The sequence below is a fragment of the Bradyrhizobium sp. PSBB068 genome, from assembly GCA_016839165.1.
GTDB lineage: Bacteria > Pseudomonadota > Alphaproteobacteria > Rhizobiales > Xanthobacteraceae > Bradyrhizobium.
In genome coordinates, this window is record CP069300.1 from 4,348,006 (window position 1) to 4,404,852 (window position 56,847).

At 65.4% G+C, this 56,847-nt stretch carries 54 protein-coding genes and 1 pseudogene (1 of these 55 only partly in view); 24 read left to right on the plus strand and 31 right to left on the minus strand.

Features of this window, described 5'->3' with window-relative positions; all coding sequences use genetic code 11:
* The first annotated feature begins 128 nt into the window (after positions 1-128).
* Positions 129-440, plus strand: a pseudogene (locus JQ507_20225) (hypothetical protein).
* Positions 441-476: 36 nt separating this feature from the next.
* On the opposite strand, the gene JQ507_20230 reads toward JQ507_20225, so the two are convergent.
* Positions 477-1,325: an alpha/beta hydrolase gene (locus JQ507_20230; protein ID QRI67314.1), complete on the minus strand. Its 849-nt coding sequence runs from the start codon at positions 1,323-1,325 to the stop codon at positions 477-479.
* A complete protein-coding gene (locus tag JQ507_20235) occupies positions 1,322-1,783 on the minus strand; it encodes a hypothetical protein (protein ID QRI73430.1) in 462 nt (153 codons plus the stop codon). Before JQ507_20235 ends, JQ507_20230 begins: the two co-directional genes overlap by 4 nt.
* A 399-nt stretch (positions 1,784-2,182) precedes the next feature.
* On the opposite strand from JQ507_20235, the gene JQ507_20240 reads away from it, so the two are divergent.
* Positions 2,183-2,434 carry a hypothetical protein gene (locus JQ507_20240; protein ID QRI67315.1) on the plus strand — a complete coding sequence of 84 codons (252 nt, stop codon included), beginning with the start codon at positions 2,183-2,185 and terminating at the stop codon, positions 2,432-2,434.
* Positions 2,435-2,497: 63 nt separating this feature from the next.
* On the opposite strand, the gene JQ507_20245 is transcribed toward JQ507_20240, so the two are convergent.
* The 4 genes from JQ507_20245 to JQ507_20260 all read right to left on the minus strand — a co-directional run bounded on the left by JQ507_20245 (position 2,498) and on the right by JQ507_20260 (position 5,082).
* Positions 2,498-2,737, minus strand: a complete 240-nt coding sequence (locus tag JQ507_20245; GenBank protein QRI73431.1) for a hypothetical protein — start codon at positions 2,735-2,737, stop codon at positions 2,498-2,500.
* A 181-nt stretch (positions 2,738-2,918) separates the two neighbouring features.
* Positions 2,919-3,638, minus strand: a complete 720-nt coding sequence (locus JQ507_20250; protein ID QRI67316.1) for a porin family protein — start codon at positions 3,636-3,638, stop codon at positions 2,919-2,921.
* 358 nt (positions 3,639-3,996) lie between these two features.
* Complete coding sequence (locus JQ507_20255; protein ID QRI73432.1) at positions 3,997-4,422, minus strand: hypothetical protein; 426 nt, start codon at positions 4,420-4,422, stop codon at positions 3,997-3,999.
* A gap of 264 nt (positions 4,423-4,686) precedes the next feature.
* The gene (locus JQ507_20260) at positions 4,687-5,082 is read right to left on the minus strand and encodes a hypothetical protein (protein ID QRI67317.1); all 396 of its coding nucleotides are present in this window, start codon (positions 5,080-5,082) and stop codon (positions 4,687-4,689) included.
* A gap of 223 nt (positions 5,083-5,305) precedes the next feature.
* On the opposite strand from JQ507_20260, the gene JQ507_20265 reads away from it, so the two are divergent.
* Positions 5,306-5,857, plus strand: a complete 552-nt coding sequence (locus JQ507_20265) for a tetratricopeptide repeat protein (protein ID QRI67318.1) — start codon at positions 5,306-5,308, stop codon at positions 5,855-5,857.
* A gap of 57 nt (positions 5,858-5,914) precedes the next feature.
* Here JQ507_20265 and JQ507_20270 read toward each other — a convergent pair whose 3' ends face one another.
* The 10 genes from JQ507_20270 to JQ507_20315 all read right to left on the minus strand — a co-directional run bounded on the left by JQ507_20270 (position 5,915) and on the right by JQ507_20315 (position 16,802).
* Positions 5,915-7,144 (minus strand): MFS transporter, encoded by a 1,230-nt coding sequence (locus JQ507_20270; GenBank protein ID QRI67319.1) that lies wholly within the window; start codon positions 7,142-7,144, stop codon positions 5,915-5,917.
* A gap of 135 nt (positions 7,145-7,279) precedes the next feature.
* Positions 7,280-7,558, minus strand: a complete 279-nt coding sequence (locus JQ507_20275; protein ID QRI67320.1) for a hypothetical protein — start codon at positions 7,556-7,558, stop codon at positions 7,280-7,282.
* A 144-nt stretch (positions 7,559-7,702) separates the two neighbouring features.
* Positions 7,703-8,005: a copper-binding protein gene (locus JQ507_20280; GenBank protein ID QRI67321.1), complete on the minus strand. Its 303-nt coding sequence runs from the start codon at positions 8,003-8,005 to the stop codon at positions 7,703-7,705.
* A 29-nt stretch (positions 8,006-8,034) separates the two neighbouring features.
* A complete protein-coding gene (locus JQ507_20285; GenBank protein QRI67322.1) occupies positions 8,035-8,508 on the minus strand; it encodes a cupredoxin family protein in 474 nt (157 codons plus the stop codon).
* A gap of 23 nt (positions 8,509-8,531) precedes the next feature.
* Positions 8,532-11,699: an efflux RND transporter permease subunit gene (locus JQ507_20290; protein ID QRI67323.1), complete on the minus strand. Its 3,168-nt coding sequence runs from the start codon at positions 11,697-11,699 to the stop codon at positions 8,532-8,534.
* On the minus strand, positions 11,696-13,144 hold the full coding sequence (locus JQ507_20295; protein ID QRI67324.1) for an efflux RND transporter periplasmic adaptor subunit: 1,449 nt from the start codon (positions 13,142-13,144) through the stop codon (positions 11,696-11,698). Before JQ507_20295 ends, JQ507_20290 begins: the two co-directional genes overlap by 4 nt.
* An 11-nt stretch (positions 13,145-13,155) precedes the next feature.
* Complete coding sequence (locus JQ507_20300) at positions 13,156-13,557, minus strand: FixH family protein (protein ID QRI67325.1); 402 nt, start codon at positions 13,555-13,557, stop codon at positions 13,156-13,158.
* A 102-nt stretch (positions 13,558-13,659) separates the two neighbouring features.
* Positions 13,660-14,088 (minus strand): hypothetical protein, encoded by a 429-nt coding sequence (locus JQ507_20305; GenBank protein QRI67326.1) that lies wholly within the window; start codon positions 14,086-14,088, stop codon positions 13,660-13,662.
* A 68-nt stretch (positions 14,089-14,156) separates the two neighbouring features.
* On the minus strand, positions 14,157-16,337 hold the full coding sequence (locus JQ507_20310) for a xanthine dehydrogenase family protein molybdopterin-binding subunit (protein QRI67327.1): 2,181 nt from the start codon (positions 16,335-16,337) through the stop codon (positions 14,157-14,159).
* 3 nt (positions 16,338-16,340) lie between these two features.
* The gene (locus JQ507_20315; GenBank protein ID QRI67328.1) at positions 16,341-16,802 is read right to left on the minus strand and encodes a (2Fe-2S)-binding protein; all 462 of its coding nucleotides are present in this window, start codon (positions 16,800-16,802) and stop codon (positions 16,341-16,343) included.
* Between the two features lie 181 nt (positions 16,803-16,983).
* Between JQ507_20315 and JQ507_20320 the strand changes: the two genes are divergently transcribed.
* Complete coding sequence (locus JQ507_20320; GenBank protein QRI67329.1) at positions 16,984-17,865, plus strand: LysR family transcriptional regulator; 882 nt, start codon at positions 16,984-16,986, stop codon at positions 17,863-17,865.
* A 219-nt stretch (positions 17,866-18,084) separates the two neighbouring features.
* Here JQ507_20320 and JQ507_20325 read toward each other — a convergent pair whose 3' ends face one another.
* Entirely contained in the window at positions 18,085-19,662 is a 1,578-nt protein-coding gene (locus tag JQ507_20325; GenBank protein QRI67330.1) for a peptidase S10, read from the minus strand.
* A 163-nt stretch (positions 19,663-19,825) separates the two neighbouring features.
* Here JQ507_20325 and JQ507_20330 point away from each other — a divergent pair, with 163 nt between their 5' ends.
* From JQ507_20330 to JQ507_20340, 3 genes are all read left to right on the plus strand, one after another.
* Positions 19,826-20,605, plus strand: coding sequence for an NAD kinase (locus JQ507_20330; protein ID QRI67331.1), 780 nt, complete (start codon positions 19,826-19,828; stop codon positions 20,603-20,605).
* 107 nt (positions 20,606-20,712) lie between these two features.
* Positions 20,713-21,258: a response regulator gene (locus JQ507_20335; GenBank protein ID QRI67332.1), complete on the plus strand. Its 546-nt coding sequence runs from the start codon at positions 20,713-20,715 to the stop codon at positions 21,256-21,258.
* A gap of 9 nt (positions 21,259-21,267) precedes the next feature.
* The gene (locus JQ507_20340) at positions 21,268-21,846 is read left to right on the plus strand and encodes an Hpt domain-containing protein (protein QRI67333.1); all 579 of its coding nucleotides are present in this window, start codon (positions 21,268-21,270) and stop codon (positions 21,844-21,846) included.
* A gap of 60 nt (positions 21,847-21,906) precedes the next feature.
* Here the strand turns inward: JQ507_20340 and JQ507_20345 are convergent, their stop codons facing one another.
* The 4 genes from JQ507_20345 to folE form a co-directional block, all read right to left on the minus strand.
* Positions 21,907-23,088: a DUF2336 domain-containing protein gene (locus JQ507_20345; GenBank protein QRI67334.1), complete on the minus strand. Its 1,182-nt coding sequence runs from the start codon at positions 23,086-23,088 to the stop codon at positions 21,907-21,909.
* Positions 23,089-23,252: 164 nt separating this feature from the next.
* Entirely contained in the window at positions 23,253-24,257 is a 1,005-nt protein-coding gene (locus JQ507_20350) for a lytic transglycosylase domain-containing protein (GenBank protein ID QRI67335.1), read from the minus strand.
* Between the two features lie 111 nt (positions 24,258-24,368).
* Complete coding sequence (hisI, locus tag JQ507_20355) at positions 24,369-24,797, minus strand: phosphoribosyl-AMP cyclohydrolase (protein ID QRI67336.1); 429 nt, start codon at positions 24,795-24,797, stop codon at positions 24,369-24,371.
* 28 nt (positions 24,798-24,825) lie between these two features.
* Complete coding sequence (folE, locus tag JQ507_20360; protein QRI67337.1) at positions 24,826-25,506, minus strand: GTP cyclohydrolase I FolE; 681 nt, start codon at positions 25,504-25,506, stop codon at positions 24,826-24,828.
* Positions 25,507-25,745: 239 nt separating this feature from the next.
* On the opposite strand from folE, the gene JQ507_20365 reads away from it, so the two are divergent.
* Entirely contained in the window at positions 25,746-26,192 is a 447-nt protein-coding gene (locus JQ507_20365) for an iron-sulfur cluster assembly scaffold protein (GenBank protein ID QRI67338.1), read from the plus strand.
* A 24-nt stretch (positions 26,193-26,216) separates the two neighbouring features.
* Here the strand turns inward: JQ507_20365 and JQ507_20370 are convergent, their stop codons facing one another.
* Complete coding sequence (locus tag JQ507_20370) at positions 26,217-27,134, minus strand: hypothetical protein (GenBank protein ID QRI67339.1); 918 nt, start codon at positions 27,132-27,134, stop codon at positions 26,217-26,219.
* Positions 27,135-27,375: 241 nt separating this feature from the next.
* On the opposite strand from JQ507_20370, the gene yidD reads away from it, so the two are divergent.
* The 3 genes from yidD (at position 27,376) to JQ507_20385 (ending at position 28,559) form a co-directional block, all read left to right on the plus strand.
* Positions 27,376-27,729 (plus strand): membrane protein insertion efficiency factor YidD, encoded by a 354-nt coding sequence (yidD, locus tag JQ507_20375; GenBank protein QRI73433.1) that lies wholly within the window; start codon positions 27,376-27,378, stop codon positions 27,727-27,729.
* A 112-nt stretch (positions 27,730-27,841) separates the two neighbouring features.
* Positions 27,842-28,009: a hypothetical protein gene (locus JQ507_20380; protein QRI67340.1), complete on the plus strand. Its 168-nt coding sequence runs from the start codon at positions 27,842-27,844 to the stop codon at positions 28,007-28,009.
* A 223-nt stretch (positions 28,010-28,232) separates the two neighbouring features.
* Complete coding sequence (locus JQ507_20385) at positions 28,233-28,559, plus strand: hypothetical protein (GenBank protein ID QRI67341.1); 327 nt, start codon at positions 28,233-28,235, stop codon at positions 28,557-28,559.
* Between the two features lie 70 nt (positions 28,560-28,629).
* Here the strand turns inward: JQ507_20385 and JQ507_20390 are convergent, their stop codons facing one another.
* A complete protein-coding gene (locus JQ507_20390; GenBank protein QRI73434.1) occupies positions 28,630-29,766 on the minus strand; it encodes an MFS transporter in 1,137 nt (378 codons plus the stop codon).
* A 106-nt stretch (positions 29,767-29,872) separates the two neighbouring features.
* The gene (locus JQ507_20395; protein ID QRI67342.1) at positions 29,873-31,153 is read right to left on the minus strand and encodes an ATP-dependent Clp protease proteolytic subunit; all 1,281 of its coding nucleotides are present in this window, start codon (positions 31,151-31,153) and stop codon (positions 29,873-29,875) included.
* Positions 31,154-31,380: 227 nt separating this feature from the next.
* Here JQ507_20395 and thrS point away from each other — a divergent pair, with 227 nt between their 5' ends.
* Both thrS and JQ507_20405 read left to right on the plus strand, forming a co-directional pair.
* On the plus strand, positions 31,381-33,426 hold the full coding sequence (thrS, locus tag JQ507_20400; protein QRI67343.1) for a threonine--tRNA ligase: 2,046 nt from the start codon (positions 31,381-31,383) through the stop codon (positions 33,424-33,426).
* A gap of 84 nt (positions 33,427-33,510) precedes the next feature.
* Positions 33,511-34,074, plus strand: coding sequence for a nitroreductase (locus tag JQ507_20405; protein QRI67344.1), 564 nt, complete (start codon positions 33,511-33,513; stop codon positions 34,072-34,074).
* A 114-nt stretch (positions 34,075-34,188) separates the two neighbouring features.
* On the opposite strand, the gene JQ507_20410 is transcribed toward JQ507_20405, so the two are convergent.
* Entirely contained in the window at positions 34,189-39,285 is a 5,097-nt protein-coding gene (locus JQ507_20410; GenBank protein ID QRI67345.1) for an autotransporter domain-containing protein, read from the minus strand.
* Between the two features lie 409 nt (positions 39,286-39,694).
* On the opposite strand from JQ507_20410, the gene JQ507_20415 reads away from it, so the two are divergent.
* Positions 39,695-40,048, plus strand: coding sequence for a hypothetical protein (locus JQ507_20415; protein ID QRI67346.1), 354 nt, complete (start codon positions 39,695-39,697; stop codon positions 40,046-40,048).
* A gap of 578 nt (positions 40,049-40,626) precedes the next feature.
* Here the strand turns inward: JQ507_20415 and JQ507_20420 are convergent.
* Both JQ507_20420 and JQ507_20425 read right to left on the minus strand, forming a co-directional pair.
* Complete coding sequence (locus tag JQ507_20420; GenBank protein QRI67347.1) at positions 40,627-43,104, minus strand: EAL domain-containing protein; 2,478 nt, start codon at positions 43,102-43,104, stop codon at positions 40,627-40,629.
* 243 nt (positions 43,105-43,347) lie between these two features.
* Positions 43,348-44,418 (minus strand): hypothetical protein, encoded by a 1,071-nt coding sequence (locus JQ507_20425; protein ID QRI67348.1) that lies wholly within the window; start codon positions 44,416-44,418, stop codon positions 43,348-43,350.
* A gap of 255 nt (positions 44,419-44,673) precedes the next feature.
* Between JQ507_20425 and JQ507_20430 the strand changes: the two genes are divergently transcribed.
* Positions 44,674-45,720, plus strand: coding sequence for a patatin-like phospholipase family protein (locus JQ507_20430; GenBank protein QRI67349.1), 1,047 nt, complete (start codon positions 44,674-44,676; stop codon positions 45,718-45,720).
* A gap of 3 nt (positions 45,721-45,723) precedes the next feature.
* Here JQ507_20430 and JQ507_20435 read toward each other — a convergent pair whose 3' ends face one another.
* Complete coding sequence (locus tag JQ507_20435) at positions 45,724-46,152, minus strand: CBS domain-containing protein (protein ID QRI67350.1); 429 nt, start codon at positions 46,150-46,152, stop codon at positions 45,724-45,726.
* A gap of 191 nt (positions 46,153-46,343) precedes the next feature.
* Positions 46,344-47,141 (minus strand): rhomboid family intramembrane serine protease, encoded by a 798-nt coding sequence (locus JQ507_20440; GenBank protein ID QRI67351.1) that lies wholly within the window; start codon positions 47,139-47,141, stop codon positions 46,344-46,346.
* Between the two features lie 489 nt (positions 47,142-47,630).
* On the opposite strand from JQ507_20440, the gene JQ507_20445 reads away from it, so the two are divergent.
* The 7 genes from JQ507_20445 to JQ507_20475 all read left to right on the plus strand — a co-directional run bounded on the left by JQ507_20445 (position 47,631) and on the right by JQ507_20475 (position 55,023).
* Complete coding sequence (locus tag JQ507_20445; GenBank protein ID QRI67352.1) at positions 47,631-48,185, plus strand: PAS domain-containing protein; 555 nt, start codon at positions 47,631-47,633, stop codon at positions 48,183-48,185.
* Between the two features lie 129 nt (positions 48,186-48,314).
* Positions 48,315-50,048, plus strand: a complete 1,734-nt coding sequence (locus JQ507_20450) for an adenylate/guanylate cyclase domain-containing protein (GenBank protein ID QRI67353.1) — start codon at positions 48,315-48,317, stop codon at positions 50,046-50,048.
* Positions 50,049-50,112: 64 nt separating this feature from the next.
* A complete protein-coding gene (locus JQ507_20455) occupies positions 50,113-50,535 on the plus strand; it encodes a cupin domain-containing protein (protein QRI67354.1) in 423 nt (140 codons plus the stop codon).
* A gap of 303 nt (positions 50,536-50,838) precedes the next feature.
* Positions 50,839-51,390, plus strand: a complete 552-nt coding sequence (locus JQ507_20460) for a tetratricopeptide repeat protein (protein QRI73435.1) — start codon at positions 50,839-50,841, stop codon at positions 51,388-51,390.
* A gap of 49 nt (positions 51,391-51,439) precedes the next feature.
* Positions 51,440-51,802 (plus strand): hypothetical protein, encoded by a 363-nt coding sequence (locus JQ507_20465; GenBank protein ID QRI67355.1) that lies wholly within the window; start codon positions 51,440-51,442, stop codon positions 51,800-51,802.
* A 101-nt stretch (positions 51,803-51,903) separates the two neighbouring features.
* Positions 51,904-54,261, plus strand: a complete 2,358-nt coding sequence (locus tag JQ507_20470) for an amino acid decarboxylase (protein QRI67356.1) — start codon at positions 51,904-51,906, stop codon at positions 54,259-54,261.
* A gap of 18 nt (positions 54,262-54,279) precedes the next feature.
* Positions 54,280-55,023 (plus strand): N-acetyltransferase, encoded by a 744-nt coding sequence (locus JQ507_20475; GenBank protein QRI67357.1) that lies wholly within the window; start codon positions 54,280-54,282, stop codon positions 55,021-55,023.
* On the opposite strand, the gene JQ507_20480 is transcribed toward JQ507_20475, so the two are convergent.
* Positions 55,010-55,231 (minus strand): dodecin domain-containing protein, encoded by a 222-nt coding sequence (locus JQ507_20480; protein QRI67358.1) that lies wholly within the window; start codon positions 55,229-55,231, stop codon positions 55,010-55,012. The two genes, JQ507_20475 and JQ507_20480, sit on opposite strands and share 14 nt — an antisense overlap.
* 239 nt (positions 55,232-55,470) lie before the next feature.
* Here JQ507_20480 and JQ507_20485 point away from each other — a divergent pair, with 239 nt between their 5' ends.
* Both JQ507_20485 and JQ507_20490 read left to right on the plus strand, forming a co-directional pair.
* Entirely contained in the window at positions 55,471-56,052 is a 582-nt protein-coding gene (locus JQ507_20485) for an HdeD family acid-resistance protein (protein QRI67359.1), read from the plus strand.
* A 265-nt stretch (positions 56,053-56,317) separates the two neighbouring features.
* The gene (locus tag JQ507_20490; GenBank protein QRI73436.1) at positions 56,318-56,536 is read left to right on the plus strand and encodes a hypothetical protein; all 219 of its coding nucleotides are present in this window, start codon (positions 56,318-56,320) and stop codon (positions 56,534-56,536) included.
* A 138-nt stretch (positions 56,537-56,674) separates the two neighbouring features.
* On the opposite strand, the gene JQ507_20495 is transcribed toward JQ507_20490, so the two are convergent.
* A protein-coding gene (locus JQ507_20495) for a DUF4239 domain-containing protein (GenBank protein ID QRI67360.1) crosses the window boundary here: on the minus strand, positions 56,675-56,847 show its 3' end. It continues 568 nt past the right edge of the window; only the last 173 of its 741 coding nucleotides appear in the window; its start codon lies beyond the right edge, outside the window; it ends in the stop codon at positions 56,675-56,677.

The following is a 56,847-nucleotide window of genomic DNA, read 5'->3' on the forward strand; positions in this document are numbered from 1 at the left end:
GATACGCAGTTTGTCATACCACACCGAAGGGAGATAACATGAGATTCGTTGCTGCCGCCGCATTGGCTCTTGTGGGCTGGCTTGCCGGCATCAATTGCGCAAGCGCGCAAGACGCCGCCATGAAAACCACGCCGACGACCAAAATTCTCGCCATCGGCACCATCAATCCCGGCTTTGAACAATCGCAAGTGCGTGCTGTTCTCCCCGAGGAAGTTCGCGAAACCGTCGATCTCTACCTCGCCGGCAAGATCGAGCAGTGGTACTCGCTCCAGGGAAAGCCGGGCGTGGCCTTCATCATCAACGTCACCGATCCGGCCGTCGCGCACGAGATGCTCGAAAAGCTGCCTTTGGGCAAAGCCCATATGATGAGCTTCGAGCTGATCCCGATCGGCCCGCTCAACCCGCTTCGGTTCTTGCAGGGCATGCAGCCGAAACCTTGAGACGGGCCATGCCTGACTTGGGCGTGGCGCGCAGCCCTAGCGCCCGCCGACCCTTTCCAGCACCGGCAGCAGATGCTTCAGGAACTCACCCGGATTCTCGCTCATCGGGAAATGGCCGAGGCCGTTCATGATGGTGGCCTCACAGCCGGCAATGCTGCTCGCCACCGCCAGCGTTTCCTCCGGCGTGCAGGAATAATCGTACTCACCTGACAGCAGGAACAGCGGGCAGCGTTCGGTGTCGATCTCGGCGACGCGGGCGCGGATGTCGCCGTCGATCTTGTAGAAATAGAGGTCGCCCTTGAACACGCCCGGGCCGCCTTGCATGTAATGCCACAGCGTCTCCCATTTCTCCTTGTCGGGCGCGTCGGGGCCGACGAGGCCGGAAACGATGGCGGCAGCAACCTCGCCGCCGTGCACGTCGGGCCGGTGCAGGAAATTCAGGTCGTAATAGGGATCGACATGCGCGCCGGCCTGCAGGCCGATGATGGCGCGGAAGCGTTCGGGATGCTCGAGCGCAAGATGCAGCGCGATCCGGCCGCCGATCGAGCAGCCGATCACGATCGGCTTGTCGAGGTCGAGTGCGTCGATCACGGCCAGGATCATCGCCGTGTATTGTGCCGAGGTGAGCTGGTACTCCTCGTCGTGCCAGCCTTGCGGCGGCGACGACTTGCCGTGCCAGGGCATGTCGAAGGCGATGACGCGATGGTTGCGCGTCACACGGGCATCGTTCATCAGGCCGCGATACTGCCGCCCGTCGGCGCCGGCGGTGTGCAGGCAGAGCAGCGGCGTGCCCTCGCCCGCCTCCTCGACATAGACGCGGTGCGCCCGGCCGGACAGCTCGAGATGCATATAACGACCGACGATCGGTTCGAAATTGGCGCTCATGCCGGCACTCCCTCACGGCGCAGCTTGCCGAGCGCTTCCTTGAAGTAGCGCAGGTTCGCCATGAAGATCTGCAGCTCGCCCTCGGCCTTGAGCGCCCGGCGCTTGATCAGCGCCATCAGGTCGTTTGAGCCCGGCGGTGGTCTGAGTTCGCAGAACCTGTCCCACTCCTCGTCCGAGGTGCGCAGCGCAAACGACCACGACGGCATCACGAACGGCCCCTTGGTCACCGCCATGACCCGGCCCTCATGGATCGCGATCAACCAGTCGGTCTTGCCGATCTCCAGCAGGAATGTCGTGGTGAGATAGCGGCCGCGCCGCACCAGGCCGGCGTCGCGATTAACCCGTTCCTTCAGCATCTCGATCATGTCAGCTCCACCCTGGCCGCGGCCCGTCCGCGGAAGAGCGCAGCAGGCACTTGTTCTGCCGGCAATGATGGAAGGAACGGCCGAACCGTCAATCGCTACGAGCGTTGCGGGGCTACGGCGTTTTCGCTGGGCACGCCAGCAATCGGTCCGCGCGGAGAGAAACTAGAGCCAGGACCAGACCAGCGCCACGTTGGCGGCGCAGGCCGCGAGCAGCACAACCGCAAGCGCGAGCTGCACGCGTTCGTAGGGGGGCTGGTGGATCGCTCTCATGGGCCGAAGCATCCGGCGATTCTACCCGGAGAGTCCCGGGGATTCTTTTTTCCGGGATTTACCGCTCATTAAGGACTCAGGCCCTCCGGCAAAAGGACCGAAATGACTCACAATTTCAGATGCTTGCTGTGGACCCGGCTCACGGTTCCGTGATTGGAACGGGTGATCTCCCCCGAAACCCAGAACCGTCATTGGCGTTGTCGCCGATTGGGGAACGACAAAATGCCGTACGCGCTATTCTATCAGGACACCAAGCTGAGCAAGGCGTATCCGACCGAGGCTGACGTCTGGAAGCTGGCCCGGAAATCGGGGCTGGTGGTGGATGCTGTCTCCGAGGAGGAGACGTCTTCGCCGCGCCCGGTGCTGGACAATGACTACGAGATCCGACCCTGCCAGCTCGATCCGAACGAGGACCCGGTCAAGAACAAGGCCGATGCCGATCGCGAAGCGCGGCAGGAGCCGCGGTTGAACTAGGCGACGGCAGATCGCCCGGCGCGCAGGAGCGGACCGGGTACCGGTGCGATCGTCGCGTTGCTCCTACGGCGTCGCCGTCGCCAATGAAGCCTGTTCGGCGGCGAGCGAAACGCAGATCTTCCGCCGATGCAGACCGCGGATTGCGCCCGTCACCTTGAGGACTTTGCCCGCCGTGCAGGACACGTCCTGGACCAGCACGACCTCATATGGCGCAAGCGACAAGGGTTCGGATTTAAGCACAGTCTGGGCAACGCACGGCACAGCGACCGCAGAGAGGATCAGCCCTAACGCAAAGCTACGCATTTTTGTTTGTCCACCAGCCCCGGCGTTCGCATAATAACGGATCACGATGAAAGTTCCGTGCAATGCAGGAATTATTTTTTGCATTGCACGATCAGGCGTGAATACCGGCTGAACAAGCAAACGTCAGGCCAAAAAAGGCCGCCACGGAGGCGGCCTTTGATGTTGATGGAAGAAGACGCAATCAGTAGCGGGAGCCCACCGGACCGCCCCAGCCGAAGCGGTAGTTGACCCCGACCTTGACGGTATGCTCGTCGTTCCGGAAGCTTGTGCCGACTAGGTCGGCCGGGCCGCTGGTGAAGTTGGTCTTGCCGAAATTGTAGTACTGGTATTCGGCCTTCGCCGACCAGTTCGGGGCGAACATGTATTCGAGGCCCGCGCCGACGGTATAGCCGTCCTTGTGGCCGCCGTCGGTGGTGAAGGCCGCCGGCACGCCGCCGACCGTCGCCGTGATGTTATTGTTGTCGCGCCAGGCGTAACCGCCCTTGGCGTAGAGCAACGCCGGACCCCAGGTGTAGCCAAGGCGGCCGGTCACCGAACCGAGCTGGTCGGTATTCCCGGTCACCAGCGTCCCGCCGGGGAGCAGCACGCCATTGTTGTTCGAGGAACTGGGCAGCCAGGAGTACTGCGCCTCGACGCCCATCACCCAGTTGGGCGCGAACTGATAGTCGAAGCCGCCCTGCACGCCGCCCATGAAGCGCGCATCGCTGCCCATCAGGTTGGTGCCGTCGGTGAACGCGCCGCCGACATGGCCGCCGATATAGAAACCGGTCCAATTGTAGACGAGCGCCGGTGCGGTATAGGGCGGCGGGGCCTTGGTATAGGTGCGAGCCGGCATGTCAGCCGCAAACACCGGGCCCGCGAGGGCGACCAGCGCGACTGTGCCGAGCAAAAACGTCTTCATCTCTGATCCCCGTTACGAACGCTGCGCTGTTAAACCAAACAACGTGACGTCAATTAGGTTGCCTTGGGGCAATGCCAGACCCGTGATGTTTCCGAGCTGTAGCGGGGTCGCAACAACGCCCGCTTGTTCCTTGGCGCAGAAGGTTTTTCACAGGTTAAGCAGCCGTATTTCGGCTGTATGTAAGTCGCAAACGGCTAAGGTGAAGTTCAGCACTCCCCGAAAAGTGATCGGAATTCGCTCACGAACTGGTCAGGGCTGCGACAGGCCGCCGCGGCCTATGGCGCGGGCATGATCTTCGCGCAAACGCTCCGTGCTTGTCGCGCGGGCAAACCGCTTCACGCTTTCTTCCGGATCACGCCTAGCGCGCCATTTTTTCCAGTTCCGGAAATGCCGCGTAGGATGCGCCGGCGCAGGGCTCGGCGGGATTGTCGAGAATGCGGTCGAGCCGGCCGTCGACGAACATGATCCCCCGCTCCCGGGTCGGGCGATAATTGCCGTCGGTCTCCCTGGCGCTGTAGCGCACGCACACCATGTAGCGAAGCCGGCCGCCGATGGTGCGCTGCGCCGGGTCGGCAATGGCCGCCTCGCGGACCCCGACCGGATTGTTCAGGTAGATACGCATGAAAGCGACGATCTGCTCGCGATAACGGTCGGGAAACGGCTGGTTGGCGACACCACGATCGTCGGTGAACGTGGTCGAACCGCCGCCGTCATCGCTGGTGAGGCAACCGGCGAGCGGAATCGAGAGCAGCAGGATTGCCGCCAGTTTTGATGATGTCCGCAAGGTCAGCTGTTTCATGGGTCCCCGGCCGGTCTCATAAACCGCCAGGCGGGGAATTCGCAACTCGGTTATTCCGGCCCGCGACGGCGGGTCTCAACTGAAGCCAAACGCACTCCGGCCCGCCGCCATTGGGGAAGCAATGGACGGACGGGCCGGTTCTGCATCCCTGCGCAAAGGCTTTGCCTTTGTCGCTGAGGGCGTAGCGGGGCAATGTGGAGCGAACTACGCCCCAGGGATCAGACTCGAGATCAGTTCAGCCTCGCTCGATCAGCCACGCTTGGCCGGCACGACGTGCTTGCTCGCGACCTTGGCGTGAACGTGCTTGGTCGCGTGCTTCGGCGACTTCACCTTCAGCATGCCCATGTGCTTGTGGTGGCGGTGATGGCGATAGTGCTTGTGGTGCAGCTTGGCGTTGGCATTGCGCACCTTCGACGGCAGCTGCTCGCTCTTGATGACAGGGGCGGCCTTGGTCGCCGGGGCAGTCGTCGCCGGGGCGGTGGTGGTCGCGGGCGCGGGGGTTGCGGTCTTGCCGGTTTCGGCGGCGAGCGCGGGCGCTGCGATGACGGACACGGCGAGCAGCGCGGCGGAAATCGTCTTCAACATGGTGGTCCTCCTCTTCGGGATCGAGAGGTCTCCGGCCGGATGGTCGGCCTCACCGATCAATGCATGCGACCTTAGGGGCCGCGCACTGAACCCGTTCTGAAGGGCATGGACGGAATTCATTCATGTGAATGACATCTTGGTCATGTTGCCCGCTCCTGCGGGTCGCAGTCCTCACGCAATCGTGGGATCGGCCGGGAATGTTCTGCACCCTCGGGTGTTCAAGTCAGCAGGCTTGGGTGTAGGATTACCGAGCACGATCAGGAACGATCAGGAGCAACCAGGAATGAGCAAGACGACGAAGTTTCTAGGCCTCGCAGTGCTCTCGATGACGCTCGCCGCCGGGCCGGTCATCTCGGCCTACGCCGCCGGCAGCGAAAATCCCTCGCCGCCGGCGTCCGACAGCGGCAGCAGCAAGGGCAAGAAGGCGGCCAAGAAGGACAAGAGCTCCGCGATCGACGATCAGAAGTTCCTGGCCGGCTACCATGCCGCCTATGCCACGATCTACGACAAGCACGACTATACCGCCGCGATCGAGCAGCTGAAGGCGCTCGGCCAGGACGATCGTGCCGACGTCGCCAATCTGATCGGCTACTCCTATCGCAAGCTCGGCGACTACAAGGTCTCGCAGATCTGGTACGAGCGCGCGCTCAAGGCCGACCCGGCCCATGTGCGCACCTGGCAGTATTACGGCCTCTGGCAGGTCGAACAGGGCAACCGCGACCAGGCGCAGTACCATTTGAACCGCATCGCCCAGCTCGCCGGCACCAACAGCGACGAATACCGCTCGCTCGCTGCAGCACTCGAGAAGCCCCCGGGCACCGGCCTGGTTTACTGAGCGATCCAACGATCGTCTTGATCAAGCCGGCGTGGTCAAACGACTACGCCGGCTTTTTCATGACGACGTCGCAGCGATCCCGACCTCGCGCCGGCGGCGACCGAGAACGGCGAGCATGACCAGCGCGCCGACCGAACAGGCGAACGCGAGCTCCAGCACGGCGTTGCTGCCGAACCGGGTCAGCAGATAAGCCAGCGCCGGCGGCGAGGCCGCCGAGATCAGGTTCAGCGGCAGCGCGATATGCGACGACGCCTTGGCAAATTCGCTCTTGTCGTAGAACACCAGCGGGATGGTCGCGCGCGCCACCGCAAGCGCGCCGCTGCCGAGGCCGTAAATCAGGATGAAGGCTGCGATCGCCGCGTAACTGCCGTGGCCGACGATCAGGATCAGCATCGCGACCGGCAGCAGCGTGCCGGCGAACAGGCCCGTCGTGATGCCGTCCCAGCGGCCGCCGCCGAGGAAGTCGATCGCGCGCGCCGACACCTGCACGATGCCGAGCGTCGAGCCGAACGCGACCGCCTCGGCGGCCGATAGCCCCTGCGCCTTCAAGAGCTCGACCAGCACCGCGCTGAAGCCGAAGCTGACAAAGGCGTTGAGCGCGATCGCGGCGACCACCAGAACGAACGTGCCCCTGCCCACCGGCGGCGTTGCCGTCGCGCGATCCGGTGTCGATACCGTCTCGGCCTCATGGGCTGCCCGGCGTGGCAGCCCGAACGTGTAGAGCGGCAGGCAGACCAGCAGCATCGCCGCGGCGTAGACCAGGCAGGTGCCGCGCCAGCCCAGCGCCTCGGCGAGGAACGCGGTGGTCGGCCAGAAGATGCTGCTGGACAGCCCGGTGACCAGCATCAGCGCGCCGATCGCGCCCTTCGCGTTCCGCCCGGCCACCTCGTTCAGCATGATGTAGGCGGCCGTGCTCAACGCCGCGCTTCCGGCCATCCCGAGGATCGTCCAGGCAATGAAGTAGCCCGCGGCCCCATGCGCGCAGGCGAGAGCGACGAAACCGAGCCCGGCAACCGCGCTGCCGGTCATCATCACCCGCCGCGCCCCGACGCGCCGGAACGGTCCCGCCAGCAGCGGCCCGCACAGGCCCATGGTCACGTAGAGCGTCGAGGTGCCGCCGAACACCATCGGCAGCGAGACATGGAGGTCGGCCGCAATCCGGTGGCCGGCAATCGCCGGCAGGCCAAGGGTGCCCCAGCCGAAAACCTGCGCGACGGCAAGAACGAGCAGCACGCCGCCGATCTGCCGGTCGATACCTAGAAACTGTGCCCGGCTCGTCCCGGCCATGAGTCCACCGCATTCCAATCAGAACGCTGGGCTAACCGACCTGGCATGACGGGATCAAGACAGAGCTGTGCCGAGCCGGCCTGGTCCGGCGAAACCCCCAAGAATAAATCCAGGAATCCGGATATTTGCAGATAGTTACGGGTAGTGTTCGAGCCGCCGCTCGGGCTTCTGCGGACGGCTCGCGCCGACCGTGTTGGCATCGGCGGTTTCCCCCGGCTTTGCCGGGCGCGCGGCTCGCTCGATCGCTGGGCCGCTGTCGCCGGTCTTCCTGCCATTGTTCAGCGCCTGGCCAGTGGTGCTCGGGTCGACCGCCTGGCCCACCCCCACTGAGCCCGCCGAAGGCCCGGAGCTTTGCGCCAACACGGTCCCCGACAGCATCAGAGCTGCCATCAGTATCGCCGCGTTGACTGTCATGAGGGGGCCTGCTGCGCATCAAATGATGCACGGCAACGCATCGCTGCCACGGACGTTCCCGCGACCCCATCATTTTAGGTAAATGCGTGGCCAATGCCGCCTGCCTGGCCACGCGTCTGACCATCCGACGTTGCGGCCGTCGCCTCACTTCGCCTTCTGGATCGCGGTGACGGTGTAGCCGCCGTCGCCCTCCCGGGCTTCGAACTTGACCTTGTCGCCGACCTTCACCTGCTTGAGCAGCGCGGGATCCTTGACCCGGTAGACCATCGTCATCGGCGCCTCCATGCCGAGGCTCTTGGCCGGCCCATGCTTGAGCGTGATCTTGCCCGCGCCCTCGTCGATCTTCTTGACCTCGCCATCGATATCAGCGGCCTGCGCGAACGCCGCGCCCAGGCTCAGAGCCAGCATGAGCAGACCAGCGCCCGCAAGGTGGATCATCCTGTTCATCGCTATCGTCCTGTTGCTCGTTGGTGGCTTCATTTCACGATGATGCGGCCGGTCATTCCGTAGTCGCGGTGATCGGGGATCAGGCAGGAATATTCGAACGTCCCGGCCTTGGTGAACTTCCAGACGATCTCGGCACTCTTCTTCGGCGCGAGACGGACGCCGTTCGGATCGTCATGCTCCATGTGCGGATGCTTCTTCATCACTTCGGCATGCCTGAGATTCTCCTCGGTGGTCGCGAGCAGGAATTCGTGATCCTCGGTGCCGACATTCCTGATCACGAAGCGGATCTGTTCGCCGCGCTTGACCTCGATGCGGAACGGCGTGAACTCCATCTCCTTCATCTCGACCTCGACGGTGCGCGACGGCTTGGTGGGATCGCCGGGCTCGCCGGCCGAATAGGATTGGTGACCGTGATTTTCGTGTGCGCGCGCCGGCGCTGCCGCGACCGACAACGCAACGAGCGCAATGCAGGTTATGGTGAGGCGATTCATTGCATTCTCCATTTCAAAAAAGTGGCTTGTCCAGGTCATAGCTGCGGTTGTTGGCGGGCGACGGCTGCACCGACCTCTCGCTCCGGTACCTTCACGCGGATCTCGATCCCCTTCACGATGGCGAAGATCGCGGGGATCACGATCAGCGTCAGCAAGGTCGAGGAGATCATGCCGCCGATCATCGGCACCGCGATGCGCTGCATGATCTCGGAGCCGGTGCCGGTGCTCCACAGGATCGGCAGTAGCCCGGCCATGATCGCGACCACCGTCATCATCTTCGGGCGGACGCGCTCGACCGCGCCCTCGATGATCGCCCTGTGCAGGTCGTCGCGACCGATGCGCCGCCCCTCGGCGGCGCAGCGCGCCCTCGCCGCCTCCAGTGCGTGGTTGAGGTAGATCAGCATCACGACGCCGGTCTCGGCGGCGACGCCGGCCAGCGCGATGAAGCCGACCGCGACCGCAACCGACAGATTGAAGCCGAGCGCCCACATCAGCCAGAGCCCCCCGACCAGCGCGAACGGCAGCGACAGCATCACGATCAGGGTCTCCGCCACCGAGCGGAAGTTGAGGTAGAGCAGCAGGAAGATGATTGCGAGCGTCACCGGCACCACGATCTTCAGCCGGGCTGCAGCGCGTTCGAGATACTCGTACTGCCCGCTCCAGACCAGATAAGTGCCCGGCGGAAACAGCACGCTCGCCTGCACCGCGCGCTGTGCGTCGGCGACATAGCCGCCGAGGTCGCGGTCGCGGATGTCGACATAGATGTAGGTCGCGAGCTGGCCGTTCTCGGTCCGGATCGAGCTCGGCCCGCGCGCCGGCGTGACGTTGGCGACCTCACCGAGCGGCACCGCGCCGCCGGCCGGCATCGGTACCAGGATGTCGTTTGCGATTGCGCCGGGATTGTCGCGCAGGTCGCGCGGGTAGCGCATGTTGACGGTGAAGCGCTGCCGCCCCTCCACCGTGGTGGTGACGCTCTGGCCGCCGAGCGCGGTCGCGATCGTGTCCTGCACGTCCTGCACTGCGATGCCATAGCGCGCCAGCGCCTCGCGGTTCGGCGTGATCTCGAGATAGTAGCCGCCGAGGTTACGCTCGGCATAAGCCGACGAGGTCCCGGGCACGGCCTTGAGCACCTGCTCGACCTGCCGCGCGAGCTTGTCGATCACAGCAAGATCCGGGCCGATCACCTTGACGCCGACAGGCGTGCGGATGCCGGTCGAGAGCATGTCGATGCGCGCCTTGATCGGCATCGTCCAGGCGTTGGAGACGCCGGGGAATTGCAGCGCCTTGTCCATCTCGGCGATCAGGCCGTCGAGGGTGAGGCCCTTACGCCATTCCTGCTTCGGCCTGAGGTTGACGACGGTCTCGAACATCTCGGACGGCGCCGGATCGGTTGCCGTGGCGGCGCGGCCGGCCTTGCCATAGACCGAGGCGACCTCCGGAAAGCTCTTGATGATGCGGTTCTGGGTCTGCATCAGTTCGGATGCCTTGGTCACCGAGATGCCCGGCAGCGTGGTCGGCATATAGAGCAGCGTGCCCTCGTTGAGGTCGGGCATGAACTCGGTGCCGAGCTGCCGCGCCGGCCAGACGGTCACAGCGAGCGCGCCGAGCGCCAGCAGGATCACCAGCGTCTTGGCCTGCAACACGCCGTGGATGACCGGACGGTAGATCCAGATCAGGAAGCGGTTGATCGGATTCTTGTGCTCGGGAATGATTTTGCCGCGCACGAAGATCACCATCAGCGCCGGCACCAGCGTCACCGACAGCAGCGCGGCCGCCGCCATCGCAAATGTCTTGGTGAAGGCGAGCGGCGAGAACAGCCGGCCCTCCTGCGACTCCAGCGTGAAGATCGGCATGAACGACACGGTGATGATGAGCAGGCTGAAGAACAGCGCCGGCCCGACTTCGGCCGCCGCCTCGATCAGGATCGACACCCGCGACTGGCCAGGCTTGGCGCGTTCCAGATGCTTGTGCGCGTTCTCGATCATCACGATCGCCGCGTCGATCATGGCGCCGATCGCGATCGCGATGCCGCCGAGGCTCATGATGTTGGAGCCGATCCCGAAAAACTTCATCGCGCCGAACGCCATCAGCACACCGACCGGCAGCATCAGGATCGCCACCAGCGCGCTGCGGACATGCAGCAGGAACACGATGCAGACCAGCGCGACCACAACGCTCTCCTCGAGCAGCGTGCGCTTCAGCGTGTCGATCGCCGCATAGATCAGGTTGGAGCGGTCATAGACCGGCACGATCTCGACCGATTTCGGCAGGCTGGTCGCGATCTCCCTGAATCGCTTCTTGACGTTCTCGATCACGTCGAGCGCATTCATGCCGAAGCGTTGCAGCACGATGCCGCTCGCCACCTCGCCCTCGCCGTTCAGCTCGGCGATGCCGCGCCGCTCATCGGGCCCGAGCTCGACGCGGGCGACGTCGCGCAGCAACACCGGCGTGCCGTTGTCGGTCTTCAGCACGACATTGCCGAGGTCGTTGATGTCCCTGAGATAGCCTTTGCCGCGGATGACGTATTCGAATTCGGAGAGCTCGACGGTGCGGCCGCCGACATCGGCATTGCTGGCGCGGATCGCATCGCGCATCCGCTGCATGGTGATGCCACGGTCGCGCATCCGCTGCGGATCGAGGATCACATTGTATTGCTTGACGAAGCCGCCGACGCTTGCCACCTCGGCGACGCCTTCGGCCTTGGCCAGCGCGAATTTCAGGTTCCAATCCTGGATCGTGCGCGTATCGGCGAGGTTCAGCTGCTTCGACATCACGGCGTACTGGTAGACCCAGCCGACCCCTGTCGCATCGGGCCCGATCGTCGGCGAGACGCCGGCCGGCAGCCGCTGTGACGCGCTGTTGAGAAATTCGAGCACGCGCGAGCGCGCCCAGTAGATGTCGGTGCCGTCCTCGAAGATGACATAGACAAAGGACACGCCGAAGAACGAGAAGCCGCGCACGACCTTGGATTTGGGCACCGTCAGCATCGCCGTGGTCAGCGGATAGGTGACCTGGTCCTCGATCACCTGCGGCGCTTGCCCCGGATATTCGGTGTAGACGATGACCTGGGTGTCCGAGAGATCGGGGATGGCATCGAGCGGCAGGTGCAGCAGCGCATAGAGCCCTGCGGCCGCCGCGAAGCCGGTGCCGAACAGCACCAGCAGCAGGTTGCGCGCCGACCAGGTGATCACGCGGGCGATCATGGCTTGCCTCCATCCATCATCTCGCTTCCGCCCGCCGCCTGCTTCGCGCCGGCCTCGGCAAACCCCTTGATCGCCGCCTTCAGATTGCTTTCTGCGTCAATCAGGAAAGTGGCTGAGGTGACGACCGCATCGCCCTCAGCGATCCCATCTCGGATCTCGACATAGCCGTCGCCGCGTCGCCCGAGCTTCACCTCACGCGGCTCGAACCGCCCGTTGCCGCGGTCAAGCAGCACGGTCTGCCGGCTGCCGGTGTCGAGGATGGAATTATCGGCGACCGTCAGCACCGGCGCCGCGCTGCCGGTGTCGATCTCGGCGTCGACATACATATCCGGAAGCAGCGCGAGATCGGCATTCTCCAGCTCGATCCGCACCCGCGCGGTGCGTGTCTCCTTGTTGACCTGCGGATAGATCATGCTGATCTTCCCCGCGAACGCGCGGCCGGGATAGCTGCGAGCCCGCACCGTGACATCCTGCCCGACCCCGATATTGCCGAGATCGCGCTCGGCGACGTCGACCAGCGCCCACACGACGGAGACGTCGGCGATCCGGAACAGCACGTCACCCGGCTGCGCGCGCATGCCCTCGATCGCGGCGCGTTGCAGCACGATGCCGTCGCGCGGCGACGACCACGGAATTGCGATCGGCACCGTCCGGCTCTTCTCCATGTCGGCAATGACGGCCTCGGGGACGTCGAGATTGGTCAATCGCTGCTTGGAGCCTCGCCCGTAGGGCTCGATGCCTGCGGTCGCCTTCGACGTGATGGTCGCGACGTATTCGGCCGCAGCCGACGAGATCGCCGGGCTATAGACCTCCATCAGCGGCTGCCCCCTGGTCACCCGGCTGCCGGTCGTGACGTCGGCGACCTTCTGCACATAGCCCTCGGCGCGCATCGCGATCACGGAGACGCGCCGTTCGTCGAGCTGGATCGTGCCGGGGGCGCGGACCAGCGTGCGGATGCGGCGCATCAGCGCGGCCTCCGACTTGACGCCGGTGCGCTGGATCTTGCCAGGCGACAGCGTGATCGAACCGTCATCGCTGTCCTCGCCGTCATAGACCGGGATGTAGTCCATCCCCATCGAGTCCTTCTTCGGCACCGGCGAGGTGTCCGCAAGCCCCATCGGGTTGCGATAATATTTGACCTTGCGCTCGCTCTTCGCGGCCGCGGACTTCGCATTCGCCGGCTGTTCGGGCTCACCGGATTGCGCATCGGCCTCCGGGAACACCGGCAGATAGTCGCGCCCGTCGGGCGTCTGCTTCGGCGTCGCCGAGTAGAGCGGCTTGCCGTCGGGATCGCGGTAATAGATCGGCGCAGCGCTCTCCGCCGCCTGCACGGCGGAGACGATGGCGGCGGTCGCCGGCCGCGGCGGCAGGCCGCGGGCGGTCCATGCGGCGCCGGCCACTGCGGCGATCGCAGCGGCAGCGCCGGCCCATATCAAGGGCCGCATCGCTCGAGAGCTCATTGCTCGGCCGTGACGACGAGCTTGCTCTCGACCGAGCCGGTCTCGCCCTGCACTTTAGCGCCGAGCGACAATTGCCAGCGGCCGGCCATGCCGAAGGTCGCCTTGAACCGGTAGGTGCCGGGTTCAGTCGACTGCATCGGCGTCACCTTGGTGGCCATCTCCTGCATGCCGTCGGGCGCCATATCGAGCCGGGTCGAGAAGATGACTGCGTCGGAGACGGCCTTTCCGGTGCTCTTGTCGAGTAACCGCACCGAAACGACGCGATCCGCGCCGGCCTTGACGGTCGGCTGAACGAGTTGGAATTCGTAGTTCTTGATCTCGGCATGGGCGGGCGCGTGGGCCAGGGCAACGCCGATCAGCGCGGCCGCAGCGGCGCGCGCGAGGTGGAGAGACTTCATTGGTAATAATCCTCGATACGTCTGATGGACCGCATGAGCGGCATGCGAAGGCACGCGCGCCGTCAGGCGCACGCGTCAGCGATCAGGCGCGTCAAGCGCCTGTCAGACGTTGGTTCGAGGCGGATGATCCGGAGGCTTGGCGCCGAGCCCGTCAAGCAGACGGTCGTCGCGCGGGGCGAAGCCATTCCGTGACGGCTCGCGCGCGATCAGCGACATCGCCCCGGCAGGCGCCGACAGCGAGACGCTGAGCATGCAGAGCGCAAGGAACGGACAATCGTCGCAGCCCTTGCTCTTGGTCTGGTCCGGACAGCAGGGCATGTTGTCGGCCATATCCTGCATGGACATGGCTTCGTCGGACACCATGCCGGACATGACATGATCCGGCATATCATCGTGACCGGACATCGCCTGCATGGCGGTGGCCGACGTAAGCGGCATCGTCCGGGCAAACGCCGACGCCACGGGCGCGAGCAACAGCCCGGCCGCGACGAGCAGCAGAATCCAGAAATTGACGAGCCGCCTCATTTGCATGCCCGCTTGTCGCACGGATCAGTGGAACCTGCAAATCCGTGCGACTTCACGATCGCGCCAGTGGCACCTCACGCCTGCTTTAACACCGCCGGATCGACGGGCATCTTCCGCAACCGCTTACCGGTCGCCGCGAAGATCGCGTTGCTGATCGCGGGCACGATGCCCGATGTCCCGGTCTCGCCCATGCCGCCGGGCGGCTCGGTGCTCGGCACGATATGGACCTCGATCGCCGGAGCCTGATCGATCCGCAGCATCTGGTAGCTGTCGAAATTGGTCTGCTCGACGCGACCGTCCTTCAGCGTGATCTCGCCATAGAGCGCGGCGGTGACGCCGAAATTGATGCCGCTCTGCAGCTGCGCCTGCACCGTGTCGGGATTGACCACGGTGCCGCAGTCCATGGCGCAGACCACGCGGTGGACGCGGACTGAGCCATCCTTTGCAACCTCGACCTCGGCAATCAGTGCAAGGTAGCTGCCGAACACGAACTGCAGGGAGACGCCGCGTCCGCGCCCCGCAGGCAGCTTGCCGCCCCAGCCGGCCTTGGCCGCAGCGAGTTCCAGCGCCGCCTTGGCGCGCGGCGACTTGCCAAGCAATGCCTTGCGATACTCGACCGGGTCCTGCTTCGCGGCCGCCGCCATCTCGTCGATCATGCTTTCGGTGACGAACACGTTGTGCGAGGGACCGACGCTGCGCCAGAACGCGGTCGGGATACCGGGTGGTTCGACCCGGACATATTCGACGTGGAAGTTCGGGATGTCGTAGACGAGATCGATCGCGCCTTCCGTCGTGTCGGGATCAAGACCGTTGCGGAACGCCGGCGGCGCCCAGCGCGCGATCACAGAAGAGCCGGCGAAGCGATTGTTCCAGGCGATCGGCTTGCCGGATGCATCGAGCCCGACCGAGATCCGGTCGCACCAATACGGCCGGTACATGTCGTGCTGAATGTCCTCCTCGCGGGTCCACACCAACTTGAGCGGCGCATCGACCTGCCTGGCGATCTGCACGGCGCGGATCACGCCATCGACCTCGAGCCTGCGGCCAAAGCCGCCGCCGAGTAAATGATTGTGCACCACCACCTTCTCCGGCGGCAGGTTCAGCAGCTTCGCGGTCACCGCCTGCACACGCGAAAGCGCCTGGTTGCCGACCCAGATCTCGCAACCATCGGGGCGCACATGCACGGTGCAGTTCATCGGCTCCATCGTGGCATGGGCGAGGAACGGCAGCTGATAGGTCGCCTCCACTTTCGTCGCCGCACCCGCCAGCGCGTTGTCGGCGTCGCCGATATTCTGCGCGACCGCGCCCGGCTTGGTGGTGGCGGCTTCGAGCTCGCGCGCGATATCTGCGGTGGCAAGCTTGGCGTGCGGCCCCTCGTCCCACTCGATCGTGAGCGCCGCGAGACCTTTCTTCGCCGCGCCCATGTGATCGGCCACCACGGCGACCGCGTCATCAAGTGTGACGATCTGGCGCACGCCGTTGACGGCCTTTGCCGCCGCATCGTCCACGCGCTTCACCCGGCCGCCGAACACCGGCGACTGCGCCAGCGTCGCGACCTTCACCCCGGGCGGCCGCGCGTCGATGCCGTAGACCGCCGTGCCGTTGACCTTCGACGGCGTATCGAGCCGCTTGGCCGCCGTGCCGATCAGCTTGAACTCGGCCGGGCTCTTCAGCGTCACATTCTCCGGCACCGGCATCTGCGCCGCATCGGCCGCGAGCTCACCGTAGCCCAGCTTGCGTCCGGAGGCCGCGTGATGCACCTCGCCGTTCTCGGCGCGGCATGTGGCGGGCTCGACGTTCCAGCGCTTCGCCGCAGCTGCGACCAGCATCGCCTTCGCTGTGGCGCCGGCTTTTCGCATCGGCTGCCATGCACCGCGCATCGCATTCGAATTTCCGGTCGCCTGCACGCCGAGCAGCGGGTTGGCATAGAGCTTGTCGCTCGGCGGCGCATGCTCGAGCTGCACCTGATTCAGGCCGATCTCGAGCTCCTCGGCGATCAGCATCGGAATCGAGGTGTAGGTGCCCTGCCCCATTTCGACGTAGGGCATGGTCAGCACGACCTTGCCGTCGCCACCAATCCGGACGAAGGCATTCGGCGCGAAGTCGCCGGCCGCCGCCGCGGCCTCGCTCTCGCGGCCGGCGAACGGCAGGTTCACGCTGAGCAGCAGGCCGCCGCCTGCGATTGCGCTGGCGCGGAGGAAGTTGCGTCGCGACAGATCGGCGGCGCGTTCAGACAGATTGTCCATCAGCGTCATGGCTCAACCTCCCGACTGCGCGGCTTGCTTGATGGCGTCGCGGATGCGGACGTAGGTCCCGCAGCGGCAGATGTTGCCCGACATCGCATCATCGATATCGGCGTCGGTCGGCTTCGGCTTGCTCGCGAGCAAGGCTGCCGCCGACATGATCTGCCCGGACTGGCAGTAGCCGCATTGCGGCACCTCATGCGCGAGCCAGGCGTCCTGGATCTTCTTGCCCGCCGCAGTCCCGCCGACCGCCTCGATGGTCGTGATCTTGGAATCGCCGATGCTGTCGATCGTCGTGATGCAGGAGCGCACCGCGGCGTCGTCAAGATGCACCGTGCAGGCGCCGCACAGCGCCATGCCGCAGCCGAACTTGGTGCCGGTCATGCCGAGCACGTCGCGCAGCACCCACAACAACGGCGTATCGCCGTCGGCGTCGACCGAATGACTGGTCCCATTGATCGTGATCTGGAAGGGCATCCTGACACTCCTGTCCTGGTTCGAGACCCCTGCCGGCCGCGCCCTCCGGGCGTGGCCGGCCACATTCCAAAGCAATCGTGTGCTTCCTCGCGCCGATTGCCCACTCATGGTAATAAATAGAAATCCAAAGCATCAAAAGCGGCGCTTTGATCCGCAGTGAAGTAACCATTGGTTTATAATCATGGATCGACTGACCAGCATGTCCGTGTTCGCCCGCGTCGCCGATCTCGGCTCCTTCACCGCGGCAGCCAAGGAGCTGCGGATATCGCCGACCATGATCGGCAAGCATATCCGCTTTCTGGAGGACCGGCTCGGCTCGCAATTGATCAACCGCTCGACGCGGCGACAGGGCCTCACCGAACTCGGCCGCAACTATCTCGATCACTGCAAGCACCTTTTGGTCGAGGCCGAGGCTGGCGATGCGCTGGTCGAGGAAGCCTTGAGCGCGCCGCGCGGCAGGCTGCGCGTGGCGACATCGGTTGCCTTCGGTTCCTACAGCCTCGCTCCGGCGCTGGTTCGTTTCATGAACAAGTACCCGGAAGTGTCGGTCGACCTCATCCTCAGTGACAAGATGGTCGACCTGCTCGAAGAAGGGCTGGATGCCGCGATCCGGGTCGGCACGCTGACCGACTCCACGATGATGTCGCGCTCGCTGTCGCCCTACACCGGCGTGGTTTGCGCTGCGCCGAGCTATCTCGCCGAACGCGGCACGCCGACCCACCCAAGGGACCTCGCCGCTCATGAATGCCTACGCTATCCCGGCTGGTCGGACGCGCAACGATGGAGCTTCCTCGGACCGGAAGGCGAAGTGCAAGTCGATGTCACAAGCCGCCTCTTCATCAACAGCGCGTTCGGCATCCGCTATGCGGCCCTCGCCGGCGCCGGCATCGTGCTGATGCGCGACGAACTGCTCGCCGAGGACATCGCCGCGGGCCGGCTCCAGGTCCTGCTGCCGAACTACACGACGCAAGCCCGCGCGCGTCAGATCCTGTGGCCGAGGAACCGCAAGATGACCCCGAAGCTGCGCGCCCTGATCGACTTCATCGTGGAGACCTATGGCTAATCATATCGCGAGAACGCGAATGCATGGCTCTTGATGCTGCAACAAATCCGCCGTCGTCCCGGCGAAGGCCGGGACCCATCAACCACGAAAAGCTTATTGTTGAGCACTACTCGAACGACGAGTCACACCCACAACATCCGCCGCGGCGTGTGGGTCCCGGCCTTCGCCGGGACGACGCAGTGATGCCGCGGTGACAAAATTCAGCTCGCCGGACACCCCTCACTTCACCAGCGCCTCGACCTCCTTGCGGAACGCTTGGCGCGAGCTGTCGCGGGAGTAGAACATGTGTCCACCCGGATAGACCACGAGCTTGGTGCGGCTCGGACCCGCAAAGGCCGGCAGCTGGTCGAGGATGATCTTGGAGGCGAAGTACGGCGTCGCGAGGTCGAACAGGCCGTGGCCGATCAGGAGTTTCAGCTTGGGATCGAGCGCCAGCATCTGGCGCAGCTGCGTCACCGACTCCGTTGGATTGATGCCGTGACCGAACTCCCAGGCCTTGTTCACGTTCTCGCTGAGCAATTGATAGGAGCCGTCCGGCCGCCAGTTCAGTCTGCGCGTGGTGAGATCGACGGCAGCGCTGGTCAGCGGCGCCATCAGGGGATCGCCGGAGGGATCGTTGAAGCGGAAGTAGCTGGAGTCCGGATAGGGATCGAAGCCCTCGACCGAGGCGTCGTAGCGGCCGGTCACCTTGCCGTTCTTGCGGTCGAACTCACGGCGGAATTCGCCGATGTCGAAGCGGCCGGCGAGCCTGCGGCTCACCGCTTGATCGATGCCGGTCAGGCCGGCCACCTTGTCGGCGAGCCGCGTGGTGGCTTCGGTGTCGGCCTGGCCCTTGACGAGGTCGAGCAGGAAGTCGCCGCGCGCGTAGGCCTCGACGTCGGCGAGATTCTCGCGGGTCACCGGCCCCTTGGCCTGCCGCGCCACCGCCGCCATGGTCGGCAGGCTTGCGACATATTGCAGGAGGCTTGAGCCGGTATAGTCGCGGAAATCGAGCACCGGCGAGATCAGGATCAGGCCGCGCGGGCCGACGCCCTGCTGCATCTGCAGATTGCGCACCACCTTCGGCCCGCGGATGCCGCCATAGCTTTCGCCGGTGACAAATTTCGGCGAGGTCAGCCGGTCGTATTTCTCGAGCCAGCGGCGGATCACCAGCGCGATCGAACTGGCGTCGCCGTCGACCGTGAAGAAACGTTTGCGCGCCTCCTCCGATGTCGTGACGAAGCGGCTGTAGCCGGTGCCGACCGGATCGATGAAGACGAGATCGGTGAAGTCGAGCCAGGTGTCGGCATTTGGCTGCAACTCCGGCGAGGCCGAGGACACTGCGCCGTCACCATCGAACGGCAGCCGCCACGGCCCGACATTGCCGAATTGCAGCCAGGCCGACGCAGAGCCCGGGCCGCCGTTGAACAGGAAGGTCACCGGACGGCTCGCCTTCTCGGCGCCGTCGAGCTGGTAGGAGGTGTAGGCGACGTCGGCGAGCGCCTCGCCCTTGTCGTCGAACACGCGGATCGAGCCCGCGGTCGCGCTGAAGTTCAGCGTGCGGCCGGGCAGCGCGACCGATTGCTTTGTGGTGGAGTCCGGCGGCAGCCGATGTTGCTCGGGCGTCGATCCACTGCCGGCGGCGTTGGCGCCTGGACTGGCCCCTTCGCCACGCCCTGCCCGCCCCTTCTGGCCGCTTGGCGCCTGCGCGCTCGGCGACGGCGATGGCTGAGGGGTCTCGTCGTCGGCCCGCGCCGCGGTTGCAAGGCAGGCCACCAGCAGCGCTGCCGCGAGCCGTGTCGCAAAACTGTTAGCCATGCCGTTCACTCCCTGGGCCGACGTTTACGCATTCCGCCATCAAACTGCGGTAGCTTGGCGACGCCCGCAAGACATGCGGTCCGGTTTCCGGGCCATCTCGACAAGGTCGCCCGGGATGTATAGACGAGCGCGGCGTAATCCGGGCCAAAAGAGTTCGTGAGCGATGGCTAGCCCCAAGCGGTATGACAAGATCGCCTTTGTCGCCAGCGCGAGTGCGGAAGCACAGACCGCGCTTGAGCAGCTGACCGCGATGTACGGCAACCATCTCCCTGCCGATGCCGACGTCGTGGTTGCGCTCGGCGGCGACGGCCTGATGCTGCAAACGCTGCACGCCAACATGCGCAGCAACAAGCCGATCTACGGCATGCACCGCGGCACCGTCGGCTTCCTGATGAACGAATATTCTACGCATGATCTGCGCACCCGGCTTTCCGCCGCGCGGGAGTCGCTGATCAATCCGCTCCTGATGCGCGCGACCGACATCCACGGCGCCGTGCATCTGCATCACGCCATCAACGAGGTGGCGCTGTTCCGGCAGACCTACCAGGTCGCCAAGCTGCGCATCCTGATCGACGAGCACGAGCGGATGGCGGAGCTGATGGCCGACGGCATCCTGGTGGCGACGCCGGCCGGATCGACCGCCTACAACCTTTCCGCCCAGGGCCCGATCCTGCCGATCAACGCGGCGCTGCTGGCGCTGACCCCGATCAGCGCGTTCCGGCCACGGCGCTGGCGCGGCGCGCTGCTGCCGAATTCCGCCTTCGTGGTGATCGAGGTGATCGAGGGCGAGAAGCGCCCGGTCGCCGCGGTCGCCGACCATGACGAGGTCCGCGACGTCCGCCGCGTCGAGGTGCTCTCCGACAAGACCATCGCGATGCGGATGCTGTTCGACCCCGGCCATTCGCTGGAGGAGCGCATCCTGCGCGAGCAGTTCGGCTACTGACGGCCGCGCCTGCCGCTGCCCGGCAACCAATCATTAACCCCGGGCGGGATATGGTTAACGTCGGGTAATACCGCATTTGGCCCGGTATGCCCGTTCGGGACCGGACCATGTATCGCATCGATTTCAACAAGCTGCGATTTCTGATTTGCGACGACAATCCGCACATGCGCCGCATCCTGCGGACACTGCTGCATTCGTTCGGCGCGCGCGAGGTGTATGAGGCCGAGGACGGCGCCACCGCGCTCGAGATGTACACGCACTATGTGCCCGACATCGTCATCACCGACTGGTCGATGCCGATCTTCGACGGGCTCGAGCTCGCGCAGATGATCCGGCAGCCGGAATCCAAGGGAAATCCCTACGCGCCGATCATCATGCTGACCGGGCATTCCGAGAAGCGCCGCGTCACGGTGGCGCGCGATGCCGGGGTCACCGAATTCCTGGCCAAGCCGATCTCGGCCAAGGGGCTCTACCAGCGCATCATGAACGTGGTCGCCAACCCGCGCCCGTTCATCAAGACCAAGACCTATTTCGGGCCCGACCGCCGCCGCAACACCACCAACACCTATATCGGCCCCGAGCGCCGCGGCAGCGGCGAGGTCGAGGTGCTGCAACAGCCGTCGCTGCTCGATAAGGCGCGCTCGACCATCTAGGATATCGCCATGGCGAAAGACAAACCCGGGACGATCGAGGTCAAGAGCTTCGGCACGCACCACGTCATCACGCAGCCGAATCCGCTGCGCAAGATGCTGCTGCGCGTCCCCGAGAGCGATCTCGACGATCCCGTCGGCCGTGCCGAGAAGGCGCTCGCCGGACTGTCGGGCGAGTTCAAGGAGTGGATGACGATCGAGGCCGACCGCCTCTCCGCCGCGCATGCCACCGTGCTGCGCGAGGGCTTCAACGACAAGACCCGCGAAGAGCTGTTCCGCGCCGCGCACGACATCAAGGGCGACGCCGCAACCTTCGGCTATCCGTCGGCAGCCGCAGCAGCAGAGAGCCTGTGCCGCATCATCGAGCACGCGCCCGATCTCGCCGCGGTGCCTGACCAGCTGATTGCCCATCACATCAACGCCGTGCAGGCGATCGTGCGCAACCGCACCAAGCTCGACACCGCGGTCGTCGCCGGCGTGCTCAGCAAGCAGCTCCGCGGCATCGCCGATGAGTTCCTGACCCACGCCAATCGCGACCGCCCCGAGCATCTCGAGGCCATCCTCGCGCCGAGCATCGTGCCGGGCGAATAGCGGCGCGCCGCGGCTTGCGGCCCCGGCTTCAATCATCGTCAATTGCAGGAAGCGCGGCCTTCAGGCCGCGATGAGATCGTCGTCGCTGGGCAGCACCGCGAGCGCGTCTTCGGCGGCGAGTTCCTCGCAGAACATGCGGGCATCCTCGCGGGCCGATTCGGTCGCAAAGCGACGCAGCAGGATCAAGAGCGGCTCGGCCGCCGAATGGTCGGTCTCGCAATGGGTCAGCACCCGCTCGACCATGCGGCGATGCAGCCGCGCCGCGCCGTCGCCGCTGTCGACATAGCCGACCTCGTGGCTGGCCTCGAGCGCGACGCGGAACGCCGCGTAGGTCGATTCCGGCAGGCCCGCACGCCGCAGCAGCGCCTGCAGGCCGTTGCCGCCGCGGTCGTTCAGCAGCGCGGAGACGCGGCCATAGGGCAGCCCGGACAATTCGGCGAGCGCCGCCCCGAACAGGTCGAGATTGCCCGACAGCAGCGCGCGCAGGATCAGCCCGGCAGTGAGCTGGCCGGTGGCGCGCAGATGCGTGATCAGGTTCTGCATGTCGTCGCCAAAGGCCCGCGCGGCGATGTTCACCGTTGAACGTTCTTTCGCCTCGCCGGCGATCCGGTCGGCGCGGTCGGCGCCGAGCCAGTTTCGTGCCACGACGAACTGCGCCAGCGTATCGGAAAGCTTTGCGACCAGCGCCAGCCGCGTCGCCGACGGCAGGTCCTCCAGCGCCAGCATCGATTCCCTGATCGCCGCAAGATGGCCGTGGCGCTCGACGATGCGGTCCCAGGAGAACGGCGCAAGGCCGGCATAGGGATTCTCGATCAGCTCGAGCGCAGCCGCTGCCGAGCCGACCTCGGCGATCGCGGCAGCGATGGAGGCCGGAAGATTGACGCGGCGCGCGATCGCGCACTGCATCTCGTCGCAGCCGGTCGCGACGATGTCGACGAGATCGGCATCGATCAGGAGCGGTGAATGCTCCAGCACCGGCAGCGCGATCGCCGGCTGGTCGGCCGCCAACGCCTGCACGATCGCAGCAGGCGCCTCCGCGCTATATGCGAACACCTCGGCCATCGCCTGCCGCACCAGCGGCGACGGATCGTCGAGCAGCATCAGCAGCGCGCCCTCGGCTACGATGCGATCGTCCTCGGTGAGATCCGAAATGAGCCAGGCCCGGGCCAACGCCCGCGTCGCCTCTGCCCGCTCGCCTGCCGGAGCGGTTCTAATCCAACTAATGAACTGCCGAACGATCATGGTCCTGCCGGCTTACGCAACGAGACGGCATCGACATACGACGCCACTACAAGGAAAAATAAACCATGACGCTTAACAAAGGGTTCACCATAAACGTTTGGGATTATTGACGTTTCGTTAAGACGGCCAAGGCGCGCGGCTTCGCGCCTGCGAAACCGGCAATGCTAGCTGTTGCTGTAGGTGCCGTTCGGATCGCTGAACAGATCAAGCCGCCCGGGCGCGCGGACCTTCGGCGTCGCCGACGTGGTCAACGCAGAGGAGTTGCCCCACAACTCCTGTACGGCCGGCGAGATCGGTTGCGGACGGTCCCCGCCCTGGTAGAGCGAGCGGAAGGCCGGCGCCGGCTGCGCCGATGCCACGGTCGAGGTCGCACCGGCTGACGAGGCCGCACTGGCGTTCGGGAACGTCGAGAGATACGACGCAGTGTCCATCGACACCGCTTGCGTCGGCGCGGCGCTTGCCATCGCGTAGGGGCTCATGGTGTCGCCGCCCGCCGCAGCAAAGGCGGTGCGCGTGTCCTTCGAATTCGCCGCCGCGGCGTAGCGCGTGGTCAGCACCGAATAGACCTGGCTGACGCTGCGCGCGCTGCCCGACTTGTCGTAGAAGATCGACTGGTTCGCCGCTGCCGCCTTCGGAAACATCGCGGCCGCATTGGCGCTCGGACTATCCTCGGCGCTCAAGATCAGCTTGCCGGCACCGCCGACGCCCATGAAATGCGCCATATAGAGCTCGGCGTCGGTCGGACGACGGCCGAGCGTGCCGGTGAGCTTGAAGCTGTTGGATTGCGTCAGAGCCGCCGCCATCGACGACGCCGCATCGGGGTCGTCGCGCAAATTCATGACCGCGTTGCGTGCCGAGGGGTCGCTGACCGAATAGCTGCCGTCGGAGTTCTTGGTGATGGCATTGGCATATTGACCGTAGCCGAGCTGGCTTCCCGCCTCCTTGACGGTGCCGAGCCAGGTCTGGTCGATGAATTGATAGAGTCCATGCGCCGACGAGGTCGTGGCGCCGGCCCGCGGATTGAAGTTGGATTCCATCTTCGCGGTGGTGAGCAGATATTCGAAGCTCGTACCGGTGGTGGCCGCCGCCTGCTTGATCGAGCCGGCGACCTTCAGGCGCGAAGCATCGACACCTGCCGAAGCCGTCGCATTGAAGAGGTCGACCGCCATTGATCGGGTGCCTTGCGGGGTGCCGGCAATCGGCACCCATGTGCCGTCAACCTGCCGTAATTATGGTTAACGGCACGTTAAGGCGCCGGCACGGCGGCAACGCGGAGGCCGCTATTTACGGTAGACCTGCGCCGGATCGAACAGGCGCTCGGCATCGACGAAGGACAGGCTGACGGCTCCGCCCTCGCCCTTCACCGCGCGATAGAAGCAGGAGCGCCGTCCGGTATGGCAGGCGGCGCCGATCTGCTCGACCTTGAGCCACACGGCGTCTTGATCGCAATCCATCCGGATCTCGACCACGCGCTGGGTCTGGCCCGAGCTCTCGCCTTTGCGCCACAGCGCATTGCGCGAGCGGCTGAAGTACCAGCCCTCGCCGGTCGCGATCGTCTTGCGCAGCGCTTCGTCGTTCATGTGCGCGACCATCAGCACGTCGCCGGTCGCGACATCGGTCGCGACGCAGGTCACAAGACCGGTCGCGTCGAATTTGGGCCGGAAGTCGAGCCCCTCTTCGCGGTCGTGATCGTGGGTCGATGCGGACACGGCAAACCTCGCTCGAGAGAATGCGAGGTTACCGGTTCGGTCCTCGCACCAGGGACAGGAAACGCTGCTGCTCCGCCGGATTGTCGCGGAACATGCCGGTGAAGCGGCTGGTGAAGGTCGACGCGCCATGCTTGGCGACGCCGCGAACCGACATGCAGGTGTGCTCCGCCTCGATCAGCACGGCAACGCCGCGCGGCTTCAGGACCTCGTCGATCGCAGCCGCGACCTGGGCGGTGAGATGCTCCTGGGTCTGCAGGCGGCGGGCGAAGATGTCGGTCAGCCGCGCCAGCTTGGACAGGCCCACGACGCGCTCCACCGGCGTATAGGCGATATGCGCCTTGCCGTAGAACGGCATCATGTGATGCTCGCACTGCGAGGTGAATTCGATGTCGCGGACGAGGACGAAATCGTCGTAACCGGCGGTCTCGCCGAAGGTGCGGTTCAGCACTTCGGCCGGGCACTGATGATAGCCCTGATAGAGCTCGTCATAGGCTTCGACGACGCGGCGCGGCGTGTCGAGCAGGCCCTCACGGCCGGTGTTCTCGCCGATATAGGCGAGCAACGTCTTCACGGCCTCCTCGGCCTCCGCCCGCGACGGGCGCGGCTGGTCGGCACGAACAGCCGCCGCCATGAATTCCGAGGGGTCGAGCTCGCCGGGCTTGGCGTCGGCCGGCTTGTTGGGGCGAAGCGATTTGATCAAGGCGTCCATGTCTTCTCCGTTCGACCGGCCCGGCATCTGCCGTGGGGCCGGATGTGTCACCGGGCAGACGGGGCGGATCATCGAACCGCCGGACGCCTGAGTCCCATCTTTGTAGCACCAGCGCGACGAATGTGGGCCGCGTTGGCCGCATGGCCGGGCTATGTTTCCGGCACTGCCGTCCATATATAGGACGGTGAAACCCAACCGCCAAGAGCGCCCGGCACGGCCGGAACCAGGCATCTGTCCCCATGCTGAACGACATTTACAACAAGCGGATCATCGAGTTGGCCGGCAATATTCCGCGTCTCGGACGGCTGTCCGAGCCGGACGCCAGCGCCACCGCGCACTCCAAATTGTGCGGCTCGACCGTCAAGGTCGACCTCAAGATGGACGGCCCTGTCGTGACCGACTTCGCCCATGACGTGAAGGCATGCGCACTCGGCCAGGCCTCCTCCTCGATCATGGCGAGCCATGTGGTGGGGTCGACCGCGGAAGAGCTGCGCGAATTGCGCGAGACCGTCCGCAAGATGCTAAAGGAAAATGGCCGGCCCCCGCAGGGCGGCAAATGGGCCGACATCGCGCTGCTCGAGCCGGTGCGGGACTACAAGGCCCGCCATGCCTCGACGCTGCTGACCTTCGATGCAGTGGTCGATGCGATCGGCCAGATCGAGGCCAAGGCAAAGCAGCCAGCGTAGAGCTTGCTGCCGGCCCAAATCCTGTTACTGCGCCGGCTGGACCGGCGGGGGCGCTGAGGTGCCGGCAATCGGCACCACGACCTCGGCGGTCTTGGTTGCCTTCGCGGCCTGCGGCTGCGCCTCACCTTCCATCGCGCTGCTGACGAAGCGATCGCCGTTCTTCAGCTTTGCGTCGGCGACGGGAATTGAATTGTCCTGCCGCGGCAACACGTCGGCGACGGCATCCGTTGTGACCAGATTGGTCAGCCGCAATTCAGCCGCCGACAATTCGTGCAGGTCTTCCCACGGCGGCACGCTGAGTGCGAGCGACAGCAGCTCACCCGCGCCGCCCATGTCGAACGTGTACTTGGCGAGACGGCCGATATCGCGCTCGACGATCATCAGGTCCTGCGCGGTGTAGCTGGCGGCTTTGGCATCGTCGGCGCGATCGCCCATCCAGATCTGATGCACGCGGACATGGGCGGCCGGCGGCACATAGCGCGTCTTGCCCGACAGCAGCAGGAACACGCACATCGACTCGCAATAGGCATCCGGCAACACGCTGGCGCGGTCACCCTGCGCGGCCTGATTGACGACGCTGGTGCCGACCGTGGTCAACGCGCCGAGACCGCGGAAACGACGGCCGAGCGCGATCGCGTCGTTGACCGAGCCGCCGCTGGAGTCGAGCACGATGGTGGCGCCGTTGAGCTGGCGGCTGCGCGCGAACTCGTCGAACTCCTTGGGGCTATCGGCCGTGATGATGCCGACCGCCGACACCCAGCCGCGGCAATTCGGCTGGCAGGCGATCCAGCTGAACTTCATCGGCAGCTTGCGCTCTTCGAGGGTCGAACTGGCCTGCGCGGAACCTCCCGCCGTCGTCACCGTTCCGGAAACCGCGAAGCAAAAGGCGACGGCGCCGGTGAGCGCCCAACTGCGCAACGAGAGCGACCTGACGAGCCTCAATTTGGTTCCTTCCCCCAAGCCCCTGGTGATACGAGCGGTGGCAACGGCCCCATGGCAAAGCGCCACGATTCTGTCATCGGCGCGTTATCGGAACGGTAGCCCTGCTGACCTGGACCGTCCATAGGACCCTTGCTGCGGTGCCAATCGACCTGTGCGTTAATTTCGAACTGTGGCGTAAATATCTGCGACAGCACGGTTCCTTGGCTTGGAACCCCCGCAAGACTACGTACATAGTTGCGTGATGCAGCCGACAGATCATCCGACGTCACACCTCCAGCGATGCACGGAATGTGCCAGCATCGCGCGCCGCATGCCGCGCAATGTCGGCCGCGCCTTGATCTGGGTCTACCGGCACACGCTGTCGCCGCTGGTCGGTTACAACTGCCGCCATCTGCCGACCTGCTCGGTTTATGGCGACGAGGCGATCGAGCGCTTCGGGCTCTGGGCCGGCGGCTGGATGACGCTGGCGCGGCTGCTGCGCTGCCAGCCCTGGGGCACCTCGGGAATCGATAACGTGCCGCCGGTCAAGCCGCCGGGCGCGCACTGGTACGTACCCTGGCGCTACGGCCGCTGGCGCGGCGTCAACGACAGCTGATCAATTGCTGCAGCGCTCCCAGGCGCGGCTCGCATTGCTGCCCGGCGGAACTGGGGCGATACTTGGCGCATTGTTTCCGTGCCCCTTGCGGTTCCTTGGGGAGGAAATAACAATGCGCTGGAAAATCAGCCACGACGGTCACGATCCCCGGCAGATCGATTTGCTGGCCGTGCTTGCCTTGCTCGTCGTGATCATTGCCGCCTACGGCTACTTCACTCACAATGCGACCAAGCCGAGCACAACGGCATTCATCGTGCCGAGCCAGAGCGTGAAGTGGTGACGCAGCGCGCGCCCATCACCGGCTAGTGCCAGCCCCAGACGTCGTCGGACGGCGGCGCTGGATGATCGTCGCATTGTTGGCGAGGATGAAGCTGCGCGCCTGCCCTCATCCCGCAGGCATTGTGGTGTTGACGGCCGCGCGATTTTGCGATGCGCGGCATTGTTTGCACCCCGCTCGCACCATAGGCTGCCGCCATTGGGACGAACATTTTTGGAGATGGGCATTGCAGGAAGGCTTGTACAAGCTCGAATTTCACACCGTTCACGGCACCGGCACCGGGGTGCTCTACGCGACCAACGGCAAGCTTCGCGGCGGCAACTCGGCCTTCGCCTTCGTCGGCAACTACAGCGACCGCGGCGACGGCATTCACGTCAAGGTCTCGACCCAACGGCACAATCCCGATCCAGCCTTCCGGCCACTGTTCGGGACCGACATGATCACGTTGACGCTGAAAGGCACAGCAAACGGCGACATGGTCGACTTCGAGGGCGAGGCGCTGCAGCTGCCGGGCGTCAACTTCAAGGCGTTCCTGACGCGGATCGCCGACTAGGACAGGTTCGAGCGACGTTGGTGCGACTTGGGCGCGGGTTCACGCGGAGAGCGGCGTCAAGACGAGAAACTCACTCGGCCGCGGCTGCGCGCGCGGCCGGTCGCGGTCGCGTGATGATCACGACCGCGAGGGCGGCCGCGACCAAGGCCGTGGCCACATAGCCCGCGCAGTAGAGCCATTCGCGCGCGAACAGCAATCCGCCGATCGCAGAGCCGATGGCCTGGCCGACATACAGCACCGAGGTATTGAGCGAGACCGACGCCGACGCCAGCGCGGGCGCCGCCCCGACCAGTCGCACTTGCTGCATCGAATTGGTCGACGCGAAGCCGAGCCCCCACACCGCCACCGAAGCTGCCATCAATGCATAGGCACCGGCGCTCAGCGCCCAGCCGGCCACGCCGGTGAGCAGCAGCACGGTGAACAGCACCGACGTCTTCCAGGCGCCCCAGGAATCCACGATGCGCGTTGCGATCGCAATGCCGACGAACCCGAAGATGCCGTAGAGCGCAAATACGATACCGACCGCGTCCGCATTCGCGCCGGTCAACTTGGCGAGCAGCGGTCCCATGAAGGTGAACACGACGAACTGGCCGGACATCTGCAACGTCGTGACCGACAGCAGCAGGACGACGGTCGGATTACGGCCGAGATCGGCCCAGGTCCGCAGATCGACCGGCGCGCCATGTAATCCGCCAGGCAGCCGCCACCACAGCAGCAGCGAGCTGACGAGCCCGGTCAGCGCGATCGCGCCATAGGTCACACGAAAACCGTAGCGGCTTGCGATGAAGGTGATCAGCGGCAGCCCGATCGCGGCGGCGAGCGACCAGCCGAGGAAGATGTAGGCGATCGCGCTGCCGCGCTTTTCCACCGGTACGATCAGCGCCGCGGTGCCGGCCGCCTGCGGCGTGTAGAGCACACCGACCGCGAGCATCACGAGGCGGATGATCAGGAGGCTGTCGTAGTCCGGCGCGAAGGCGGATGCCGCATTGGTCAGCGTCAGCACCAGAAGCGTCGCGGTCAGCAAGGCGCGCCGCTCGAACCGGCTGGTCAGCCACGCCGTCACCGGCGAGCCCACGCACAGTACGATCGCGCCGAACGTGATCAAGAGACCCGCGGTGTGGATGGTGACGCCGAGCCCACTCGACAGCTCCGCCAGCATGCCGGCCGGCGCCAGCACCGAGCAGCCGGTGACGATGTTGCCGAGCATCAATGCGGTGGGGGCGAAGCGTTTCACGCCGCGTTGATAGCAGACCCCGAACTCAATGCAACTGCATCTAAATGCATGGCACGCGATCGATTTGCGCCCCTTGCGCTCATGGCGACGGCGATGCCGCCGGCGCCGCGTTGACGCCAGGCGACACTGCGGCCGGCCACGGGCTGGCAGACTTCGGAGCTGATGTCGCGGTCGGGCACGACGCCAAAAGCTGCGTCCATCCCTGCTCCAGCCCGGTCGTGTCGATGTCGAACGTCGCGACGCCGGGCCTCGCGGGATCCGGCTTGCCGTCGGACGACAGCGCGCTTTCGCCGATCTGCAGATGCGGCACTGCCGTCATCGCCTTGACGATGTCCGCGCTCACCGGATCGCTCCAGACCTCGTATTTGCCGAACCGCGCCGGCAGCCTGCCGAACGCGACCGCCTTGGTGACGCCGGCCATCATCACCACCGTGCTCTTGCCGGCGCGGCCCTCCTCGAACTCGCGCACGAACATCAACCGCCCGCGATCCTTGTTCTCGCAGAACAGGCGCCACTCCATCATGCGGAAGGCGCTGCCGTCGCCGTTTTTCTGCTGCGCGATCTTGCGGACATAGGGCCGGGCTTCCTTCTCGACCGCCCACAGCGTGTCCGGCAACGGCCGCGTATCGATTCCAAATCGATACAGTTCCGGCCGCGTCAGCACGTGCAGGTTCTCGAACTTCACGGTCCGGATCAGGTCACTGAGCTCACGGCTGATCCCCATCGCCGCGAGGAACAGGTTGCGGTCGCGATCGGCACTCACCATCTCGCGCCGCTTGAAGTCCGCGACAGCTTGCGGCGGCGGATGCCCGTGGACCACGAACATCAGCCTGGAATTATGCACGCCGAGCACCGAGTCGGGCGCCACCTCACGGTCGGTCGCGCCCAGGAACAGATAGGCACAGGCCGAGACGCACATCGCGTTGCGCGTGGTGAGTTCAGCGGCGACCTCTCCCTTCGTGGCCTTGATCTTCAGGCAGGCGGCGTCGACCTGCGTACCCGCGGAACAGGCCGGCACGGTGGTGCGGCCGACCCGGGCGATTGCCTTGCGCGCACGCAGAAACCGCGCGATCGCGTAGGACTGCTCGACATTTCCACCCGGCGAATGAAGGTAGATCGGAAGCTGCGGGTCCTTGGTTGCGTAAAGGAAGGTGCGAATCCGCTGAGCGGCTTCCCGATCGATCTCGCCTTCGATCGCGATCCAGCGATCGCAACCCGCACCGCAGGCATTGGCCGGCCCCTTGGCAAGGTAGATGGTCAGCTTTTTCGCAAATCCGGCCTTCTCGACCGGCGCGTCTTCCGCCCGCAACACGCCCGGGATCAGAAGCAACGCCACGAACAACAGGAGACGGGAAAACATGAACCTTGCGGAGCTCGCGATGTCGGGGAAATGGGCATCCGACGTTAGACGATGATCGGCAGCGTCGCAACGATCAGGGCCACGAGGTGCAGGCGAGCTCCCGCGATTCGGTGCGCGAGAGGTCCATTTTCTTGATATTGCCCGATTGCAGGCGTCAAATCCCCTGCTATACCGCTGCTTTCCGCTTACCTGCGCTCGTTCGCAGGAGTGAGCTACAGGAGACATCGATGGCAGACACGCCCAAATCCGAGTCCGGATTCCAGTACAGCCTCTCCAACCTCAAACCCGCAGAACCCGTGAACAAGATCGCCCTCACCTTCCCTGATGGAGCGAGGCGCGATTTCCCGAGAGGGACCACCGGCCTCGACATCGCCAAGGGCATTTCGCCCTCGCTCGCCAAGCGCACCGTCGCGATGGCACTCGACGGCACGCTTGCCGACCTCAATGATCCGATCGAAGCCGACGCCAAAATCGAACTGATCGGCCGCGAAGACCCGCGCGCGCTGGAACTGATCCGGCACGATGCCGCGCACGTGCTGGCCGAGGCGGTGCAGTCGCTGTGGCCCGGCACCCAGGTCACGATCGGCCCGGTGATCGAGAATGGCTTCTATTACGACTTCTTCCGCAACGAGCCGTTCACGCCGGAAGATTTTGCCGCGATCGAGAAGCGGATGCGCGAGATCATTGCGCGCGACAAGCCTTTTACGAAAGAGGTTTGGGATCGCGAAAAGACAAAACAGGTGTTTCGCGACAAGGGCGAGGCCTTCAAGGTCGAGCTGGTCGACGCGATCCCCGGCAACGAGCCGATCAAGATCTATTTCCAGGGCGACTGGTTCGATCTCTGCCGCGGCCCACACATGACCTCGACCGGCAAGGTCGGCAACGCCTTCAAGCTGATGAAGGTGGCCGGCGCCTATTGGCGCGGTGATTCCAACAATCCGATGCTGACCCGCATCTACGGCACGGCATTCGCCAAGCAGGAAGACCTCGACGCCTACCTCAAGCAGATCGAGGAAGCCGAGAAGCGCGACCATCGCAAGCTCGGCCGCGAGCTCGACCTGTTCCACTTCCAGGAGGAAGGCCCCGGCGTGGTGTTCTGGCACCCCAAGGGCTGGACGATCTTCCAGCAGCTGATCGCCTATATGCGGCGGCGGCTGCTCGGCGACTACAACGAGGTCAACGCGCCGCAGATCCTCGACAAGGTGCTGTGGGAGACCTCGGGCCATTGGGACTGGTACCGCGAGAACATGTTCGCGGCGCAGTCCGCCGGCGACGAGGCCGAGGACAAGCGCTGGTTTGCGCTGAAGCCGATGAACTGCCCGGGCCACGTGCAGATCTTCAAGCACGGGCTGAAGAGCTATCGCGACCTGCCGCTGCGCCTCGCCGAGTTCGGCGTCGTGCATCGCTACGAGCCGTCGGGCGCGATGCACGGCCTGATGCGGGTGCGCGGCTTCACCCAGGACGACGCCCACGTGTTCTGCACCGAACAGCAGCTCGCCGAAGAGTGCCTCAAGATCAACGACCTGATCCTGTCGACCTACGCCGATTTCGGCTTTGACGGCGAGCTCACGGTCAAGCTCTCGACGCGACCGGAGAAGCGGGTCGGCACCGACGAGATGTGGGACCACGCCGAGCGGGTGATGGCGACCGTGCTGTCGGAGATCAAGGCCAAGGGCAGCAACCGGATCCGAACCGAGATCAATCCCGGCGAAGGCGCGTTCTACGGGCCGAAGTTCGAATACGTTCTGCGCGACGCCATCGGCCGCGACTGGCAGTGCGGCACCACCCAGGTCGACTTCAACCTGCCGGAGCGGTTCGGTGCGTTCTACATCGATCACGACGGCTCGAAGAAAGCGCCTGTCATGGTGCACCGTGCGATCTGCGGCTCGATGGAGCGCTTCATCGGCATCCTGATCGAGCACTACGCCGGCAACTTCCCGCTCTGGCTGGCGCCGACGCAACTCGTGGTCACGACCATCACCTCCGAAGGCGACGAATATGCCAAGGTGGTGGCGGCCGCGGCGCGCCGCGCCGGCCTCCGGGTCGAGATTGATCTGCGCAACGAGAAGATCAACTACAAGGTCCGCGAGCACTCGCTGGCCAAGATCCCGGCCCTGCTCGTCGTCGGCAAGAAGGAGGCCGAGACCCATTCGGTCTCGGTCCGCCGCCTCGGCAGCGAGCGGCAAACCGTGATGCCGACCGACGAGGCGATCGCCGCGCTGGTCGATGAGGCGACGCCGCCGGACGTGAAGCAGGCGCGATCCGTCGCCTGATCTTCACAATCGGTCTAAACTGGCTTTCGCCGGCTTCGTCGTGCCCCCATCTTGGGGGCACGACTCCTCCTGAAGGACATTTCCGTGCCCGATGCTATTGAACTCCTGAAGACACGCCGCTCGATGAAACCGCGCGAGATGACGGGCCCGGGCCCGTCCGCGGCCGAGCTCGAGACCATTTTGACCATCGGCGCGCGCGTGCCCGACCACGGCAAGCTGGCGCCCTGGCGCTTCATCGTGTTCGAGGGTGACGCCCGCGCCCGCGCCGGCGACGTGATCGCCAAGGTCTTCGCCCGCAAGAATCCCGGCGCGCCGGCCGCCGATATCGAGGTCGAGAAGAAGCGCCTGACCGACGCACCGCTGGTGATCGGCGTGGTCTCCTTCACCAAGCCGCACCCGAAGGTGCCGCCGTGGGAGCAGGAGCTGTCGGCCGGCGCGAGCGCCATGAACATCGTCACCGCGGCGACCGCGCTCGGCTACGGCGCCTGCTGGCTGACCGGCTGGTTCGCCTTCGACCGCGACGTGCTCGACGGCCTCGGCCTGAAGCCGGACGAGAAGCTCGCCGGCCTCATTCATATCGGCACGCCGACCAAGCCGAGCGAGGATCGCCCGCGCCCGGCGCTGACCGATATCGTGACGCGGTTCTAGCAGCGGTCGTGCCCCCGTGAACTCGTCGGCGGGCCGCCTGCTGGAGCCCGCATGCACCGGCAGTGACCAAATCTGCAACGCAGCCTTAACGACGCAATAGGCCGCTAGCAGACATCACCAGGCGTAGCGCACGACGCCCTTGCCGGCGTAGCTGTTGGTCACATTCGAGAACTCGCCCTCGAAGGTCGCTGCCGCCGACCAGCCGTTGCGCCACTTCATCTCGACCGAGGCTGTCGTCAGCGCCGAGTCCGTCGCCTGCGCGGCGCCGTTGACGACAAAGGACGAGGCCGGCAGCGTCTGGAACGTCGCTGCCATCGTGCGGTTCGGAGCGTAATCATGCGCCCAGGCGAACCGCGTGCGCAGTGTGAGCAGGCCATCCTGCACCGCGAACGAATTGTCGGTGCGGAAGCCGAGTTCGCTGCGCGGGTCGGTGACGCTCTTGCCGGCATAGCCGAGCGCAAAGGTCGGCAGCCCGGAGATCGTCTGCTCGGCATAGCTCGGCAAGTTGAGAGTCGTGAACTGGCCGGCCGCATAGGGCGTGATGCCCATCCACGGCATGGCGAAGCGATAGCCGCCTTCGACGCGGCCGGAATAGGCATTGGCGTTGAACTCGGCCCGGAGATGATCGAGCCCCACGACGGGCACCGTGCGATCGGTCGTGATGTCCTGCCAGCCGTAGGCCAGCGCCGCCGTGATGTAGGCATTGCCTTCGGTGTGGCGAACGTAGGCACCGGCCTGGAACAGATCGGAGCGTCCACTGCCGAGGCCGCTCACGCCGAAGCTCGTACCGCCGCCTGCGATGGCAAAGCCGGCGACCGTATTCGGCGAGAACAGATAATCCGCGCCGACGGCGGTGCCGTAGACGCTGCTGGTCGTGGCGTTCGATCCGACCACCGCATTGCCGCTGGTCGATTGCGAACCGCCGAAGCCGGCCGCCCACACGCTCCAGCGTTGCTGGAACGCCGCCGGCGGCGCCTTGGCGAACATCGCGAACGCATTGCTCTGACTTGTCGCGGCATAGGCGCTGCCATTACCGTCGTCCGCGTAACCCGACGCGTCCGGCGAGCCTCCGCCACCGGTCCGGTTCATGACGGGGTCGGTCAAGAGCCCCATGAACAGGTCCATGGCCTTGAACGTGGTCTGCTGTGTCGACGTCGCGAGTTCGCCTGAGACCTGCGTCAGGCCGGTCGGCGTCAGCGCGCCGAACGCGACCGGTACCGTGCCGGTGCTGTTGAAGGAATTGACGATGGCGTTGCTGACATTGCGCTGGTTGATGTTGAGCCCGCCGCCTGGCGGCGTGAAGACAAGCGCGAGGTTGAGATAGGCGTGCGTCGGATCGTAGCTCAGCGTCGAGGTGAAGCCGGACGGCAGGTTGGTGTTGGCCAGCGTGTTGAACGTGCCGCTGACGCCGCCTGCGGCCGAGACGATGGTGTATTGCTTGTTGACATAGGTGCCTGACGAGAAGAACGCCTGCACCGAGCCGCCGCCCAGGGTGGCCGATCCCGTCGCGTTCACGAAGGATGCGGTCGTCGGATTGATCGCCACCTGATAGAACGCCCCCGACGAGAATGCGAGACTGCCGTTGACCGTCATCGACGATCCCGCGGTGCCGTTGCCCGCTGCGAAGATGGCGGCAGTGCCGACGCTGAGGTTTGCGACTGCACCGGTGCCGAACAATGCACCGCCCGAGATCGTCGTGGTGCCGTTGATCGTGCCGGTGTTGTTGAAGGTGCCAGCAGTGTTCGTCAGGCCTCCGTTGAGCGTGCCGGCATTGCTCGCCGTGCCGCTGTTGGTCACCAGGCCTGATACGGTCGCACCCGTCCCATTGATGAGGGTGCCCGCGGTCGTGATGGTCCCGGTCCAGATCCCGTTGTTGGCGATCGTGCCGCTGTTGCCGGCGACGTTGGCAACATAGGTGCCATTGTTGATCACCGTGCCTGCGTTGGTGAGGTCGTCATGCAGCGTGCCGCCTGCCGCGACGATGATCTTGCCGGTCGCCGTGTTGGTGACTGAGCCGAATGTCGCTGCGCCGCCGCTATCGACGACGAAGTTCGCAGCGTTGGTGAGCGAGGCGCTGCGCGTGATCGCGCCGCCATTGCCGATCTCCAGCGTGCCGCCGTTCACCGTCGTCGCGCCGAGATAGCTGTTGGTGCCGGTCAGGATCTGCGTGCTGTTGCCGTTCTTGACCAATGCCAGCTTGGAGCCGGCCGCGCCGCCTTCGCCTCCCCCACCGTTCTGGATCGCGCCGGAGAACGTGGTCGACCCGCCGTTCACACCCGTGATCGTCAGCGTCGCCGTGCCGCTCGCCGCGGCATTCCTGACGATACCACCCCCGTTGCTTCCATCCGCAAGCGAGGCGACCGAGTTGCTGTAGCCCGACAGATCGAGCGTCGCGCCTGCATTGATCAGGAAGGCCGAGTTGCGCGAGAGGCCCGTCGATGATTGCGCGATGACGGTGCCCGACGCGATGTTCGTCGTGCCGGAATACGTGCTGACGCCGCCCAGCAAAATGCCTTCCGCGAAAGCACGCGGATTGCTGCTCATCAATGTCAGCGTGCCGCCTCGCGACGAGGCCTCATCCGAGATCGTACCGAACAAGCGAATGAGGCCGCCGGCATCGTCGATCGTGCCACCCCTGCCGGTGATCTCGACGGCGTTGGCAAAGGAGCGATCGAGCAAGGGCCCGGCCGCAAGCGTGCCGCCGTTGAATGTCAGCGTCCCCAGACCGATCGCCGAGGCCGTCTGGCTCGAGGGAATGTTGACGTTGGTGAATACGGACGCGCCCCGCACCACCAGCGTCCCCTGCGACAGCGTGGTGCCGCCGGAATAAGTGTTGGCGCCGGACAGCACCAGCGTGCCGCCACCATTGACAACAACCGCTCCGGCTGGAGCACCGCCCGTCGCATCGGAGATAATTCCGGAAAGCGTCTGCGCCGTCCCGGCCGACGCGAGGAATGTTGCATCGCCGGAGACCGTGATCGCATTGGCGATCGCGTAATTGCCGGTGTTGGCAAATCCGAGCGTCGTACCCGCCGCCATCGCCAGGGTGCCGGTACCCAATGCGGAATTGTTCCCGGCCGTGAGCGTACCGGCGTTCAGTTGCGTACCGCCGGTATAGGTGTTCGCGCCCGTCAGCGTCAGCGACCCTCCGGTGATCTTCAGCGCACCGCCGGCATCATTCTGGATACCGCCGTCCTGGATCACGCCCGCAAATGATGTCGAACCCGCCGTGATGGTCAGCGTCCGGGCGCCAAGCGACACCGTCCCCGTCTGCCCCGTACCCGTATTGGCGAGCGTTGTGATCGACGCGCCGGCAGAAGTCTGCGAGATGTCGAAGGTCGCTCCGGTCGCGAGATTGACCGCGCTCGATGCTGCGATCGAGCCTGTTCCCGACAGCGCCAGCGTGCCCGCGTTGATCGTGGTCCCGCCGGAGTATGTGTTGGTGCCGGTCAGCGTCAGCTTGGTCTGGCTGCCGCTGAGCGCCAGTCCCGTCGCGCCGGTGCCGTCCTTGATGGTGCCATCGAACGTCGTCGCGCTGCCGCCCTGATTGTTGACCGTCAATACCGCAGCCGCGCCGTTGTTGGTGACGGTGCCGCTGCCGGACAGCCCCGCGATCTGCTGGTTGAAGCCGCCGAGATCGAGATTGCTGGCGGACCTCACCGTCACCGATGAATTGGCGCTGAACGCGTTCGCCGCACCGCCGATCAGCGAGCTGGCACTCACGCCGTCGCCAACTGTCGTGCCCCCGGAGTAGGTGTTGGCGCCACTCAGCGTCAGCGCAGTGTTCGCGTTGACGAGCGAGAGCGCGGTCTTGCCGCTGCCGTCGGTAATCGCGCCCGAGAAGGTCGAGGCAGTACCGCCCGCGACGGTCAGGACATTCGAGTTGGTGACGTTCGTCACCGTACCGGTCCCGCTCAGCGCTGCGATCCGCTGGTCGGAACCGCCGAGGTTGAGCGTCCCGTTGACGACAACACCGCTCGATGCCGCGATCGCGTTGCCGACGCCAAGGTTCAACGTCGCCGCCCTGTTGATGGTTGTCCGGCCGGTGTAGGTCTCCGTATTGGCCAGCGTCACGGATCCGCCGGCGTTGCCGCCGGTATTGGCGATCGTCAGGCCACCGGTGGTGCCGTTGCCGTTGCCGATGACGCCCGAGTAGGTGAAGGCAAATCCGTTGGCATCGATCGTGCCGCCGGTGATGTTGATCGCCGCGGTATTGGCGATGGTGTAGGCGCCACCGGCCTGCAGCGTACCCCCATCGAACGTCACGACGCCGGTGCCGAGCGGACCGGAGGTGACGGCGCCCGGAGCGCCGGTCGAGGATGCATTGACCTGGGTGATGCCAGCCGACAGCGTCGTGCCGCCCGAATAGGTATTGGCAGCCGAGAGGCTGAGCGTGCCGCTGCCGATCTGCGCCACCTTGCCGTTGCCGCTGATCGTGCCGCTGAACGCGATGGTGTTGGACCGATCGAATGCAAGCTTACCATTGTTGGCGACGTCGCCGATGATCGAACCCGTCGTGCCGCCGTTGCCGAGCTGCAAGGTGCCGCTGTTGATCGTGGTGCCGCCACTATAAGTATTCGCGCCGGTCATGATGACCGTGCCGCCCGAGATGGCGACCGCCGCGCCGGTGCCGGCACCGCCGGTATAACCCTGGCCCGTCGGAAGGCTCGCGGTGCTGTCGTCGGCGATCGTGCCGTTGAGCGTAAGCGTGCCGGTCGGATTGAACGTGGTCGTCGTGCCGCTGGTCAAAAACAGATCCGAGCCGGCCGCCGCGCCCGCGTTGGTGCCCGCGCCTCCGGTGACGACGCTGCTCCCGAACGTGCCGTCACCCACGGTCAGCGAGGCGCCGGCACGGACGAACACAGCGCCGCCGAACGCTGCGCCACCGCCGGCGCCACCAGTCCCGCCATTTCCACCGCCGATGCCGCCGGATCCGGCAGTGCTAAAGTTGCTGCCGGCCCCGCCGCCGCCGCCAAAGCCGCCATTTCCGGCCGACGAGCTCAAGTAACCGCTGCCGCCGCCGCCACCACCATAGCCGCCGGATCCCGCGCCGCCGAAGTTGACACTACCGCCGCCACCGCCGAAATCACCGCCTTTGCCGGCCGTGGAGCTATCAGCAGCCGCGCCTCCACCACCGCCGCCTAACGTGCCGTTCGTTCCGTTCGGACTGCCCGGCTGCGAACCGCCGACACCACCGGTACCGCCGGTCAATCCGCCGCCCCCGCCGCCCCCGCCGCCGTTGACATTCGAGGTGCTGCCGTTGCCGCCGTTGCCGCCGTTGATGCCGCCGCCACCGCCGCCGCCGCCGGTCGAGAATCCTCCAGCACCCGTGCTTCCTGCACCGCCTGCTCCGCCGTTGCTGCCATTTTGTCCGGCGCCCCCGCCGCTGGTCCCGTCACTTCCCTTACCACCGCCACCACCGGTCCCGCTGCCGCCAGCACCGCCGGTCAGGAATGTCGATCCGTCATTGGATCCGCCGCCGCCACCGCCGCCGCCGCTGTAACCACCGCCACCGCCACCGGCATCCTGACCGCCGCCCCCGCCACTGCCACCCAGACCACCACCGCCGCCGCCGCCGGACGTACCCTTATGCACCACAGAACCGCCAGCGACGCCGCCCGTGGCGGTGTTGTTGCTGAACGTCACGTTGCTGACGGTCGTCGAGCCGGCGTTGACAAAGATCGCACCACCGGCGCCCAGACCGCCGCCGCCGGGGGCGCTTCTGGATCCGCCGCCGGCGCCGCCCTGGGCACTGCCGTTGGCAATCGTGAGGTTCGAAATCGCGACCGTGCCTGAGAGCACGAAGAACACGCGATTGGCGTTGCCGCCGCTGATGACGAGGCCGCTCGATCCCGAGCCATCGATCGTGACGTTGTTATTGATGGGCGGCAGCGCGCCATTGGCGGCGCTGGTTGCAATCGTCGAGTTTGCCGGCAGGTTGAACGTGATCGTTCCACCTGCGACGTTGGCCTGATTGATGGCATCGCGCAGCGAGCCCGGACCGCTATCGGCGGTGGTGGTGACGACGAACTGCGCTTGCGCCGCGGTCACCGTCCCGAGACAGACAGCGACGACCAGCGCCGTCGCGAACCAAAACTTGCTTCTCACTGTGCCGGCCGCCCGCGCAAATTGATTTCCATGCATTGGTTCGTCCGCCCCACGGGCGCCACCCTCAATCGAGGCCGATCGTCGGCGGCCCCTGCGAACTGCCTGCTGCAAATTGATTTCAAGCGATATGATGGCGCCGGACGCAGACTCCGTCTTTCATGTCGCAGGCTTTCGAGCGCGCGTCTTCTCAGCCCGCGCACTGCGTCTTCTCACCCAGCGCACAGAGCTACTTTTTGTCTGAATGTAACCAAACGGCCACGCTGTGATCCGGGCCTGACTCAGGAATGCCGGCGCGCTCAGCTACACCGCGAGTGGAAATGAGAGCGGATGGCAGCGCGCGGCAATATCTCCGCCCGACCGCTGTCAGCCGGTATGTCGCTCTGATCTGCGCGATCGGCGACGCGCTGGTTTGATGATGCCCGGGTGACCTCCGAGCAAGATGGGCTACGCGGCCTTCGACGCGCGTTCCGCAAACTTGCTCAGCAACCCCGCGATCTCACTTCCCGGTTTGGCCGCGCTGAACAGGAAACCCTGCACCTCGTTGCAGCCTTCGGCGCGCAGCCAGTCGAGCTGGTCTGTCGTCTCGACCCCTTCCGCGGTCGTGGTGATCTTGAGGCTGCGGCCGAGGCCGGAGATCGCGCGCACGATCGCGAGGCAATCGGCGCGCCGCGCCAGGTCCTTCACGAACGAGCGGTCGATCTTGATCTTGTCGAACGGGAAGCTGCGCAGATAGCTCAGGCTGGAATAGCCGGTGCCGAAATCGTCCATCGAGATGCTGACGCCGAGCTCGCGCAGCTGATGCAGGATCGCAAGATTGGCTTCGGTCTCCGCGAGGAACACCGATTCGGTGATCTCGAGCTCGAGCCGCCGCGCCGGCAAGCCGGAATGCGCCAGTGCGGAGATCACGGCCTGGACCAGATTGCGGCTGCGGAACTGCACCGGCGACAGATTGACCGCGACCTTCACGTCGGCCGGCCATTTCATCGCCTCGGCGCAGGCTTCACGCAGCACCCATTCGCCGAGCGCGACGATCAGGCCGATGTCTTCGGCGACCGGGATGAATTCCGCGGGCGAAATCATGCCCTTCTGCGGGTGCCGCCAGCGCAGCAGCGACTCGAAGCCCGAAATACGATTGGCCGCGATGTCGACCAGCGGCTGATAGTGCAGCTCGAATTCGCCGTTGCTGAAGGCCGCGCGCAAATCGCGCTCCATGTCGCGGCGCTTCTGCGCCTGCAGATCCATCTCCGGCTCGAAGAAGCGATGCACGCCGCCGCCCTCGGACTTGGCGCGATACAGCGCCATGTCGGCATTGCGCATCAATTCCTCCGACGTCGTGCCATCGCCCGGCGACAATGCGATCCCGACGCTGGCGCCGACCACGACTTCGAGCCCGTCGATTTGGTAAGGCGCGCTCAGAGCATCGATCAGCCGTTCGGCGAAAGCGCTCGCCTCGTTCGGCGAGACGTCGGCGGCAAGCACGATCGCGAACTCGTCGCCGCCGAGGCGGGCCGCGACATTGTCGTCGCGGACGACCTCGCGCAGCCGTTCCGCCACCAGCTTGAGCAGCCGGTCGCCCATCGGATGCCCGAAGGAATCGTTGACGTTCTTGAACAGGTCGAGATCGATGCACATCACCGCGACCCGCTTGTTGCCGCTTCGGCCGCGCTCCAGCGCCTCGCGCAGACGCTCCTGGTAGAAGTCCCGGTTCGGCAGGTTGGTGAGACCGTCATGGTGCGCCATGTGCGCGATCCGTGCTTCGGCGGCACGGCGTTCGGTGATGTCGACCACCGCGACCAGGTAGCCGTCGCGGCCCTCGAACGCCACCTTGCGTCCGAACGTCAGTACATGGATCTCGGTGCCGTCGGCCCTGATGTGGCGCCAGTCGCGGCTCGATTGATAGACGTCGCCGATCTCGCGCAAGGCGGCGCTGTGCACGCCCCGCTCGTCCTCCGGCCAGATCTCGCGCAGCGTCATGCCGAGAAATCGCTCGCGGCTGTACCCGTAGTGCTGAACGGCGGCGTCGTTGACGCTGAGGAATTCCATCGTGCCGGCGTCGAACACCCACATCGGCATCGGGTTGTTCTCGAACAGCAGGCGGAACGACACCTCGCGCTGCTTCAACGCGGTGACATCGGAGACGGTCAGCGACAGCATGTCGCCGAACGCCGTGACGCCGAGCCGCAGGCAGCGATCGCCGCTGTCGATCTCGAACTGGCCGCCAGGACCGCTGCCGACGAAGCCGCGCAGGCGATTCATCACCGGCGGCGCCGCGAGCGGATTGCCGCCGGCGCTGAGCCGACGCCACAGCAATTCGGTTGCCGGCTGCATCAGGAGCCTGGCTGCGCCCTGGTTGAGATGCACGATCTGGAAATCGGCCGCCTCGCCCCGCGCATCGCGGATCGCGGCGAGCGACAGCACGCCCTCGTCGGTGGCCGAGAAAATCGTATCCAGCAGATTGTACTGGTCGTTGCGCTCGTTGACATAGACACCGACCAGGATGCCGCCCCAGCGCGACCGCGTCGGCAGCGCCAGCACATCGAAGGTCCGCACCAGGCCGTCGCGCACGCAATGCGCCGACGCCAGATAGGGCCGGCAGTTCTCGCGCGCGTTGGCGGCAGCTTCGGTCAACGCCGTCGCGCAGTCCGGCGGCAGCGCGCTGAGCGGAATGTCCCAACGCTCGTCATTCAGCCAGGTCTGGACGTAACGGCCGGTGTGCGACGCGCACAGCACGCCGTCGACGTCGCGCAACAGCACGATATGGTCCGCAAGCCGGCCAAGGCTGCCGAGCATCACGTCTTCGTAATGCGGCAGCCGTTCACCGGGACGAACCGCTGCCTGCCACTTGCGCTGCAGAACCGGAACGTCGGCGAACATCTCGGAATTGAACTTGGCCGATATCTTTGCTGATTTCTTGTTGGCCATCACCACGGCACGCCCCGTTGACGCGAACGCTAGGCATGACCCGGAAAAGTGCGAAGCGGCTTTCCGAAAGGATCATGCCCAAGCAAAAATCCCCGTGGCATCCAAGTCATGCCGCAGCTTAACGTCATGTAAAAATGGCGATGCGGTGCGTCGCCGCCAGCGATTATGACAGCACAAATTCGCGCGATGGTTAGTTCGTGTTAGAGACTATGACAGTTGCGTGAAATGCAATTCGGTCAGGAGTCAGCGCGCCACGACCTCGACTTCGCCGTCGACGCCGTTGACGACGTTGAACGGGCGCTCGAACACCTTGCCCTCGTTCTTGGCGATCGCACGATACTCGCCTTCGGAGAGCACGACGCGCGGGAACGCGCCGATCGATTCCTTGATCACGTCGCCGCCCGGCGTGATCACCGACCACGCGGTGTTGGCGAGCGCCTCGCCGCCCTTCTCGCTGACCAGCTTGAGCGTGATGACGGCTGCGCGATGGGTGACGGTGACGTCGGTCAGCTTGCCCGCCGCGACGCGAATGTCGGAGCGCACCACCGAGTTGGCGTCGCCATAGTTGGAGACGATGTAGTAGGTGCCCTCCGGCAGCAGCGCGACGTCGCCGGCCGATACGTTCGGCACCAGGGGTCCGCGGTCCGAGCCGTCGAACTGACTGCCCTTGTAGATCGCGAACGAAATCTGGTTGGCCGGGATCTTGCTCGAGCCGACCCGGCCTTCGATCCGCAGCCCGCCGGCCGGCAGCACGAACGACTCGCGGTCGGTCTCCGATTTCAGGCTGACGGCGCGCACCGCACTGACGAGGCCGAGCGCGACATGGACGACGTAGTTGCCTGGCGGCAGCACCACGTTGGGCGTCGCGCCGCGTTCCTCGCGGATCAGCTTGTAGGTGCCGTTGTCATCCGGCTTGTCGGCGAACACCCGCCACACCAGCCCGCCATTGATCACCGGCAGATCCTTGCCGTACCGCGCCGTCAGCGACAGCACCGCCTGCCCCGCGGTCGGCGAGCCGGGCGGCGGCGTCACCGGGGGCACGGTCGCAATCGACGGCTGGACGATGGTCGGCTGGTTCAGCGGGCCGGGCAGCACGGGCCCCGATCCGGACCCGGACGGCGGCGCCAGATTGAGCGCCGGGCCGGACGGCACGTCCGGCACCGAGGCTGGCGGGATCGGCGGCGGCCGGTCGCTGAAGAACTGCGCAGAGCCGGACGTGGGGGTTAGGGCGAGCAAAAATGCCGCAAGCGCAAATAGCGGAAGGAGCCGCATGCCCCGCCCGCATCCGCCGATGCCGTTGCCCCTCGTAGTCATGTCAATGCTTTTCAACGAAAACGCGGCAAATTCAAGCCTTCGTCGAAGCTTCGTCACAGTCCTGGCGGGGTGTCACCCCAATTGGAACCGGCCGTTCACCCCGATGTTAGCCGTATCGTCGCGGTCCAGTCACAATCCCTGCCTACCGCGGTCGGACCGGGCATGAATCATGCCTCTCGGGAATAACCATGAACACGGACGACGCTGGCGCAGCCATGCCGCGCAGCCTAGTCTCGTGCTGGCAGGAGATTTGTCGTGTTGGATAGCTGGATGGGCCGCGGCCACAAGAGCTCCGACGGGCCCGACAAGGTCGGACTGGGAACGGTTCGCCGGCCGGTGATCGGGCTTGCGCTCGGCGGCGGCGCCGCGCGCGGTTTCGCCCATATCGGGATCATCAAGACCCTGCTTGCCCACGGCATCGTCCCCAACGTCGTGGTCGGCACCTCGATCGGCTCCGTGGTCGGCGGCGCCTATGCGGCCGGCCATATCGACACGCTGGAACAGTGGGCCCGCAGCCTGCAGCCGCGCAGCGTGCTCGGCTACCTCGACATCCGCCTCAACGGCTCGGGCCTGATCGGCGGCACCAAGCTGGCCGCCGAGATCGAAGCCGCGCTCGGCCAGGTCATTATCGAGGACCTCACGGTCAAATTCGCCAGCGTCGCGACCGAGGTCCGCACCGGGCACGAGATCTGGCTGACCCAGGGCCGCGTGGTCGACGCCATGCGCGCCTCCTACGCCCTGCCCGGCATCTTCGCGCCGGTGCTGATCGGCGACCGCTGGCTGGTTGACGGCGCGCTGGTCAACCCGGTGCCGGTTTCGGCCGCCCGCGCGCTCGGCGCCGAAATCGTCATCGCGGCGAACCTCTCCAGCGACGTGTTCGCGCACTCGACCACGATCTATAATCACGGGCCATCGGCCGCGCCCGAGGTGACGGTCGCGGTGACCGCCGAGGCGGACATCGAGCCGGAACCTCCGAAGCGGCGGTTTGGCCGCTTCTTCTCCGCCGAACGTACCGTGAAACGGGAGTTTTTCGGCAGCGCCAGCCGCCCCGGCATCTCCAGCGTCATGGTCGACGCCTTCAATATCATGCAGGACCGCATCACCCGTGCGCGCCTCGCCGGCGATCCGCCTGACATGCTGATCTCGCCGCGGGTCGGCCAGATCGGCTGGTTCGACTTCCACCGTGCCGACGAGCTGATCGCGCACGGCATCCGCGCAGCCGAACGCGCCATCGGCGCGATCGAGGAAGCGATCGAAATCCTGGTGCCGCCGTCGACCGGCGCGGGCACCACCGGGAAATAGCGCTCAGGCGGTCTTGATGTAGTCGCGCAGCGCCTCCTGCTCGCGCTCATATTCCTGCACGCGGCTCTTGACGATGTCGCCGATCGAGATCAGCCCGACCACCTTGCCGTCCTCGACGACAGGCAGATGGCGGAATTTTCCGGTGGTCATCATTTCCATCAGCGCGCTGACCGTATCGGACTGCCGGCAGCTCACGACCTTCCTGGTCATGACCGCGCTCACCGGCTCGTCCAGCGCGCCCGCGCCGCGCTCCGAGAGCACGCGCACGATGTCGCGCTCCGACAGGATGCCCTCCATCCGGCCCTGCTCCATCACCAGCACGGCGCCGATCTTGCGCTCGCCGAGCAGCTTCACCGCAGCCGAAAGCTTCGCGCCGGGCGCGACGCTCATGACCTGATGGCCCTTTGCATCGAGAATGGAACGTACCGTCATTGTCGCCTCCCTGAATCCGTCCGCGCCCCGCTTGAGCGGGATCGCGCCTGTTCGCCAGAGTCTTCAATCAACAGTTCCGCGCCGATTTCGGTTCCGGGGCGCGGTCGGTAGCTGGGCTCGATTTTGCCGGCCCGCTTTGTTTCTGTGTCGCAAAGATGATGGAGGAATTCGAACCGAGCCGCAAGCGGCGATCAGGCGCGGCCTGACTGGTCCATGGACGACGCATCTGCAGCATCGTCTCGCGCACGCGGTATCGGATCGAACAGCGAGAACAGCAGCAGCCCGGCGAGGAAGCCGCCGATATGCGCCTGCCAGGCGACGCTCGCCTCCTCGCCGCCGAGCGACAACGAGGTGGCGCCGAACAGGATATTGACGCCAAACCAGATCGCCAGGAAGGCGAGCACCCGTCCGTTGCGCAGCGCCCGCCACAGCGACAGCGCCGGCACTTTGGCGGCTGCCTCGGCATCGCCCCGACTGAACGACAGGAAGCTGCCCTTCACGAAGGCGAAACGGATTGCCGCCGCCATCGTCCCCGACACCGACGCCGATGCGCCGATCATCGGCGCGATCGCGTGCTCGTGGGTCAACAGATGCGCGAGCGCGCCTGCGGCCGCCGTCACCGCCATGAAGACGAAGAAGCGCACCGCGCCGAAGCGCCGCGCCAGCGCGCTGCCGAATGGCAACAGCCACAACACGTTGAAGCCGATATGGGTGAGGTTGGCGTGCAGCAGCGAATAGGTGACGAAGGTCCAGACCTTGGCGCCGTCCCCGCCCGGGAAGGTGATGTCGAGCAGCGTCGAATCGTAGCGCTTCGGGATGAAGCCGAAGACGTCGACGGTCCAGTTCTCCAGCTCCGGCGGCAGCAATACCCGCAGATGGATCACCGCGATCAGGAGGATGTAGGCGGTGAGCGCCCGCGGCAAGGTCAGGATCGGCTCGCGCGGCGCCTCCGGCGGCGGCGCGAGCGGGGATTCGGGATAGGAGTCCAAGGGGTCGGCGACCTCGAAAGCGGCTGTGGATCAGAGATAGGCGGCTTTCACACCCCTGTGCAAGTGCACAATCCCGAAATCGGACACCGGGTGTCGCTCGGCACCGGAATCGAGAAAAAAGAAAAGGGAGGGCGCTGAGAACACCCTCCCTGATCGGTTGGCCTTCGCGTGCCCCGAGAGGATCGGGAGAACATCCCCACCCCTCCCCGCACGGCGACCAAACTGTTTGACGCCACCTGTGTACCAACCACGCCGGCGCTTGGGGCAGCCGGCGAACGGGAACGCACGGACCCTATGCGGGCCGCCCGCCGACGCCAAGGACATAGTTAAATTTACGTTAACAACACAAAGCTGCCTATAAGACGCCCAAACCACGGCCGCGGCATGGACGCTGCACAGCCTTCCCTGCACAACAGACAAGGGAAGGCTTCTGAGCAAAACCGGGACAGATGTGTCCCGCCGAGACAGGTGCCGGGCAAGGTTCTTTAGATGAAACACAGCTCCAGCCGCGAATTCTTCGCCTATTGGAATGCGAAGCGCGGCACCGCGCGTGCACCCGACCGGAGCGAGTTCGAGCCGTCCGCGGTGCGCGAGCTGCTGTCCGACATCTTCGTGCTGTCCTATGACGGCGAAACCCGCTTCCCGTTCCGCGTCGCCGGCACCCGCATCTCCGCCCTGCTCGGCTGCGACCTGAAGAACCGCAGCTTTTCCGCCCTGTTCACCGACGAAAGCCGCGGCGAGATCGAAGAGATCATCACCTGCGTGGTCGAAGAGACCCTGCCGGCCATCGCCGGCATCAGCGCCACCGCCGAGACCGGATCCAAGGCGCACCTTGAATTGCTGCTGCTGCCCTTCACCGCCCGCGTCCACATGCCGGCGAGCCTCACCGGCCTGCTCGCCCCGTTCGAGGACGACGTCACCAGGCTCCACGACCTGGTCCTGACCTCGTGGCGTTACCTGCATCCCCAGGAGCGATTCGTGCCGCGGACCTTGCGCAAGCTCGCGATCGCGCGCGGCCTGATGGTCTACGAAGGGCTGCGCTAGCCCCCGACTCCGGTTTGGCGACGCGATGGAAGGCACCGGTCGCTTGCACCGCAGGCCGTGGAACTCTATTAGCTGGTTCGCCGCCATGGCGGGATTGACCCGCTTATTGCAGCCGCGGCGGGGCTCGGCATGTTTCGAAATTCGATCAGGCAGAAGATCGTCGGCATCGCCACGGGACTCATCATCCTCGCGGTGATCACCTCGCTGCTCTCCATGGTGATGGCGAGCCAGGTCGGCCACCTCCTCGATGAACTCACCAATCGCTACATCCCCGCCTACGGCCATCTCGCCCGCGTCAACATCCGCGCACTGGAGCGGTCGCTGGCGATGCGCCGGATGATGATGGCGAAGATGCAGCCGCCGGGCGAAGACGCAGGCTACGATGCGGCGCGCAAGACTTTCGACGAAGTCGAGCCGCTGATCAAGCGCGAGGCCGACGCCGCGCGCGTGCTGATCGCCTCGATCATCGCCGATCCCTCGACGCCCTCAGACAATGCCGCGCTCGGACGGCTCGACGACCGCATCGACAACGCCGTCAACGACCTCTTGATGCGCCTGAACGCCGAGAACAAGACGCTGCTCGGCCAGCTCGACAGCAAGGATTTCGCGGCCGCGCGACAGACCACGCTCCGCGCCGACGCCCTGCGCGACGAATTCAACACCAGGATCGAAGGCATCCGTGCCGACATGCTGGCGCAGGTCGGCTCGGCCGCGGCGAAGGTGACCGGCGCGCAGCAGCGGGCGATCATCATCTCCGGCGTCGTCACCGCCATCGCCGCGATCCTCGGCTTCGTATTCGCGATGCTGGTCGGCAGCGGCATCACGCGCCCGGTGATGCGCCTCCTGGAGGGCACCCGCGAGGTCGAGGCCGGCCGCCTCGACGGCAGCATCGCCATCACGACCCAGGACGAGATCGGCCAGCTGTCGGCCGCCTTCAACCGCATGATCGAGACGCTGCGTCACAACCAGCGTATCCGCGAGACATTCGGCCGCTACATCAATCCGCGGATCGCCGAGGGCCTGCTCGAGCAGCCGGCAATCGCCGCAACCGAAGGACAGCGCCGCATCATGACGGTGATGTTCTGCGACATGAAGGGCTTCACCAGCCTGAGCGAAGGCGTGACGCCGCGCGGCCTGGTCAAGATCATGAACCTCTATTTGTCGACGATGTCGGCGCCGGTCCACACCCATCGCGGCATCATCGACAAGTATATCGGCGACGCCATCATGGCCTATTGGGGGGCGCCCTTCGTCGAGGAGGCCGAGCAGACCCATCTGGCTGCGCTTGCCGCCATCGACATGATCGGCCAGGTCAACCAGCTCCGCAAGGATCTGCCCGAGCTGCTCGGCGTGCGCGCGATCCCGGCCGACTGCGACATCCGGATCGGCATCGCCACCGGCGAAGCGCTGGTCGGCAGCATCGGCTCCGAATTCATGATGAGCTACACGGTGCTCGGCGATACCGTGAACCTCGCCTCGCGGCTGGAAGGCGCCAACAAGTTCTACGGCAGCCGCAGCCTGATCTCGGAGGCCACCGCCGCGGCCTGCGCCTCGACCATCGAGCTGCGCGAGATCGACCGCCTCGTCGCCGTCGGCCAGACCCAGCCGGTCGCCGTGTTCGAGATCATCGGCAAGAAGGATGAGTTGACGCCGGCGCAGACCGACCTGCGGCAGCGCTACGCCGACGGTCTCGCCGCCTATCGCGAGCGCCGCTGGGACGACGCGGCGCGCGCGTTCGATGCCGCGCTGGCTGCCGTACCGGGCGACGGACCGTCGATCACACTGAAGGCGCGGGTTGAACGCTTCCGGCGCGATCCGCCGGCTGCCGATTGGGACGGTGCGTGGCACCTGGAGTCCAAGTAGAGCGGCTCGCCGGCGTCAGATCGCGCCGTCGCATATCCTGCACATCACCATGCACGAGACCATCATGCCTGAACTGATCAATCTTGGCGCCCTACAATTGAAGTTCCTGCACAGCAAGGAGACGACCGGCGGCAGCATCGACCTGTTCGAGATGACGTTGCAGCCGAACGCGCGGATGCCGATCCCGCATTATCATGAGAGCTGGGACGAGACGATCTACGGGCTGTCGGGCGTCTCGACCTGGCGGCTCGACGGCGAGGACATCGAGCTCGGCACCGGCGAGATGGTGTTCATCAAGCGCGGCATCGTGCACCGCTTCACCAACCGCTCGAACGGTCCCGCGACTTGTCTCTGCATGCTGAGCCCCGGCGCGCTCGGTCCGCAATACTTCAGGGAGATGGCAGCGCTGCTGACCGGCGGCGCGCCCGATCCCGCGAAGATGAAGGAAACCATGCTGCGTTACGGACTGGTGCCCGTGGCGCCTTGAACTCTCGGCGAGGTCCGTTTGCATCATCAATTGTCCTTGTCCCTGCACGTCAGATTCTAACACCGAAGTTAGTTTCGGTTCCGTCGTCGGATCGCGGACCAGCCCGCACGCAAATGCAACGTCCGGAAGCGACAGTGCGATTGCCGCATCGACAGATATTTTTCAGAACGCGAGGAATGCCTGCTGCGATCGGGAGTTAGTGCTTCAGATCAATGACTGTTCACGTCGAATCGGGAGGTGCGCATGATCAAGTCACCGGCGAAGCTCGCAATGCTTGCGGCATTTCTGACAGCGCCGATCATCATGTTGCCACAGCAGACTGCCCGCGCTGCCGGCGGCGGTGGTGGCGGCGGAGGAGCAGGCGGCGGTGAACTCTACGGCTCGAGCTACAGCACTCCTGCGCCGTCGTATCCCCAGGAGAAGGGCAGACGGACCACGCACAGGGTGAAGAAACCGGCCAAGCAATCCAGCTTCGACGATCCGGCATTCCGTGACGGCTATCGCGCTGCCTATGCAACGATCTACGAGCAGAACGACTATGCCGCCGCGATCGCGCAGTTGCACGCGCTCGGCAACGATGATCATCCGAACGTCGCCAACCTGATCGGCTACTCCTATCGCAAGCTCGGCGACTACAAGCAGTCGCAGGTCTGGTACGAGCGTGCGCTGAGGGCCGATCCGAACCACGTGCTGACGTGGAACTACTACGGCCTGTGGCAGATCGAGCAGGGCAACCGCGATGCCGCCCAATATCATCTGAGCCGGATTGCCGAAATCTGCGGCACAACGTGCGACGAATATCGCTCGCTGGCCGCGGCGCTCGAGAAACCGCCAGGGACAAGTCTCGTCTACTGAACAAGCCGCGCCTTCCTGCGCGAGAGCGATATACGCGGATAGGTCAGTCGTGGATGCCGCTGGTCCCCATTCAGACCGGCGCGACGCGGAGCAGCTCGGCGTCGCGCTCTCCCCCGGTGTCGACGAGATCTCGCTGGCGCTGGTCGTGGACGGCTGGTCGCGAACCTGTCGCTCGCACGCCGCGACGTTCTCCGCCACCGGCGGCGCGGTGACGAGCCGCAGCGGCCTGCGCATCTATCCGCAAACCGTGGCGACCAGCTGGCCCGCGGGCCGCCTGCTACCGGCAGTCGGCACCACGCCCGCGCATGCGCTCGACCAGACGCTTGCCGGGATCGAGGCGCGCGATGGCTCGGGCACAGCGGATTTGGTCGCCGTGCAGCTCGAATATCCGCGGGGCCAAGCCGTGCGCTGAAAAATGCCGCTCCAATCGCATTTGATAGTCTGCTATCCCCATTGTCATCTCTTTGTCATGAATTGTGCAGACAGGTTCAGCGGTACAGTTCGGGGACACGCATGGACTATTTCAAACGCTTCAACTTTCTGTTCGCCGCGCCGGTTTTCGAGTCCGACGACCTCGAAGGCATCCGCTTCAACCAGATCGTCACTGAGATCGAGCGCTCCGGCTTCGAGGTGGTGCGCGCCCGCAAGCTGGAAGACGCCGAGATCGCGGTGCAGACCGATGCCGCGATCGGCTGCATGGTGGTCGACTGGGGCAAGAAGGGCCTCGAGGGCAAGACCGCGGCCCTGATCAATCTGATGCGCCGCCGCGGCCTCGACTTCCCGATCCTGCTCCTGATCCGCCGCAAGCGCTTCGAGGACCTACCGGTCGAGGTGCTGGACTTCATCGACGGCTATGTGTTCCTGTCGGAGGAGACCCCGTCCTTCATCGCCAAGAACCTGATCTCCAGGCTGAAGCAATATGCCGAGAACCTGAAGACGCCGTTCTTCGGCGCGCTGGTCGACTATGCCGAGGAAGGCAACCAGCTCTGGACCTGCCCGGGCCACAATGGCGGCGTGTTCTACAGCCGCAGCCCGATCGGGCGGGTGTTCGTCGAGCATCTCGGCGAAGCCGTGTTCCGCGACGACCTCGACAATTCCGTGCTCGACCTCGGCGACCTCCTCACCCATGAGGGGCCGGCGCTGAAGGCGCAGAAGGAAGCGGCGCGGATCTTCGGCGCCGAAAAGACCTATTTCGTGCTCAACGGCACCTCGACCTCCAACAAGGTCGCACTCGGCTCGCTGGTCACCGACGGCGACCTCGTGCTGTTCGACCGCAACAACCACAAGGCAGCGCATCACGGCGCGCTGCTGCTCGGCGGCGGCATCCCGGTCTATGTGCCGACGGTACGCAACGCCTGGGGCCTGATCGGTCCGATGCGCTGGGATCTGCTCGACGAGGGCACGCTGCGCGACCACATCCGCAAGCATCCGCTGGTCAAGGACGAGAACGCCTGGAAGAAGGAGCGCCCGTTCCGCGTCGCCGTGGTCGAGCAGTGCACCTATGACGGCACCATCCACTCCGCCGAGATGATCCTGAAGCGGATCGGCCACCTCTGCGACTACATCCTGTTCGACGAGGCCTGGGCCGGCTTCATGAAATTCCACCCGATCTATGCCGGGCGGTTCGCGATGGGGCTCGCCAATCTCGGCCCCGAGGCGCCCGGCATCATTGCCACCCAATCGACCCACAAGCAGCTCGCGAGCTTCTCGCAGGCCTCACAGATCCATATCCGCGACCGCCACATCAAGGGCCAGAAGCGCCGGGTCGAGCACCGCCGCTTCAACGAAAGCTTCATGCAGCACGCCTCGACCTCGCCGTTCTATCCGATCTTCGCCTCGCTCGATGTCGGCGCGCAGATGATGAAGGGCCGCTCCGGCGAAGTGTTGTGGGACGACACGATCCGGCTCGGCATCGAGCTGCGCAAGAAGATCCGCGCGGTGAAGCGCGAGTTCGAGGAAAAGGAGACGCGCCCCGAGCGGCGCTGGTTCTTCGAGCCGTTCGTGCCCGACCGCGTGATGATCCCTGATGCCGCCCGCGAGAACGGCGTGCACAATGTCGCCTGGGAGACCATCTCGACCGACCAGCTCGCGACCACGCCATCCTACTGGCAGCTCAATCCCGGCGAGACCTGGCACGGCTTCCCCGAGCTGACGGCCGGCTTTGCCATGACCGACCCGAACAAGCTCACCTTGCTGACGCCGGGCTTCGACCATGCCACCGGCGCCTATGCCGATCACGGCATCCCCGCGCCGGTCGTGGCGCAGTATCTGCGCGAGAACCAGATCGTCGCCGAGAAGAACGACCTCAACTCCCTGCTCTTCCTGCTGACGCCCGGCGTCGAGGCCAGCAAGGCCGGCACGCTGGTCTCCGGGCTCGTCGCCTTCAAGAAGCTGCACGACGACAACGCGCTGATCGAGGACGTCATCCCGGAATTCTTCCGCCGCCGCCCGCAACGCTACACCGGCGTGCGGCTGCGCGATCTCTGCGGCGACATGCACCGCTTCTTCCGCGACGGCGGCGTCAGCACGCTGCAGGCCAGGCAATTCCTGCCCGAGCACCTGCCCGAGATCGCGATGTCGCCGCGCCAGGCGGCGCAATATTTGATCCGCAACGACGTCGATTATCTGCCGATCGACCAGATCTTCGGCCGCGTCGCCGCGACGCCGTTCGTGGTCTACCCGCCCGGCATCGCCACCATCGTGCCCGGCGAGCGGCTGTCGGAACGAAGCAAGCCGATGATCGATTATCTCAAGATGTTCGAGGCGAGCTTCAACGCGTTCCCGGGCTTCGAGGTCGAGGTGCAAGGCATCTACAAGGAGATCGACGACGCCGGCCGGGTCCGCTTCTACACCTATGTCGTGTCCGAATAGGCCGGCGGACGCAGCACAATGGAGAATGATCACAAGATCACCGTCCGTGCCTCGCGCGACAGCGACGTCGATGCGATGCTGTCGATCTACCGCCACCACATCCGCCACGGCATCGAGGAGAGCGTCGACGACAACGGCACGCCAGAGCCCGACGATCTACGCGACCGCCGCAAGAATTTGCGCAACACCCGCCTGCCGCATCTGGTCGCGGTGTGCGACGGCGAGGTGGTCGGCTACGCCTATGTGGTCCAGTTCCGCAAGCGCCCGGCCTACCGCTACACGGTGAAGCATTCGATCTACATCCACCACCGCTTCATCGGCAAGGGCGTCGGCGGCCGGCTGCTGCAGGAGCTGGTCGACACCTGCGCCGCGGCCGGCTTCCGCCAGATGATCGGCTACATCGACAGCGACAACGCCGCATCGCTCGCGCTGCACGACCGCTTCGGCTTTGCCCGTGTCGGTCACCTGCCGGGCGTCGCCTATCGTTACGGCCGCTGGTCCGACACCGTGATGGTACAACGCTCGCTCGCCGCCGGCTCGACCGCCCCGCCGCCCCCCCGCGCCGCTGTCGCGGCGGTGATGGGGGCCTTCCGCTTCCCGTCATTCCGGGGTTCGCAGAGCGAGAGCCCGGAATCCATTTCGCCGCAATTGTGCGGCCCGACGGATTCCGGGTTCGTGCTTCGCACGCCCCGGAATGACGGCGGGGAGAAACACCACTCGCTTCAACAGCTCGGCCGTACGCGCGCCCCTACTCCAGCGTGAAGCCGACCCGCAGCGTCACCTGATAATGCGCAACCTTGCCGCCCTCGATGTGGCCCCGAGTCTGCACCACCTCGAACCACTTCATTTCCCGGATCGTCTTCGACGCGCGGCTGACCGCATTCTCGATCGCCGCCTCGATGCTTTTGTCCGATGATCCGACCAGTTCGAGGATCTTGTAGACGTGGTCCTTGTCGTGCGTCGTGGGCATGTCGACCTCCTCTGTAGATGCGCGATCCGGACAATCTGTAGTCCGATCTGGACAGTTTGTCGTCTGATGCAAACCGGCTGTCGCCGAACCAATGCTGCGCGGCAACACGCCGGTTGATTTGAATCAACGTGTCGCGGCGCATTTAGTGCCAACTGCATTTGGCGCCAACTTTGCAACTGCCCTTGTCCGCGCCTTGACCTATGGTAGCATGGTTTGATCAAGCATTCGGGAGCGATACGATGTCGACTGCGTCCAGCTCACCCGCCACACCTCCTCACAGCCTCGGATCCGGGCTTGCCAACCTTCGCGCGAAGTGGGGCTGGATCGTCGCCCTCGGCGTGATCTACCTGATCGCCGGCGTGCTCGCCTTCGGCAGCGTGTTCTTCGCCACCGTCGTCAGCGTGCTGTTCGTCGGCGCCATGATGATCGTCGCAGGCGTTGCTGAGATCATCAACGCGTTCCAGTTCAAGACCTGGGGCAAGTTCCTGTTCTGGCTGCTCCTCGGCGCGCTCTACGTCGTCGCGGGCTTCATTACCTTCGAGAACCCACTACTCGCCGCGGCGACGCTGACGCTGTTCCTCGGCGTAGCTCTCGTGGTGTCCGGCATTGTCCGCATCTTCCTGGCGTTCGGCATGAACTCGGCCGCGCCGTGGGGCATGGTCGCGATCTCCGGGCTGATCACGCTCGTGCTCGGCGCCATGATCCTGGCGCGCTGGCCGGTGTCGAGCCTCTACGTGCTCGGCATCTTCCTCAGCGTCGACTTGATCTGCGCCGGTGTCAGCTGGATCAGCATGGGCATGGCGCTGAAGCAGCGCGCCTGAGCGCGCAAGGCGCCCGCGAACCTGCCGGCATCGCTTGAGGCGCGAGCCTTACGTGAAGGCGCGCGCCTTAACGTTGTCGTGTCCAGATCGCAGAATCGCAGCTTCCCGCTCGAACCCACTTCCATCAGGTCCCGTCCAATTTTGCGAGCGGGCCATTCCGGTTTCGCCGAACCGAAGGATGGAATTTCCTATGTCGATGCGATCAAGGTTTTCATCAGTGACATTACTCACCGTTGCGAGCACCACCGCGTCGGCGGCAGCCGCCGTGCTGGCCACTACCGTCGCCACGACGGCGCTGACGACCACGGCAGCCCATGCATTTCAGCCGCGATTCGATCCGCCCTGCAGTTTCCTGATCTTCGCAGGATGCGGGCAGCCTGTGTCAACGGCCGATCCGGGTCGCGCGCGCAACCGCGACATCTCGCCGGACTACATGAAACAATCCGATCCCCGTTACAATCAGGCCCTGATGAACGGGGGCTGAGGTGGTGGTGGTGGTGGCGGCGGCGGTGGTGGCGGCGGCCGCTAGCGGGTTGGCGTTGGAACGTCGGGCGGGTGAGCGATGGCGCAACCCGCCCAACAAGGCCAACCTCAGGGCTGCGCGAGGTGCCAGTAACGGCTGCTATCGCCTGATCTCCTCGGCTGCGCGCACCAGCGGGCGGTCGGAGAGCTGGATCGGGCCGGAGAACGGCGTGCTCATTTCGAGGATCAGATAGATCGCGGCCGCGATCAGCGCCGCCGCGGCGACGGTGATCGAGATCACGACCGCGTTGCGCGGCGCACGAAAGCCCAGCG

What these genes read in the sequence shown, in the direction of transcription:
- JQ507_20230 (QRI67314.1), bottom strand. Translation starts at nt 1,325, where the DNA reads ATGAGCGCCAATTTCGAACCGATCGTCGGTCGTTATATGCATCTCGAG.
- JQ507_20240 (QRI67315.1), top strand. Translation starts at nt 2,183, where the DNA reads ATGCCGTACGCGCTATTCTATCAGGACACCAAGCTGAGCAAGGCGTAT.
- JQ507_20245 (QRI73431.1), bottom strand. Translation starts at nt 2,737, where the DNA reads ATGCGTAGCTTTGCGTTAGGGCTGATCCTCTCTGCGGTCGCTGTGCCG.
- JQ507_20250 (QRI67316.1), bottom strand. Translation starts at nt 3,638, where the DNA reads ATGAAGACGTTTTTGCTCGGCACAGTCGCGCTGGTCGCCCTCGCGGGC.
- JQ507_20265 (QRI67318.1), top strand. Translation starts at nt 5,306, where the DNA reads ATGAGCAAGACGACGAAGTTTCTAGGCCTCGCAGTGCTCTCGATGACG.
- JQ507_20270 (QRI67319.1), bottom strand. Translation starts at nt 7,144, where the DNA reads ATGGCCGGGACGAGCCGGGCACAGTTTCTAGGTATCGACCGGCAGATC.
- JQ507_20275 (QRI67320.1), bottom strand. Translation starts at nt 7,558, where the DNA reads ATGACAGTCAACGCGGCGATACTGATGGCAGCTCTGATGCTGTCGGGG.
- JQ507_20280 (QRI67321.1), bottom strand. Translation starts at nt 8,005, where the DNA reads ATGAACAGGATGATCCACCTTGCGGGCGCTGGTCTGCTCATGCTGGCT.
- JQ507_20285 (QRI67322.1), bottom strand. Translation starts at nt 8,508, where the DNA reads ATGGAGAATGCAATGAATCGCCTCACCATAACCTGCATTGCGCTCGTT.
- JQ507_20290 (QRI67323.1), bottom strand. Translation starts at nt 11,699, where the DNA reads ATGATCGCCCGCGTGATCACCTGGTCGGCGCGCAACCTGCTGCTGGTG.
- JQ507_20295 (QRI67324.1), bottom strand. Translation starts at nt 13,144, where the DNA reads ATGCGGCCCTTGATATGGGCCGGCGCTGCCGCTGCGATCGCCGCAGTG.
- JQ507_20300 (QRI67325.1), bottom strand. Translation starts at nt 13,557, where the DNA reads ATGAAGTCTCTCCACCTCGCGCGCGCCGCTGCGGCCGCGCTGATCGGC.
- JQ507_20305 (QRI67326.1), bottom strand. Translation starts at nt 14,088, where the DNA reads ATGCAAATGAGGCGGCTCGTCAATTTCTGGATTCTGCTGCTCGTCGCG.
- JQ507_20310 (QRI67327.1), bottom strand. Translation starts at nt 16,337, where the DNA reads ATGACGCTGATGGACAATCTGTCTGAACGCGCCGCCGATCTGTCGCGA.
- JQ507_20315 (QRI67328.1), bottom strand. Translation starts at nt 16,802, where the DNA reads ATGCCCTTCCAGATCACGATCAATGGGACCAGTCATTCGGTCGACGCC.
- JQ507_20320 (QRI67329.1), top strand. Translation starts at nt 16,984, where the DNA reads ATGGATCGACTGACCAGCATGTCCGTGTTCGCCCGCGTCGCCGATCTC.
- JQ507_20325 (QRI67330.1), bottom strand. Translation starts at nt 19,662, where the DNA reads ATGGCTAACAGTTTTGCGACACGGCTCGCGGCAGCGCTGCTGGTGGCC.
- JQ507_20330 (QRI67331.1), top strand. Translation starts at nt 19,826, where the DNA reads ATGGCTAGCCCCAAGCGGTATGACAAGATCGCCTTTGTCGCCAGCGCG.
- JQ507_20335 (QRI67332.1), top strand. Translation starts at nt 20,713, where the DNA reads ATGTATCGCATCGATTTCAACAAGCTGCGATTTCTGATTTGCGACGAC.
- JQ507_20340 (QRI67333.1), top strand. Translation starts at nt 21,268, where the DNA reads ATGGCGAAAGACAAACCCGGGACGATCGAGGTCAAGAGCTTCGGCACG.
- JQ507_20345 (QRI67334.1), bottom strand. Translation starts at nt 23,088, where the DNA reads ATGATCGTTCGGCAGTTCATTAGTTGGATTAGAACCGCTCCGGCAGGC.
- JQ507_20350 (QRI67335.1), bottom strand. Translation starts at nt 24,257, where the DNA reads ATGGCGGTCGACCTCTTCAATGCGACGGCTTCGGCAGGTGTCGATGCT.
- folE (QRI67337.1), bottom strand. Translation starts at nt 25,506, where the DNA reads ATGGACGCCTTGATCAAATCGCTTCGCCCCAACAAGCCGGCCGACGCC.
- JQ507_20365 (QRI67338.1), top strand. Translation starts at nt 25,746, where the DNA reads ATGCTGAACGACATTTACAACAAGCGGATCATCGAGTTGGCCGGCAAT.
- yidD (QRI73433.1), top strand. Translation starts at nt 27,376, where the DNA reads ATGCAGCCGACAGATCATCCGACGTCACACCTCCAGCGATGCACGGAA.
- JQ507_20380 (QRI67340.1), top strand. Translation starts at nt 27,842, where the DNA reads ATGCGCTGGAAAATCAGCCACGACGGTCACGATCCCCGGCAGATCGAT.
- JQ507_20390 (QRI73434.1), bottom strand. Translation starts at nt 29,766, where the DNA reads ATGCTCGGCAACATCGTCACCGGCTGCTCGGTGCTGGCGCCGGCCGGC.
- JQ507_20395 (QRI67342.1), bottom strand. Translation starts at nt 31,153, where the DNA reads ATGTTTTCCCGTCTCCTGTTGTTCGTGGCGTTGCTTCTGATCCCGGGC.
- thrS (QRI67343.1), top strand. Translation starts at nt 31,381, where the DNA reads ATGGCAGACACGCCCAAATCCGAGTCCGGATTCCAGTACAGCCTCTCC.
- JQ507_20420 (QRI67347.1), bottom strand. Translation starts at nt 43,104, where the DNA reads ATGGCCAACAAGAAATCAGCAAAGATATCGGCCAAGTTCAATTCCGAG.
- JQ507_20425 (QRI67348.1), bottom strand. Translation starts at nt 44,418, where the DNA reads ATGACTACGAGGGGCAACGGCATCGGCGGATGCGGGCGGGGCATGCGG.
- JQ507_20435 (QRI67350.1), bottom strand. Translation starts at nt 46,152, where the DNA reads ATGACGGTACGTTCCATTCTCGATGCAAAGGGCCATCAGGTCATGAGC.
- JQ507_20445 (QRI67352.1), top strand. Translation starts at nt 47,631, where the DNA reads ATGAAACACAGCTCCAGCCGCGAATTCTTCGCCTATTGGAATGCGAAG.
- JQ507_20450 (QRI67353.1), top strand. Translation starts at nt 48,315, where the DNA reads ATGTTTCGAAATTCGATCAGGCAGAAGATCGTCGGCATCGCCACGGGA.
- JQ507_20455 (QRI67354.1), top strand. Translation starts at nt 50,113, where the DNA reads ATGCCTGAACTGATCAATCTTGGCGCCCTACAATTGAAGTTCCTGCAC.
- JQ507_20460 (QRI73435.1), top strand. Translation starts at nt 50,839, where the DNA reads ATGTTGCCACAGCAGACTGCCCGCGCTGCCGGCGGCGGTGGTGGCGGC.
- JQ507_20470 (QRI67356.1), top strand. Translation starts at nt 51,904, where the DNA reads ATGGACTATTTCAAACGCTTCAACTTTCTGTTCGCCGCGCCGGTTTTC.
- JQ507_20475 (QRI67357.1), top strand. Translation starts at nt 54,280, where the DNA reads ATGGAGAATGATCACAAGATCACCGTCCGTGCCTCGCGCGACAGCGAC.
- JQ507_20480 (QRI67358.1), bottom strand. Translation starts at nt 55,231, where the DNA reads ATGCCCACGACGCACGACAAGGACCACGTCTACAAGATCCTCGAACTG.
- JQ507_20485 (QRI67359.1), top strand. Translation starts at nt 55,471, where the DNA reads ATGTCGACTGCGTCCAGCTCACCCGCCACACCTCCTCACAGCCTCGGA.